At 71.5% G+C, this 57671-nt stretch carries 48 protein-coding genes and 4 pseudogenes (2 of these 52 cut by a window edge); 18 read left to right on the top strand and 34 right to left on the bottom strand.

Features of this window, described 5'->3' with window-relative positions:
* Positions 1-253: the 5' portion of an enoyl-CoA hydratase/isomerase family protein gene (locus tag OG594_RS37200; RefSeq protein WP_266606812.1), read on the bottom strand. It extends 851 nt beyond the left edge of the window; 253 of the gene's 1104 nt are visible here — the first part of the coding sequence; the start codon lies at positions 251-253; its stop codon lies beyond the left edge, outside the window.
* A gap of 70 nt (positions 254-323) precedes the next feature.
* On the opposite strand from OG594_RS37200, the gene OG594_RS37195 reads away from it, so the two are divergent.
* Positions 324-887 (top strand): dihydrofolate reductase family protein, encoded by a 564-nt coding sequence (locus tag OG594_RS37195; RefSeq protein WP_266606811.1) that lies wholly within the window; start codon positions 324-326, stop codon positions 885-887.
* Between the two features lie 14 nt (positions 888-901).
* On the opposite strand, the gene OG594_RS37190 is transcribed toward OG594_RS37195, so the two are convergent.
* Entirely contained in the window at positions 902-1462 is a 561-nt protein-coding gene (locus OG594_RS37190) for a DUF6434 domain-containing protein (protein WP_266606810.1), read from the bottom strand.
* A gap of 110 nt (positions 1463-1572) precedes the next feature.
* Here OG594_RS37190 and OG594_RS37185 point away from each other — a divergent pair, with 110 nt between their 5' ends.
* Positions 1573-2154: a hydrolase gene (locus tag OG594_RS37185; RefSeq protein WP_266606809.1), complete on the top strand. Its 582-nt coding sequence runs from the start codon at positions 1573-1575 to the stop codon at positions 2152-2154.
* A 129-nt stretch (positions 2155-2283) separates the two neighbouring features.
* The gene (locus OG594_RS37180; RefSeq protein WP_323185414.1) at positions 2284-4254 is read left to right on the top strand and encodes an NAD-binding lipoprotein; all 1971 of its coding nucleotides are present in this window, start codon (positions 2284-2286) and stop codon (positions 4252-4254) included.
* Between the two features lie 58 nt (positions 4255-4312).
* Here OG594_RS37180 and OG594_RS37175 read toward each other — a convergent pair whose 3' ends face one another.
* The 6 genes from OG594_RS37175 to OG594_RS37150 all read right to left on the bottom strand — a co-directional run bounded on the left by OG594_RS37175 (position 4313) and on the right by OG594_RS37150 (position 11208).
* Positions 4313-6271, bottom strand: a complete 1959-nt coding sequence (locus OG594_RS37175) for an NAD(P)/FAD-dependent oxidoreductase (protein WP_266606807.1) — start codon at positions 6269-6271, stop codon at positions 4313-4315.
* A gap of 175 nt (positions 6272-6446) precedes the next feature.
* Complete coding sequence (locus OG594_RS37170; protein WP_266606806.1) at positions 6447-7184, bottom strand: carbonic anhydrase; 738 nt, start codon at positions 7182-7184, stop codon at positions 6447-6449.
* A gap of 61 nt (positions 7185-7245) precedes the next feature.
* Positions 7246-7419, bottom strand: a complete 174-nt coding sequence (locus OG594_RS37165; protein ID WP_266606805.1) for a hypothetical protein — start codon at positions 7417-7419, stop codon at positions 7246-7248.
* Entirely contained in the window at positions 7416-7868 is a 453-nt protein-coding gene (locus OG594_RS37160; RefSeq protein WP_266606804.1) for a hypothetical protein, read from the bottom strand. Before OG594_RS37160 ends, OG594_RS37165 begins: the two co-directional genes overlap by 4 nt.
* Before the next feature lie 166 nt (positions 7869-8034).
* Positions 8035-9852 (bottom strand): ABC transporter ATP-binding protein, encoded by a 1818-nt coding sequence (locus OG594_RS37155; RefSeq protein WP_266606803.1) that lies wholly within the window; start codon positions 9850-9852, stop codon positions 8035-8037.
* Between the two features lie 192 nt (positions 9853-10044).
* Positions 10045-11208, bottom strand: coding sequence for an agmatine/peptidylarginine deiminase (locus OG594_RS37150; protein ID WP_266606802.1), 1164 nt, complete (start codon positions 11206-11208; stop codon positions 10045-10047).
* 157 nt (positions 11209-11365) lie between these two features.
* On the opposite strand from OG594_RS37150, the gene OG594_RS37145 reads away from it, so the two are divergent.
* Positions 11366-12061: a TetR/AcrR family transcriptional regulator gene (locus tag OG594_RS37145; RefSeq protein WP_266606801.1), complete on the top strand. Its 696-nt coding sequence runs from the start codon at positions 11366-11368 to the stop codon at positions 12059-12061.
* 10 nt (positions 12062-12071) lie between these two features.
* Here OG594_RS37145 and OG594_RS37140 read toward each other — a convergent pair whose 3' ends face one another.
* From OG594_RS37140 to OG594_RS37095, 10 genes are all read right to left on the bottom strand, one after another.
* Positions 12072-12890 (bottom strand): ABC transporter ATP-binding protein, encoded by an 819-nt coding sequence (locus tag OG594_RS37140; protein WP_266606800.1) that lies wholly within the window; start codon positions 12888-12890, stop codon positions 12072-12074.
* Positions 12880-13914 carry an ABC transporter ATP-binding protein gene (locus tag OG594_RS37135; protein WP_266606799.1) on the bottom strand — a complete coding sequence of 345 codons (1035 nt, stop codon included), beginning with the start codon at positions 13912-13914 and terminating at the stop codon, positions 12880-12882. The genes OG594_RS37140 and OG594_RS37135 overlap by 11 nt, the downstream gene beginning before the upstream one ends.
* A complete protein-coding gene (locus OG594_RS37130; RefSeq protein WP_266606798.1) occupies positions 13911-14765 on the bottom strand; it encodes an ABC transporter permease in 855 nt (284 codons plus the stop codon). The genes OG594_RS37135 and OG594_RS37130 overlap by 4 nt, the downstream gene beginning before the upstream one ends.
* The gene (locus tag OG594_RS37125) at positions 14762-15724 is read right to left on the bottom strand and encodes an ABC transporter permease (protein ID WP_266606797.1); all 963 of its coding nucleotides are present in this window, start codon (positions 15722-15724) and stop codon (positions 14762-14764) included. Before OG594_RS37125 ends, OG594_RS37130 begins: the two co-directional genes overlap by 4 nt.
* Positions 15721-17394, bottom strand: a complete 1674-nt coding sequence (locus OG594_RS37120; RefSeq protein ID WP_266606796.1) for an ABC transporter substrate-binding protein — start codon at positions 17392-17394, stop codon at positions 15721-15723. Before OG594_RS37120 ends, OG594_RS37125 begins: the two co-directional genes overlap by 4 nt.
* Before the next feature lie 87 nt (positions 17395-17481).
* Complete coding sequence (locus OG594_RS37115; RefSeq protein WP_266606795.1) at positions 17482-18501, bottom strand: agmatine/peptidylarginine deiminase; 1020 nt, start codon at positions 18499-18501, stop codon at positions 17482-17484.
* Between the two features lie 219 nt (positions 18502-18720).
* A complete protein-coding gene (locus OG594_RS37110; protein WP_266606794.1) occupies positions 18721-19659 on the bottom strand; it encodes an urease subunit beta in 939 nt (312 codons plus the stop codon).
* A 497-nt stretch (positions 19660-20156) separates the two neighbouring features.
* Complete coding sequence (locus tag OG594_RS37105) at positions 20157-20738, bottom strand: TetR/AcrR family transcriptional regulator (protein WP_266606793.1); 582 nt, start codon at positions 20736-20738, stop codon at positions 20157-20159.
* Positions 20739-20857: 119 nt separating this feature from the next.
* Positions 20858-22027, bottom strand: coding sequence for an agmatine deiminase family protein (locus OG594_RS37100; RefSeq protein ID WP_266606792.1), 1170 nt, complete (start codon positions 22025-22027; stop codon positions 20858-20860).
* A gap of 115 nt (positions 22028-22142) precedes the next feature.
* On the bottom strand, positions 22143-23858 hold the full coding sequence (locus OG594_RS37095; protein WP_266606791.1) for a serine/threonine-protein kinase: 1716 nt from the start codon (positions 23856-23858) through the stop codon (positions 22143-22145).
* Positions 23859-23973: 115 nt separating this feature from the next.
* Here OG594_RS37095 and OG594_RS37090 point away from each other — a divergent pair, with 115 nt between their 5' ends.
* From OG594_RS37090 to OG594_RS37080, 3 genes are all read left to right on the top strand, one after another.
* A complete protein-coding gene (locus OG594_RS37090) occupies positions 23974-24570 on the top strand; it encodes a TetR/AcrR family transcriptional regulator (RefSeq protein WP_266606790.1) in 597 nt (198 codons plus the stop codon).
* A gap of 189 nt (positions 24571-24759) precedes the next feature.
* A complete protein-coding gene (locus tag OG594_RS37085) occupies positions 24760-25917 on the top strand; it encodes an agmatine deiminase family protein (RefSeq protein WP_266606789.1) in 1158 nt (385 codons plus the stop codon).
* A gap of 58 nt (positions 25918-25975) precedes the next feature.
* Complete coding sequence (locus tag OG594_RS37080; RefSeq protein ID WP_323185413.1) at positions 25976-26869, top strand: DUF4436 domain-containing protein; 894 nt, start codon at positions 25976-25978, stop codon at positions 26867-26869.
* A 27-nt stretch (positions 26870-26896) separates the two neighbouring features.
* On the opposite strand, the gene OG594_RS37075 is transcribed toward OG594_RS37080, so the two are convergent.
* From OG594_RS37075 to OG594_RS37065, 3 genes are all read right to left on the bottom strand, one after another.
* Complete coding sequence (locus OG594_RS37075) at positions 26897-28183, bottom strand: acyltransferase (RefSeq protein ID WP_266606788.1); 1287 nt, start codon at positions 28181-28183, stop codon at positions 26897-26899.
* A gap of 2 nt (positions 28184-28185) precedes the next feature.
* On the bottom strand, positions 28186-30261 hold the full coding sequence (locus tag OG594_RS37070) for a bifunctional polysaccharide deacetylase/glycosyltransferase family 2 protein (RefSeq protein ID WP_266608759.1): 2076 nt from the start codon (positions 30259-30261) through the stop codon (positions 28186-28188).
* A 105-nt stretch (positions 30262-30366) separates the two neighbouring features.
* Positions 30367-30813 carry a hypothetical protein gene (locus tag OG594_RS37065; RefSeq protein WP_266606787.1) on the bottom strand — a complete coding sequence of 149 codons (447 nt, stop codon included), beginning with the start codon at positions 30811-30813 and terminating at the stop codon, positions 30367-30369.
* 422 nt (positions 30814-31235) lie between these two features.
* Here OG594_RS37065 and OG594_RS37060 point away from each other — a divergent pair, with 422 nt between their 5' ends.
* On the top strand, positions 31236-32189 hold the full coding sequence (locus OG594_RS37060; protein WP_266606786.1) for a glycoside hydrolase family 16 protein: 954 nt from the start codon (positions 31236-31238) through the stop codon (positions 32187-32189).
* Positions 32190-32299: 110 nt separating this feature from the next.
* Here OG594_RS37060 and OG594_RS37055 read toward each other — a convergent pair whose 3' ends face one another.
* Positions 32300-33559, bottom strand: coding sequence for a triacylglycerol lipase (locus OG594_RS37055; RefSeq protein ID WP_266606785.1), 1260 nt, complete (start codon positions 33557-33559; stop codon positions 32300-32302).
* Positions 33560-34216: 657 nt separating this feature from the next.
* Between OG594_RS37055 and OG594_RS37050 the strand changes: the two genes are divergently transcribed.
* Complete coding sequence (locus tag OG594_RS37050) at positions 34217-34543, top strand: GYD domain-containing protein (RefSeq protein WP_266606784.1); 327 nt, start codon at positions 34217-34219, stop codon at positions 34541-34543.
* A 229-nt stretch (positions 34544-34772) separates the two neighbouring features.
* Here OG594_RS37050 and OG594_RS37045 read toward each other — a convergent pair whose 3' ends face one another.
* The 6 genes and pseudogenes from OG594_RS37045 to OG594_RS37020 form a co-directional block, all read right to left on the bottom strand.
* On the bottom strand, positions 34773-35435 hold the full coding sequence (locus OG594_RS37045) for a GNAT family N-acetyltransferase (protein WP_266608757.1): 663 nt from the start codon (positions 35433-35435) through the stop codon (positions 34773-34775).
* 95 nt (positions 35436-35530) lie between these two features.
* The gene (locus OG594_RS37040; RefSeq protein ID WP_266606783.1) at positions 35531-36823 is read right to left on the bottom strand and encodes a DUF5933 domain-containing protein; all 1293 of its coding nucleotides are present in this window, start codon (positions 36821-36823) and stop codon (positions 35531-35533) included.
* Positions 36824-37131: 308 nt separating this feature from the next.
* A pseudogene (locus tag OG594_RS37035) lies at positions 37132-37314 on the bottom strand (flotillin family protein); the annotation flags it as partial.
* 205 nt (positions 37315-37519) lie between these two features.
* Positions 37520-37976: pseudogene (locus OG594_RS37030) on the bottom strand (hypothetical protein); the annotation flags it as partial.
* 133 nt (positions 37977-38109) lie between these two features.
* A pseudogene (locus OG594_RS37025) lies at positions 38110-39109 on the bottom strand (PucR family transcriptional regulator).
* 176 nt (positions 39110-39285) lie between these two features.
* A complete protein-coding gene (locus tag OG594_RS37020) occupies positions 39286-39966 on the bottom strand; it encodes a TetR/AcrR family transcriptional regulator (RefSeq protein WP_266606782.1) in 681 nt (226 codons plus the stop codon).
* A gap of 141 nt (positions 39967-40107) precedes the next feature.
* Here OG594_RS37020 and OG594_RS37015 point away from each other — a divergent pair, with 141 nt between their 5' ends.
* The 7 genes from OG594_RS37015 to OG594_RS36985 all read left to right on the top strand — a co-directional run bounded on the left by OG594_RS37015 (position 40108) and on the right by OG594_RS36985 (position 51933).
* The gene (locus tag OG594_RS37015) at positions 40108-43305 is read left to right on the top strand and encodes an MFS transporter (RefSeq protein WP_266606781.1); all 3198 of its coding nucleotides are present in this window, start codon (positions 40108-40110) and stop codon (positions 43303-43305) included.
* On the top strand, positions 43302-45017 hold the full coding sequence (locus tag OG594_RS37010) for an ABC transporter ATP-binding protein (RefSeq protein ID WP_266606780.1): 1716 nt from the start codon (positions 43302-43304) through the stop codon (positions 45015-45017). The genes OG594_RS37015 and OG594_RS37010 overlap by 4 nt, the downstream gene beginning before the upstream one ends.
* Positions 45018-45763: 746 nt before the next feature.
* Complete coding sequence (locus OG594_RS37005) at positions 45764-46129, top strand: hypothetical protein (protein WP_266606779.1); 366 nt, start codon at positions 45764-45766, stop codon at positions 46127-46129.
* Positions 46126-47571, top strand: coding sequence for a hypothetical protein (locus OG594_RS37000; protein ID WP_266606778.1), 1446 nt, complete (start codon positions 46126-46128; stop codon positions 47569-47571). The genes OG594_RS37005 and OG594_RS37000 overlap by 4 nt, the downstream gene beginning before the upstream one ends.
* Positions 47568-49010 (top strand): radical SAM protein, encoded by a 1443-nt coding sequence (locus tag OG594_RS36995; RefSeq protein ID WP_266606777.1) that lies wholly within the window; start codon positions 47568-47570, stop codon positions 49008-49010. The genes OG594_RS37000 and OG594_RS36995 overlap by 4 nt, the downstream gene beginning before the upstream one ends.
* Positions 49011-49045: 35 nt before the next feature.
* On the top strand, positions 49046-50941 hold the full coding sequence (locus OG594_RS36990) for a ferritin-like domain-containing protein (protein WP_266606776.1): 1896 nt from the start codon (positions 49046-49048) through the stop codon (positions 50939-50941).
* Positions 50938-51933, top strand: coding sequence for an FAD/NAD(P)-binding protein (locus OG594_RS36985; RefSeq protein ID WP_266606775.1), 996 nt, complete (start codon positions 50938-50940; stop codon positions 51931-51933). Before OG594_RS36990 ends, OG594_RS36985 begins: the two co-directional genes overlap by 4 nt.
* 51 nt (positions 51934-51984) lie before the next feature.
* Here the strand turns inward: OG594_RS36985 and OG594_RS36980 are convergent, their stop codons facing one another.
* Positions 51985-52728, bottom strand: coding sequence for a hypothetical protein (locus OG594_RS36980; RefSeq protein ID WP_266606774.1), 744 nt, complete (start codon positions 52726-52728; stop codon positions 51985-51987).
* Between the two features lie 32 nt (positions 52729-52760).
* Positions 52761-53690 carry a hypothetical protein gene (locus OG594_RS36975; protein WP_266606773.1) on the bottom strand — a complete coding sequence of 310 codons (930 nt, stop codon included), beginning with the start codon at positions 53688-53690 and terminating at the stop codon, positions 52761-52763.
* Positions 53691-53976: 286 nt separating this feature from the next.
* Here OG594_RS36975 and OG594_RS36970 point away from each other — a divergent pair, with 286 nt between their 5' ends.
* Both OG594_RS36970 and OG594_RS36965 read left to right on the top strand, forming a co-directional pair.
* Positions 53977-54363 carry a DUF4440 domain-containing protein gene (locus OG594_RS36970; RefSeq protein ID WP_266606772.1) on the top strand — a complete coding sequence of 129 codons (387 nt, stop codon included), beginning with the start codon at positions 53977-53979 and terminating at the stop codon, positions 54361-54363.
* A gap of 212 nt (positions 54364-54575) precedes the next feature.
* Positions 54576-55385: pseudogene (locus tag OG594_RS36965) on the top strand (IS5 family transposase).
* On the opposite strand, the gene OG594_RS36960 reads toward OG594_RS36965, so the two are convergent.
* From OG594_RS36960 to OG594_RS36945, 4 genes are all read right to left on the bottom strand, one after another.
* Positions 55377-56003, bottom strand: coding sequence for a nucleotidyltransferase family protein (locus OG594_RS36960; RefSeq protein WP_266606771.1), 627 nt, complete (start codon positions 56001-56003; stop codon positions 55377-55379). The pseudogene OG594_RS36965 and the gene OG594_RS36960 sit on opposite strands and share 9 nt — an antisense overlap.
* Positions 56004-56278: 275 nt before the next feature.
* Positions 56279-56587: a hypothetical protein gene (locus tag OG594_RS36955; protein WP_266606770.1), complete on the bottom strand. Its 309-nt coding sequence runs from the start codon at positions 56585-56587 to the stop codon at positions 56279-56281.
* 23 nt (positions 56588-56610) lie between these two features.
* Entirely contained in the window at positions 56611-57063 is a 453-nt protein-coding gene (locus OG594_RS36950; protein ID WP_266606769.1) for a hypothetical protein, read from the bottom strand.
* A gap of 447 nt (positions 57064-57510) precedes the next feature.
* Positions 57511-57671 (bottom strand): IS5 family transposase gene (locus tag OG594_RS36945; protein WP_266608756.1); it runs 639 nt beyond the window's last position. Within the gene, positions 57511-57671 belong to an annotated coding region that runs on past the window's edge; the region does not span the whole gene.

Genomic DNA, 57671 nt, shown 5'->3' with positions numbered 1-57671 from the left:
GGATGGCCCGGATGTCCCCGCCCGCGCACAGGCCGCGCTCACCGGCGCCGCGGATCAGGACCTGCTGGACGGCGGGATCGGCCGCCCATGCCGCGAGGGCCCCGTCGATGCGGATCACCATGGGGTGGGTGAGGGCGTTGAGGGCCTTGGGACGGTTGAGGGTGACCACCCCGGTCCGGCCGTCGGTGTGGAACAGCACGGTGTTCGCGTCTTCGGCCCGCGGATCTTCGGCCTGTGCGTCTTCGGTCTTCACACCGGCCAGTATCACCGCGGTCCGCGCCGCTCCCGCCGCGGGGCGCCCCCGAGGAGTACCGTGGGCTGTCATGCGGAAGATCGTGCTGATGGCCGGGGTGTCGCTCGACGGGTACATCGAGGGGCCGGACCGGCAGATCGACTGGCACTGCGTCGACGACGAGCTGCACCAGCACATGAACGACACCCTCCGCTCGATGGGCGGCTTCCTCAGCGGACGGGTCACGCACGAGCTGATGGCGGACTACTGGCCGACCGCCGACGCCGATCCCGCGAACGCCGGCACGGTGGCCGAGTTCGCGGAGATCTGGCGGTCCATGCCCAAGTACGTGTACTCGCGCACCCTGCGGTCGGCCGAGTGGAACACGACGGTCGTGCGGGACGTCGTGCCCGATGAGGTCGCCGCGCTCAAGGCGGCCCCGGGCGGCGACCTGACGCTGAGCGGGGCGAACCTGGCCGCCTCCTTCTTGCGCCAGGACCTCGTGGACGCGTACCGGATCTACGTGCACCCGGTGCGGATCGGGCGCGGCACACCGCTCTTCCCCACCCTCGACTACGCTCCGGTGGCCCTGCGGCATACGGACACCCACACGTTCGGCAACGGCGTCGTCCTGCTGCGCTACGAGCGCGCGTAGCTCGGAACGGACGGTCAGTCCCGGGGGCGGGCCCGGTGGTCCTGCCATGCGGCCAGGGCTTCGGCGCGGGCCCCGTCCGGGTGCCCGGCGTGCCAGGCGCGCAGGAACCGGTTGAACTCGAACTGCGCGCCCACCTCCTGGGGTTCGGCCGCCCGGGCGCGGGTCGCGTGCCAGTGCGCGACGGCCTCGGCGAGGGTGTGCCCCGCGTGCTCGGCGACGTAGTCGCGCATGAAGGCGTCGAAGTGGAAGCCGGGTCCGATCTCGCGGACGAAGTACGCGCGCAGCACCTGGCTACAGCGCTGGCCCGGGGGGATCACGGTCGCGCCGGTGACGGGGGCCGTGAGCTGACGCCCGGCGCGCCGGGGTGCGGGGGCCGCCGGGGCGGCGGGCGCGGGCAGTCCGTCGAGGGCTGCGGCGAGCCGTGCGGTGACGGCTGCCTTGCCGCCGCCGGCCGGGATGCCCATCTCCCGTGCGAGCGCAGTCAGTTCGGCCAGCGTCCAGTACCAGCGCAGCAGTTCCGTCCCGGTCAGCGCGGGCGTCAGGGCGGGCCGGGATTCCCCCATATTCGTACTCACGTTCCCATATTAGGGGTGGGTGAATCCGGTAGGAGGGTCAGGAGCGTCGGGGAAATCAACGGACCACCCAGTAAATTGCACCCTACGCCCCACTTTGCCGGAGGAGATTCATGACCGCCGAACCCCACCACCTCACCCTCGGCGGGGACACCGCCCTGGTTCTCATCGACCTCCAGACGGGCATCCTCGACCGGCCCGCCGCGAAGCCCGCCCCCGAGATCCTGGGGAAGGGGATCGCGCTCGCCGAGGCGTTCCGCGCCCACCGGCTGCCCGTGGTCCTGGTCAAGGTGGCGTGGTCCCCGGACGGCGGTGACCTGCCCACTGCGAACGTCGACCGGCCCGGCCCGGCCGCCGCCCCGCCCGCCGCCTTCTCCGAGATCCCGACCGAGTTGGCCGCCCTCGGGGACGTGGTCGTCACCAAACGCCACTGGGGCGCCTTCACCGGTACCGAACTCGACCTCCAGCTGCGCCGCCGCGGCATCCACCGGATCGTGCTGGCCGGCATCTCCACCAGCGTCGGCGTCGAGTCCACCGCGCGTACGGCGTGGGAGCTCAGCTACGACCTGGTCTTCGCGGAGGACGCCACCGCCGACACCGACCCCGACTCCCACGCCCACACCTTCGGCAAGATCTTCCCGCGCATCGGCAGGGTCAGCACGACGGACGAGATCATCGCGGCCCTGGACTCCTGACCGGCTGCACTCCGGCTGCCCGCCCGAAGCGGCCCCGCGGGGGCGGTTCACCCGTAACCGAGCGGGCGCCCGCGGGTTAGCAGCGAGGAAGGCGAGGGGGTTCTCATGGCGCAGCGGCACGCTACGTCCTTGGCGCTGCGTCTGCGGTACCGGTTCGACCATCTGATGGCGGGGGGAACCACCGCGCTCATCGGCTGGTTCGCCCTGGCCTGTCTCGCGGTCGTGGTCCCGGCGAGCACGGTGCTCGTCTGGTCCGACCGGGCCGCCCCGGCGACCCTCTCCGGCCGGCTCGCCGCCGTATGGGTCAGCGTCGGACAGACGCTCAAGATCGGGGGTGCGGTCGGGTCCCCCCTCTACGTACTGGCCTCCGTGGCGCTCGCCCTGGTCGCCCTGCTGTTCGTGTCCACGCTGGTCGGTCTGATCACCACCGGCATCAACCGGCGCATCATGCTGCTGCGGCGCGGCCACTCCACCGTGCTGGAATCCGGGCACACCGTCGTGTTGGGCTGGTCGGACCAGATCTTCCCGGTGGTCGGGGAGCTGCTGGCCGCCAACGCCAACCAGCGCAGGTCCGCCATCGCCGTCCTCGCGCCGAAGGACAAGGTGGAGATGGAGGAGGAGATCTCGACCTCCCTCACCGGTGCCGCCGGCACCAGCGCCGGCTTCGGCACCGGCACCGGCACCGGCACGACGCGGATCATCTGCCGCAACGGCCGCACCACCGACCCCACGGCGCTGGCCCGGGTGAGTCCGCGGACCGCGAAGGCCGTGCTCGTACTGCCCCCCGAAGGGGACACCGGTGACGCCCAGGTGGTGAAGACGCTGCTCGCCCTCGACGCGGCGGTCCCCGAGCCGGGCGGAGCGGTGGTGGTCGCCGCCGTGCGCGACACCCGCAGCCATCTCACCGCCCGGCTGGCCGCCGGGCCCGGCGGGCACGTCCTGTGCGTCGACGACATCATCGCCCGGCTCCTCGTCCAGACCGCCCGCGAGCCGGGTCTGTCGCTCGTCTACCAGGAACTGCTCGACTTCGCGGGCGACGAGTTCTACACCGCCGCCGCCCAGGGCCTCGCCGGACGCACCTTCGGCGAGGCCCTGCTGGCGTTCAGCACGTCCTCGGTGGTCGGCCTGCTGCACGCCGACGGCGGTGTCGCGCTCAATCCGGACCCCGGTACGACGATCGGCGCGGGCGACCGGATCGTCCTCATCTCCGAGGACGACGACACGGCCGTACCGGCGGACGCGTCCTCGTGCGTCGACGAGGACGCGATCGTCACGGCCCGCCCCGGGGCGCCCGAGGCCGAACGGCTGCTCCTCCTCGGCTGGAACCGGCGCGCGCCGCTCGTCGTGGAGCAGCTCGACCAGTTCGTCGGCCCCGGGAGCACGCTGGACGTCGTATCGCTCGCCGACGAGGTGCGCACGCGCGCCGCCCCGGGCGTCGCGCAGGCGCGCACCCACCTCGAAGTGGCCTTCCGCAGGGGGGACATCACCGATCCCGAGCTGCTGGCCAAGCTGGACGTGCCCGCGTACGACCGTGTGATCGTGATCGGCGAGACGGGCCACGAGCCGCTCCCCCACGCGGCGGCGCCGCCGCCCGCCCGCGCGATCGACCTCGGCCTCGCTCCGGAGACCGGGACGGAGACGGACGACCGGACGCTGGTCACCCTGCTGCACCTGCGGGCCATCGGGGAGGCGGCGGGGCGGGAGCCGTCGCTGACCACGGAGATGTCCGACGACGGCAACCGGCTGTTGGCGCCCGCCCGGGAGGGCGCCGACTTCATCGTCAGCGGCCGGCTGATCAGTCTCCTCATGACCCAGATCTCGGAGAGCCCCTATCTCGCCGCCGTCTTCGAGGAGTTGTTCGAGGCGGAGGGGAACGAGCTCCATCTGAAGCCGGTCACGGACTACGTCCGAACCGATCGCGAGGTGACGTTCGCGACCCTCGTCGAGTCGGCGCGGCGGCGCCGCGAATGCGCGGTCGGCTACCGGCTGCGGGCCGGCGCCGCCACGGGCCCCGCGTACGGTGTGCAGCTCAATCCGGACAAGCGGCAGCGGGTCCGCTTCGGCGAGCACGACTGGCTGATCGTGCTCGCCGAAAGCTGAGGCGGGGCGGGGGCTGGGCGGAGGCGGGGGGGCGGAGGCGGAGGCCTCCGCCGCTCGCTCAGAGCGTCGAGTGGACCTCCAGGGCGGTGCGCACCGCGGACTCCAGCGCTCCCTCGATCCACGCCGGCTTGATGGAGGTGTGGCACCCGGCGAAGTGCAGGTTCCCTTCGGCCTTGCGGACGTGGGGGAAGAGTTCGGTGTGCTGGCCGGGCAGCAGCACGGAGGCCTCGCCGTAGGCGTACGGGTCGCGCATCCAGGACTGGGTGCGCCCGACGCCGGTGTAGAAGACCTCGATCCGCTGCCCGAACACCTCCTGCACCCCGGCGAGCGCGCGCGGGTAGCGCTCCTCGTCGTCCAGGGAGTCCCACTTCAGGGCGTCGTCCGACCAGCTGTAGGAGGCGAGCACGACCCCGCCCGCGCTGCCCTCGACGGGGTAGGAGGGCTGGAACATGAAGCGGTTGGGGTTGTCGGTGGCCGAGCCGCCGCCGATGACGTGGGCCGCCTCGGGCTGGTCCCGGGTGACCGCCCGGCAGGCCGCGTAGTGCGCCCGCTGCCCGCTGGAGATGCCGCGGTCGGCGACGGACGAGTGGGCGCCCAGCAGGGTGCCGTCCGCCGGGGTCTGCCCGAGCTGGTACTTGCGGTACAGGCCGGGCTGGACCGCCTCCAGCTCGCGCTTCCAGTCGGCCTCGTCGAACTCCCACCAGCGGCGGCTGAATTCCAGCAGCACCTTGGTCGCCGCGTCGTAGTGCAGCTCGGTGATCGCGCGCCGCTTGCCGTACGAGAGCGCGGGCGCGACCGGGATGTGGCGCAGCCCGGAGAAGGGCACGGTGATGATCGCGGTGTCGCCGGTGAAGGTCTCGCGGCGCACCGGGCTGCCGCCGCGGCCCTCGGAGACGGTCTCGATGCTGACCCCGTCCTCCCCGTGGGTGATCCGCGTGGCCCGGCGGTCGAGCCGGACGAGGTCGTCGACGCGGGCGTAGAGGGCGTCGGCCAGGGTGGCGGTGCCGCCGGGCAGTTCGAAGAAGGCGGTGTCCGGGCTGATCAGCGAGGCCCCGATGAAGCTGTGCACGAAGGCGAGGTGCAGGCGGGAGGTGAGGTTCTCGACGGTGCCGATCAGGTCGATCGTGCGCTCGTCGAGCTTCGCCTCCTCGGTCAGGTAGCGGTACATCGACATGTGGCCGTAGCGCTGGATCACGCGGGCCCAGCCCTCGACGAGCTGCTTGTCCTTCTTGCCCTCGATCTCCCTCCGCACGGGGGCGAAGGCGTTGCGGACGATCTGCGCGGCGGGCAGGGCCTCGTAGGCCGCCGGGACCCCGAAGGACTTGTTGAGGGCCTGCGGGCTGCGCGCGTAGTCGGCGCGGCGGACGCGGATGCCGTTGACGAAGATCCAGGTTCGGTAGGCGGGGCGGCCGGACCCGTCGACGTCGACCAGGTGGAAGCGCCGGCGCTTCAGCCCGAGACTGTCGATCAGCCCGGTGACCAGGGGGTGGCTGTCGGGAATGCGCATCGCGCCCGCCTCGGCGTACTGCTTCGGGTCGGCGAAGGGGGCCGCGGACTTCTCGTGGCCCCCGGTGCGGAAGGTCTTGATCCGGCCGCCCACCCGGTTGCCGTTGGCTTCGATGACGGTGACCTGGTGCCCGGCTTCGCGCAGCAGGTGGGCGGCGGTGAGCCCGGCGGGCCCGGCGCCGACGATCAGTACCTTCTTGCGGGTACGGGACCGGGGCAGGCCGTTCTTCAGCAGGATGTCGGAGTAGCGGGGCACGAGGGGCTCGTCGTCCTCGTCGCGCACGAGGACGGCCCGGGCGATGGCGAGGCAGGTCTCCCAGTCGGGGCGTGCCGAGCCGGACGGGGCCTGCGGGGTCCCGGAGGCGGCGGCGACCGACAGGGCGCCGACTCCTGCGACGGCGGCCGCGCCGGCGATGACCTTGCGGCGGGAGGGGCGGCGGGAGGGCGCCGGGGCGGGCTCGCCGGAGGGGCCGGGCGTGGGATCGGGCGCGGGCACGGGTTCGGTGATCATGTATCAACTCTCCCGGCCCGCCGGCGTCTTGAGCGCCCAAAGGCACCTCTACGGGGAACAACCACCCGGACGTGCGGCGGGGGCCCCGAGGCTGACGAACTGGGATTCGTGCCGGGCCGGACGCGGCGGGTGGCCGATCCGGACCCGGCGGATCAGCCCGTCCGGACCCGGCGGATCAGCCGAGCCGGCGCACCCGCTGGCTGGTCAGTTCGTACCGGGCTCCGACCACGGCCAGGTTCCCGGCCGCGATCTTGGCGGCGAGCTCGGGTTCCGCGGCGAGCCGTGCCCGCACCAGCCCTACGTTCGCGGTGATCGCGGCGTCGATCCGCGCGGCCTCGCGCAGCGTGCGGTCGATCGCCGGGCGGATCTGATCGACGAGGTACTGCATGTGGCCCGGCAGCGGGGCCCCGTCCTCGGCGGCCCGGACGGCCGCGGCGACCGCCCCGCACGACTGGTGGCCGAGGACGACGACCAGCGGGATGCCCAGTTCGAGTACTCCGTAGGCGATGCTGCCGAGCACCGCCTCGTCCAGGACCTCGCCCGCCGACCGTACGGTCAGCAGATCGCCCAGGCCCTGGTCGAAGACCAGCTCCGGGGGGACGCGGGAGTCGACGCAGCCGAGGACGACGGCGAAGGGGTGCTGGCCGCCGACCAGTGTCTGCCGCACGGTCCGCGTCTCGTCGGGGTGCCGCTCGTGCAGGGTCCGCCAGCGCGCGTTGCCCGTCTCCAGTTCCCGCAGCGCGGACGCGGGGGTGGCGGGCCGGGTCCGTCCGGGGCCCCCGGCGACGGGGGTGTCCGGGGTGCGGGGGGAACCGGCCACCAGGCCGGCCCCGAGGGCCACCGTGCCGGTCAGTACCACCCGGAGCAGCCGGCGCCGCGCCGGGCCGCCATGGTTTTCCACATGGGTGCTCATATCAGAACAAAATATGCACATCCGCCCCTGAAGGGTGGGTGCCGCTCTCAGGTGGGACCCTTCAGTGGGGCGTCAGCAGCCGTACGAGCACGGCGGCGAGCTGCTCGCGCACCCCTTCGTCGGTGATGACCCGGTCCGCGCCGACCGAGCCACGGTCCACCGGGACGCGTCCGCACGCCGACTCCACGATGTCCGCGCCGGTGTGGCCCGGTACCGCCCGCCGCGTGGCGGTCATGCAGTCGTCGGGGCGTTGTCGGTTGCTTCGGGGACGTAGCCGCAAAGCTGCGGTGCGCATTCGGCCTGGTGGTCTCGGCCCCATGAGGAGGTGTCTCGCTCGATGGAGCGGACGCGGTGGACGAGGCGCAGCTGGTCCTTCCGGAGCAATGTCGAGGGCAACGCCGTGAAGGTCTCCGGGAGTACGGCGACCATGCCGCCGACCTGCTCCCCGTTGCACATCCGCAGCAGCATGGTGCACTGCCACCCATCGATCACGCCGCCGCGAGCGTTCGGAGTACCGGGCCAGTAGTAGTGCGCCGGATCCGGGAGCAGATAGTGGACGCCGTCGGGGGCGAGATGGGCCCGGAACCACGATCCGCCACCACCCAGGCCGAGCCGAAGCCGTTGGGCCTCGTCGTTCACGGCGCAGACCGCTTCGGTGTCGAGGGCCTTGAGAACGTTCGCCACGTGCAGCCCTCGCCGATCTCCCGCCGAAGGCCGCCGGCGGCGAGGTAGTCGCAGATGAAGGCCGTCGCGCCGAAGAAGACCACAGGTCAAGAAGCTTGCTCCCCGTGCCTGCCGGGATGTTCCCTGTGTCGGGGTAGGGGAACTTCCCGGCCGGCCGGGGCCGCCGTCAGTTGAGGTTCGAGCGTGCGGCGGAGGTGTCGTCGAGGAAGCCTCCCGACTGGTGCTGCCACAGCTTCGCGTAGGCGCCCTCCGTGGCGAGCAACTCCTCGTGCGTGCCGCGTTCGACGATCTGTCCGCGGTCGAGGACGACGAGCTGGTCCATGGTCGCGACCGTACTCAGCCGGTGCGCCACCACGAGGGCCGTCCGGCCCTCCATGAGCCGCCACAGCGCCTCTTGGACGAGGATCTCGCTCTCCGAGTCAAGGGCGCTGGTCGCCTCGTCGAGCAGCAGGATCGGCGCGTCGCGCAGGATCGCCCGGGCGAGCGCGACGCGCTGGCGCTGTCCGCCGGAGAGCTTGACGCCGCGCTCGCCGACCATGGTGTCGAAGCCGTCGGGCAGGGCGTCGGTGAACTCCGTGACGTGCGCCGCCTCGGCCGCACGGCGGATCTCGGCCTCGGTGGCGTCCGGCCGGGCGAAGGCGATGTTGTCCCGCAGGGTGCGGTGGAACATCGCCGGGTCCTGCGGGACGTAGGCGATCAGGCTGCGCAGGTCGGCCTGGCGCAGGCGGGTGATGTCCTGGCCGCCGATCAGGATCCGGCCGGATTCGATGTCCGTCATCCGCATCAGCAGCCGGGTGAGCGTGGTCTTGCCGCCGCCGGACCGGCCGACGAGGCCGATCTTCGTCCCTGCGGGCACGTCCAGGTCGAGGCCGTCGAAGAGCGGCTTGCCGCCGCCGTGCGCGAAGGTGACCCGCTCGAAGCGGACGGCGGAGGACCCGGGCCGCAGCGGCTCGGGGGATGTCGGGTCGACTACGGTCGGGGGCGTGAGCAGCAGTTCGGTGAACTGTGCGGCCTCCGTCATCGAGCTCTCCAGCCGGCGGTAGATCTGGTTGAACTCGAACATGATCCGCGTCGCGCTGGCGTAGTAGGTGAAGGCGACGATGACCGCCTCCACTCCGTGTTCTCCCCCGCCGAGCGTGACGGCGAGCAGCAGGCCCAGCGCGTTGGTCAGTACGGACATCGGCGCGACCAGCGTGTCGATGCGCAGGTTGCCGTAGTCCCAGGAGCGCAGGGTGAGCCGGCGCGACTCCGCGACGCGCGAGCGGTGCTCGGCCGCCTCGCGTTCCTCGGCGGCGAAGGCCCGGACGGTGTCCATGTTCATCAGGCTGTCGGCGACGTGGCCCGACACCCGGGCGATGGCCTCCTCGCGCTGGGCGACGAGTCCTTGGCGGCGCCGGATCAGCGGCGCCACGCCCAGTGCCGTCACGGCGATCAGGATGAGGAGTCCGGCCACGAGCAGCGGGTCGTACTGCCACAGCACCACGGAGGCGAACACGAGCGGTACGAAGCTGCCCATCACCGAGAAGGTCAGGGTGTCGACGAACTCCTCGAAGCGGGAGGCGAAGCTGAGCACCCGTTTGGTCAGCGACCCGGCGAAGTTGTCGTGGAAGAACGCGGCGTCCTTGGCGAACAGTTCGTCCATGCCGACCACGTACAGGTGCTCGATGCCGCGGGCGTCGAGGCGGTTGAGGCAGTGCAGGCCGAGGCGCCACAGGGCCTCCGCGAGGAGCAGGACCCCGGCGAAGCCGAGGACGTACGGCAGCATCGCGTCGACGGTGGTGCTGCCACCCCCGGCGATGCGGCCGACGAGTTTGGCGACGATCAGCGGCGCGATGTAGTTGATGCCGATGTTGCCCAGCGCCGGGAGCAGCATCGCGGGTGCGGTCAGCCATCGAAGGCGGACCAACTCCCGTCCGTAGTAGCGAAGTGCGAGGATGACCGGGCCTTTGCCCGGTGGATTTTCGGGCGGTTCAGGCGTTCCCATTGCAACCCTGTGCTGTTGTGTGCGGGCGGTTTGCAGGAACTGGAAGTGTCCCGTGGCGGTGTCCGCGCGGTCCAAGGATTTTCCCGGATGGCGGTATCTCGTGCCCGTTCGTGCCCGGGAACGGCGGAGGGCCGTTCCGGAGCGCTCCGGAACGGCCCTTGTGGACCTTGCGCCGTGGTGTGCGGCTGCCGGTTACGGGACGGGCTGCTGCTGGGTGACGCAGTGGATCCCGCCGCCGCCGGTGCCGAGCCGGTCGATGTTGAGCTGTTCGATGGTGCGGCCGGGGTAGAGCCGGGCCAGGGTGGCCTTCGCCGCGGTGTCGGCGCGGGTGTCGCCGAAGTGGGCGCTGATGACGGCGCCGTTGCACAGGTAGTAGTTGGCGTAGGAGGCGAGGAAGTCCGGGTTGGAGGAGCGGATCTTGTTGTAGTCGGGGCCCTGGATCTGGTCGACCGTCATGCGAGTGCCGTTGGCGGCGGTGGACGCGGAGAGGATCTGGTACTGCTGGCGGGCGTCCTTGGCGTAGACGTCGTTGTCGGAGGCCAGGGGCATCTGGACGGCGGCGCGGCCGGGGGTGAGGAAGCGCGAGGTCGCGTCGACGTGGTCGTCGGTGATGTCCTGGCCCTTGACGCCGTCGAACCAGATGAGCTTGGAGGCGCCGTAGGCGGCGAGTACGGCGGCCTCGATCTGCGCCTCCGTCTTGTTGGGGTTGCGGTTCTTGTTCACCAGGCTGCTGCGGGTGGCCATCAGGGTGCCGGCGCCGTCCTGTTCGATCGCGCCGCCCTCGCCCACCAGCGCGGCGGCGGTGAAGGGGACCCCGACGTAGGAGGCGATCCGGCCGGCGACCAGGTTGTCCCGGGAGTGGGCCTGCTTCTTGCCCCAGCCGTTGAAGTTGAGGCCGACGGCGTCCAGGCCGCCGGATCCGTTGGTGCGGAAGACGGGTCCCGTGTCGCGCATCCAGCAGTCGTCGACGGGGATGGTGCTGATGACGGTGACGGTGGAGCCGCACATCGAGCGGGCCTTGGCCGCGCTGGCGGAGTTGGCGCAGAGGTAGACCGGCTCGTACTTGGCGATGGTCCGTGCGATGAGGGCGATGTCCTGCTGGACGCCGCCGAGCGTGTTGCCCCAGATCGAGGTGGAGTCCGGCCAGGCCATCCAGGTGCGGGTGTGCCGGACGTCCTCGATCGGCACGCGGAAGGCGCCCGCGGCCGCGGGGCGGATCGCGGCGGCGGCGCCGGCCCGCCCTTCGGTCGCGGCCAGGGCGGCCGCGGCGGCGGTGAGTCCCGCCGCCGCCAGGAACCTGCGCCTGCCCATGCCCATGCCCTCGCCCGCGGGCCGGTTCATTGCGTGATCGTTCATGTGGGGGTCCTCCGATGGCTCAACTCCCCGCGGGGACAGCGGGGTTGACCGGAAAGCTAAAACTGGCCAAGCGCTCGGTCAATAGTCTGGACGAGGTCGTTCCGGTGGATCGTGGAAAGCCCCAGGTCGCGGACCGAAGGCTGGTTAGAGTGACGCCATGGCAGCTGTCGCGAAGGACTCCGGGGGCCGGCCGGTCGCTCCCCCTGTAAGGGCCGGCCGGCCACGGGCCTCGGCGAAGGGCGAACAGACCCGCGCACGACTGATCGCCGCCGCGCGGACCCTGCTCGCGGGCGAGATGAGCGAGGGCTTCACCACCCGCAACGTCGCCGCACTGTCCGGCGTTTCGCACGGAATGTGCCACTACCACTTCCAGGACCGGACCGATCTCGTCCTGGCGGTCATCCAGGACATCCGTCCGGAATGGATCATCCCCCTGGAGGCGGCGGTGTCGGGCCCCGGCCCCTTCGCCGAGCGTGCCGAACGGGTCGTCCAGTTGCTCGGCCGTCCCGAGGGCGCCGAGCTCTCCCACCTCCATTCCGCCCTGCACTGGCAGGCGTTGAACGACGCCCGGGTCCGGGAGGGCCTGGAAGCCGAGTACCGGCGCTGGCGCGCCTGCTTCGTCGCCCTCTTCCAGGTCCTGGCCGACGAACGGGGCGGGGACCTGGACCCGCGCCCGCTGGGACTGGCCGTGGCGGCCGCCGTGGACGGCCTGGCGGCCATGGACTCCCTCGGCGCCGAGGGCGGTACGGGGCCGGTCCTGCGGACCTTGATCCGTACCCTCGCCGCGGGAGCCGCGGGAGCCTCCGGAGCCGCGGGAACTGCGGGAACCGCGGGAGCCGGATCCGGGCCGTGACCGGCCCCCGCTACAGCGCCCGGCGGGCGGCGGCGATCGCCTCCGGGTCCCACCCCGGGCGGGGCACCGACTCCAGGAGCAGCCGGGTGTAGGGGTGCTGGGGCGCGGCCAGCACCTCGGCCGTGGCGCCCGCCTCGACGATCCGGCCGTGGCGCATCACGACGATCTCGTCGGTGACGCACCGTACGACGCCCAGGTCGTGGGTGATGAAGAGGTACCCGATGCGGGTCTGCTCCCTGATGTCCGCGAGCAGGTTGAGGATCTGCGCCTGTACGGAGACGTCGAGCGCGGCGACCGCCTCGTCCAGGACGAGGACGGACGGCTCGACGGCCAGGGCCCGGGCGATGGCGACGCGCTGGCGCTGGCCGCCGGACAGCTGGCGCGGCAGGGCGTCGGCGGCCCGGGTGCCCAGCCCCACCTGATCGAGCAGCTCCCGTATCCGCCCGGCGTGGTCCCGGCCCGGGAAGTGCAGGCGCAGGGTCTCGCGCAGGGCGGCCTCGACGCTGGTCCGCGGATCGAGGGAGAGGTACGGGTCCTGGAAGACCATCTGGACCTCGCGGGCGCGGGCCAGGCGCCGCGCACGGCCGCGGCCCCCGCCCCGCGCGGTCCGGTTCCGGCCGCCGACCAGGACCTCGCCCTCGTCGGCGCGTTCCAGGCCGACGACGATCCGCGCGGTGGTGGTCTTGCCGGAGCCGGACTCCCCCACGATCCCCAGCGAGCCGCCCCCGGGGAGGACGAAGGACACGTCGTCCACGGCGCGCACGGCTCCGTAGGAGCGGCGCAGCCCCGTGACCTCCAGGACGTTGTCGGGAAGTCCGTTATCGGGCATCGACGGTGCTCCCTTCGAGCCGGTCGCTGTGGTGGCAGGCGGCCAGGTGTCCCGGCCGGCCCGGGGCGGCCACCGGCAGCGGGACCTGCTGGTCGCAGACCTCCGTGGCGAGCGGGCAGCGGGCGGCGAAGGCGCAGCCGTGGAGGGCCTGGCGCAGGTCCGGCGGCTGGCCGTCGATGGCGGAGAGCCGGCCGCGCGGGCCGTCCATCCGCGGGGTGGAGGCCAGCAGGGCGGCCGTGTACGGGTGCCGGGGCCGCGCGAAGAGGGCCTCGGCGGGCCCGCTCTCGGCGATCCGGCCGGCGTACATGACGTAGACGCGGTCGCTGATGGCCGCCGCGAGGTCGAGGTCGTGCGTGACGAACAGCAGGCCGGTGCCGAAGCGGGCGCGGAGCCCGGCGAGCAGGGAGATGACCTCGGCCTGGGAGGTGACGTCCAGCGCGGTGGTGGGTTCGTCGGCCAGCAGGAGGACGGGGTCCCCCATGAGGGCCGCCGCGATCACCACGCGCTGGAGCATGCCTCCGGAGACCTGGCCGGGGTACTTGCGCAGCACCGCCGCATCCAGGCCCACGGCCCCCAGCAGCTCGGTGGCGCGCGCGGTCGCCTCGGCCCGGCTCATGGCCCGGGTCAAGGTGGCGCTCTCGGTGAGGAAGTCCCCGATGCGGCGCAGTGGGTTGACGGCGGCCCGCGGGTCCTGGAAGACCATGGCCACGGCACTGGCGCGTACGGTGCGCAGCCGGTCGGCGTTCATGGTGAGGACGTCCTCGCCGCCGACCCGCACGGCTCCTTCGACGACGGCTCCGGGTGGCAGCAGGTTCAGCGCGCTGCGCGAGGTGAGGCTCTTGCCGGAGCCGGACTCGCCGACGAGGGCGACGGTCTCACCGGTGGAGACGGTGAGGTCGACGCCGTCGAGGACGGGCCGGGCGGTACCGGGGAGGGTGATCCGCAGCCCTTGGACGTCGAGGGTGGGCGTCGGTGACGTGGGGTGCGGCACGAGCGGCGGTTGCGGCGGTCGGGACGGCTTCATCGGGCCCTCCTGGCTATGCGGTCGGCCCAGCGTTCGCCGACCACGTTGAAGGCGACCACGGTCAGCACGATGAAGGCGCAGGGCAGGATCGCGGACAGCGGGTAGCCGTGCTGGATGGCGGTCTGGCCGTCGAAGACCATGCGGCCCCAGTCGGGGGTGAGGGCGGGTACGCCGAGCCCGAGGAAGGACAGTCCGGCCAGGTCCATCAGGGCGTAGCCGAAGTTGATGGTGGACTGGGCGAGGACGACGGGGGCGATGTTGGGCAGGATGTGGCGCAGGCAGATCTGTAGCGCCGAGTGGCCCTGGACCTGGTAGGCGCTGACGTACGGGCGGGCCCGTTCGGCCAGGACCAGGGACCGGGTGAGGCGGCTGACGTAGGGCAGGTAGGCCACGGCGAGGGCGAGGACCGGGGCCAGCAGCCCCTCTCCGTAGACCGAGATGATCAGGATGGCCAGCAGCATGCCGGGGAAGGCGAAGACCAGCTCGGTGCTGCGGGAGAGCACGGAGTCGATCCAGCCGCCCCGCCAGGCCGCGACCGTGCCGATGGCGATGCCGGCCACGGTGGAGAAGGCGACGACGCCGAGCGGTCCGAGCAGCGAGGTGCGGGCGCCGAGCAGCAGCCGGGAGAGGGTGTCGCGGCCGGCCGCGTCCACGCCGAGCGGGTGCGCGGCCGATGGTGCGGCCAGCGCGTTGCCGAGGTCGACGGCGTTTGGGTCGTGGGGTACGACCCAGGGTGCGAGCAGGGCGGCCAGGACGACGACGGCGACGAGCACCAGGCAGACCAGGTGGAGCGGGGAGCCGGCGGCTCGGATCCGGGAGACGCCGGGCCGGCGGGTCAGGACGGCGGTCATGCGGCGGCGCTCCTCGTTCCGAGGGTGACCCTGGGATCGACCAGGGGCAGCAGCAGGTCCACGATCAGGTTCACGATCATGAAGAGGGCGACGATGATCAGGGAGATCGCCTGGACGGTCGGGAAGTCCGCGGTGGTGGTGGACAGTTCGAGGAGCTGGCCGATGCCGCCGATGCTGAAGGCCGTCTCCACCAGGATGGTGCACACCAGCAGCGTGGAGACGATGAGGCCGCCGGTGGTCAGGACGGTGCCGAGCGAGTTGCGGAAGACGTGGCGCTTGATGACCTGGCGTTCGGGGACGCCCCGGCTGCGGGCGACGGTGACGTGGTCGCTGTCGAGGGCTTCGAGCATGGCGGAGCGGGTGACCCGGGCGAGCATGCCGATCAGGTAGAGCGCGAGGGCGATGGAGGGGAGCGTGAGGTGCCAGAGCATGTCGCCGAAGCCGCCGTCCCCCGCCCCGCTGCTGGGGAACCAGCCGAGGTTGACGGCGAAGAGGCCCTGGAGCAGGACCGCCGCGACGAAGGACGGGGTGCCGACGGCGAACGTCGTGGTGACGAGGATGGCGGAGTCGGTGGCCCCGCCGCGGACGGCGGCGATCCGGCCGAGGAACAGGCCGACGGCGACGACCACGACGAGCGACATCACGATGAGCATCAAGGTGGTGGGCAGGCGGTCCGCCAGCAGCCGCGAGACGTCGGTGCGGTAGGTGATCGACCGCCCGAAGTCGCCCTGCAGTACGTCGCCCAGCCACCGGAAGTACCGCACGAAGAAGGGGTCGTCCAGGTGGTACTGGGCGTTGATCGAGGCGAGGGCCTCCGGGGAGGCGGAGCGGCCGGCGAGCAGGAAGCTCGCCGGGTTGCCCGGTGCCAGGTACATGGCCCCGAAGACCACGAACGAGGCGGTCAGCAGGGTGGCGGCCATCTCCGCCACCCGCCGCAACGCGAATCTGACGAAACTCACTGCGCGGCCCCCACGTCGGCGGCCCACGGGTAGTACATGTACGAGATGGTGGTGGGGGCGCCGGTGATGCGCTTGTTCATGAACAGTGCGGTGGGCCACTCGGCGACCGGGATCCACAGCAGCTGTTCCGAGGCGTGGTGCTGGAGCTTCGCTTCGATGTCCATCCGCTGCTCGGTCGGGTAGACGGCGCTCGCCTCGTCGACGAGCTTGTCGTACCCGGGGTCGCTGTAGCCGGCGAAGTTCATGTAGGCGCCGGTCTTGAAGTTCTGCAGCAGGTCGAGCGGGTCGGTGATCGAGTCGTAGTAGGTGAGCGGGAACATGTCGATGCCCTCGCGCGCCTGCGGGTCGGTGAACAGCGCGGTGAAGGCGTTCGGGGCGATCGTCTTCAGCTGGACGTCCAGGCCGATCTGGGTGCCGGCCGCCTGGACGGCGGTGGCGAGGAGCGAGACGTCCTGGCCTATGGAGCTGGTGGCCACGGTCAGCGTCTTGCCGGTGGCGCCGGCCTCCTTGACCAGGGCCTTGGCCTTCTCGATGTCCTGGCCGGTGGGCGGCAGGCTGTCGAAGGCGGTCTTCAGGGTGCGCTCGGGAGCGGCGGCCCAGGCGGCGCGGGTGGTGAGGGAGTTGGTGACGGTGCCGGCCCCGCCGAGGCCGGCTTTGACGAAGCCGGAACGGTCCAGCGCCAGGGACAGCGCCCGGCGGACGCGGACGTCGCCGAGGGGGCCCTGCATGTTGGTGACGTTGACGTTGACCGTGCTCAGGCCCTCGCCGAAGTAGAGGGTGCCGGTGCCGCTGCTCCGCAGGCGGGCGTAGCTCTCGGTGGGGATCAGGTAGCCGCCGTCGGCCTCCCCGCTGAGCATGGCGTTCGTCCGGGCGGAGGGGTCGGTCAGGACGCGGAAGACGGCCTTCTTCGACTTGGCCTTGGTGCCCCAGTAGCCGTCGAAGCGCTCCAGTTCGATCGACTGGCCCTTGTTCCACGTACCGAGCTTGAAGGGGCCGCTGCAACCGAGGCCGCCCGTGGTGCCGTAGTCCTTGCCGGCCGCCTCGACGGCGGCCTTGGAGGCGACCGCGCCGGCGGCGGTGGCCATGTACTGGGGGAACTGCGAGTCGGGCTTGTTGAGCTTGACGGTGACCTGCAACGGGCCGCTCTTGGTGATCGAGGCGACGTTCTGGAACACCTGGGCCCAGGCGGCGGCGTTGTCGGGGTCCGTCTGGCGGCCGAGGCTGAAGACCACGTCGTCGGCGGTCATCTCCTTGCCGTCGTGGAAGCGGACGCCGGGGCGCAGGTCGTAGACCCAGGTGGTGGGGTCCGGGTTGGACGCCTTCTGGGCGAGACCGGGCTCCGTGGTGAGGCCCGGGGTCCAGCGCATCAGGCTCTCGCACACGTTGGACAGGACGGTGTTCTGCGGGTAGTCGAAGGCCACCGTGTAGTCGAGGGTGGGCGGTTCGGCGTAGACGGCCCAGGTGAAGGAGTCGATCTCGCCGCGGGCCTCGGGCGTGGAGGCCGACAGCTTGACGTCGGTGACACCGCCGGCGTTCTGCTTCGGCGGGCCGGAGCAGGCCGCGAGCAGGGAGATGGACGCCAGGGCGGCGGTCGCGGCCGCAGCCACGGGGCTGGGCCGGCCGCGCCGGCCGCGGAAGCGTCTGCCGGCGCGGGGCGGGGTGGTGGTCATCGTCGCGCTCTCTATTCCGTGAGGGATGCGGGGGGAGGAGCGGGCGGACCGCCGGAGCGGTCCGCCGGGAGCCGCCGGTTTCCCGGGTCAGACGGTGGTCCGCACTGCGGGGATCTGCTGGGTGATGCAGTGGACGCCGCCGCCGCCGAACGCGATGGCGAGCGCCCGTACCCCGACGACCTTGCGGCCCGGGTAGGCCGTGGCGATCACGGCGAGGGCTTCCTCGTCCTGGGGCACGCCGGCCACCGGGACGACGACGCCGCCGTTGGCTACGTAGTAGTTGAGGTACGACACCTCGATCTCACCGTCGGCCAGGTCGGCGAAGGCGGTCTGCGGCACCTCGATGATCTCCAGGCGGCGGCCGCGGGCGTCGGTGGTGGCCTCGAGCACGGCGCGGTTGGCGCGCATGCGGGCGTGGTCCGGGTGGTCCGGGTCGGAAGGCAGGGAGATGACGACCGTGCCCGGGGCGGCGAAGGCGCAGACGCCGTCGACGTGACCGTCGGTCTCGGTGTCGAGCAGGCCGCCGTACGGGAGCCAGATGACCTTGGTGACGCCGAGCCGGGCCTTGAGCTCGGCCTCGATCTGGTCGCGGTTCATGCCGGGGTTGCGGTTCGGGTGCAGGAGGCACTGCTCGGTGGTGATCAGCGTGCCCTCGCCGTCGACGGTGATGGCTCCGCCCTCGAGGATCATGCCGGAGGGGATGCGGTCGACCCCGAGGTGGTCCAGCAGCAGGCCGCTGATCCGGTCGTCGGCGTCGAACGGGTGGTGCTTGCGGCCCCAGGCGTTGAAGCGGAAGTCCACTCCGGCGCGGTTGCCGTTGCCGTTGCCGTCGAGGACGAAGAGGGGGGCGCAGTCGCGGAACCAGGAGTCGTCGAGCGGCAGCTCGATGACGGTGACGCCGTCGCCGCACAGGGTACGGGCGTCCTCGCCGAAGCCGGGCGGGGCCACCATCGTCACGGGCTCGAACGCGGCGATGGCGCGGGCGACGTTCGCGTACTCCTCCTTCACGTCGCTGAGCACGCTGCCCCACAGGTCCTCGCGGGTGGGCCAGGCCATCAGACAGCCGTCGTGCTGGGACCACTCGGCGGGCATACGGAATTCGGTCATCAGATGTCTCATTTCTTGCGTGGGTGGAGTCTTCCACTCGACTGAAAATTCAGTCAAGAGCGAAGGGGTGGGGCAGGGCGGGAGCGCGGGATGACTGGAGGAAGCGACGAGAGGAGCCCGATGCCGCACGTGCCGCGCAGGGCGACCCGGCGGCGGCGCGGCCGACGAAGGCGGCCGCGAGGTCAGCGGGCGCCGCGCCGTGCGCGCCGGACCGGGGGCCTAGGTCGCCCCTTTTGGATCTTGTCGGCCGCGCCCGCGGCATCCGGTGCCATGGGGTCTCCCCAGGCCCGCAGGGCCGAGGGGAAGCAGGGCGAGGCGGAGGAGCGCGCCGCGTACTGGACGCACGCGGTCGCCCCAACGACGCGGCCAGGTGCGGTGCCGGGCGTCGCGGGCCCGGCACGATCCGAACGAGACGGCCAGGCCGCAGCAGCCGGCCGCGGCGTTCGGGTCGCCGGTGACCCCGCAGGCCGGGAAGTCGGACTTCGGCGCCGTCTGCGGCAGGCACGCGAAACCGATCGCGATCCGGTCTCCGCCGACGGACACCGGGCCGACCTGGACGGTGGGGCCGGAGTCGAAGCGGGTGGAGGAACCGGCGGCGGCCTCCAGTCGCATCCCGTGGGTCGACGCCCGGTCGACGTCGAGCCGCGGATCCGCCTCCAAGAAGGGGAAGTGCGAGGTGACGCCCACCGGCAGGGCGGCGGCGTTGTGGACGGTGAGGGTGACTGCCGGGTCCGGCGCCGCGGCCGTGTCCGAGGCGGGCAGGACCGCGCCCGGGGCGGACCCGTCGCGCTCCTGCGCGCCGAAGGGCCCGCTGATCGCGGCCCGGCGGGTGCCGCCCTCGAAGACGGCCTCGACCTGGACCCCGGTGACGATGTCGACGACCCCGGGGAGCACGCCGTCCGGGCCCAGGACGCCGCGGCCCCACCCCAGGGCGCCGACCAGGCGCGACCGGTCGCACGCCGCCCCGCACACCGTGCCCTTGATCAGCGCGGTCGCCCGTCGGGCGCTCCGCCGCAGGCCCCGGGCGTGCCGCGCGCGGTCCGGTTCGGCGGCGGCGGGGAGCAGCTGCCGGTCACGTGCGGTGGGGGTCAGGGGCATGAGGTCCCCCGACCGTCCCGCACCCGGCGCCGGGGGTCGGGGGCCGGTCGAAACCTTCATGGTCATTCCTTCCTCCGGAAGGCGGGCGAGGGTACGGCCGGGGCCGGTACATCACCGTCCGGATGCGTGGTGCGCGAGGCTGCGGCCGTGGGCCGGTGGCGCGCCGGGGGACGCCTCACAAGGTGCGTCGAGGGGTACCTCGAGGAGTGCGGGCCGGGCGCGGGCCGTGAGGTTGCACGGGCCGGCAGGCGGTCCGATGGGACGGGAGATTCGGTCCGCCCTGCTCGGAATCCTCACTCTGGCATTGACTGAAAATTCAGTCAAGAGGCTGAACAGGCCCGGGTCCACAAGGAGACTCGGGAGTCGAACAGGGGACGAGTGGGAGTCGCGCGGGGGTCGGGCGCAGGACCTGCGGGACGCGTACGCGGGCGCGGGGCGCCAGGGGCCACGGCCGGGGCACGGCCGGGGCGGCACCCGGGCAAGGCCGGGTCGGGTCGGGTCGGGTCGGGTCGGGTCGGGTCGGGTCGGGGTAGTGGAACGGTCCCGGCCGGCGGCCGTCAGCGCTGCCCGAGCCCCGAAAGCTCGGCGTCGATGGCGCCCCGCATCAGCTCGCGGGCATGGTCGATCTTGATGCCGCCGCTCAGCCAGCGCATGCTCAGCCCCTCCAGCAGGGCGGTGAGCCGCTCGGCGGCCCCGGCCAGCGCGGAGGCCGGCACCATCGGCTGGACCTGGCCCAGCAGCGCGGCCACCTCCTGGACCCACACCAGGGTCGCCCGCGCCAGGTCCTCGCGCAGGACCTCGTCGAAGACGGCGCTCGCCCGCAGTTCGCCCCAGGCCGAGCTGTTCTCCCGTACCTCCACGGTGTCCTGGAGCTCCAGCAGGAGGGTCTCCTCCAGCTCTTCGCGCGCGGTCAGCGGCGGGTCGTCCGGATCGCGGTCGGTGGTGTAGCGCTCGGCGCGGTCGTTGATGAACTCCAGCGTCTGGCGCAGGACGCCCGTACGGTCCTTGAAGTGGTAGTAGATCAGGGCGGTGGAAACGCCGGCCTCGGCCGCGAGTTCCTCCACGCGCAGCCCGCGCACACCGCGGCGGGCGATCACCCTGGCGGCGGCTTCGAGGATCTGAGTACTACGAGACGACATGCTCCGCACCTTACCGGGATGATCGGGCGGGTACGTACGCGGCCCGTCACCAGGAGTCCCGCCCGCGCGGGCCGCCCCGGCGGGCGGGACCGTCCGTGCCGGACGGGGCGGCCCGGCCATCAGACGGCCGGCGGCACGGCCGGGTGGGACTGGGTGGCGCAGTGGATCCCGCCGCCGCCGGAGGCGATGCCGTCGATCCGGAGCTGCTCGACGCGGTAACCCGGGTAGGCGGCCTGGAGGATGGCGTAGGCGACGCCGTCGGCACGACCGTCACCGAACCGCGGCGCGATCACCGCACCGTTCGCCGTGTAGTAGTTGGTGTAGCTGGACAGGAACTCGTCGCCCTGGCCGGTGATCTCGCGCCGGTCCGGGCCGGGCAGCTCGGTGATCGACAGGCGGCGGCCCCGGGCGTCGGTGGCGCTCTGCAGGGCCCTCTTGGTCTCCTCGTAGACGGCCACCCACTTCTTGTCCGCGACCGGGCCGGGCTTGTCGAGGATGACGCGGCCGGGACCGATGAAGCGGGCCAGACAGTCGATGTGACAGTCGGTGATGTCTTCGCCGGCGAGGCCCGGCACCCAGATCACCTTGTCGATGCCGAGCGCCGTCTTCATGGCCTGCTCGACCTGGGCCTGGCTCATGCCCGGGTTCCGGTTGGCGTTCACCATCGAACTGACCGTGGCCAGCAGGGTGCCCTCGCCGTCGGTCTCCAGCGAGCCGCCCTCGCCGACGAAGCCCGCACGGATCCGGTTCACCTCGTACTCGGCGAGGAGCGTGCGGGCCGCCGCCGCGTCGTTGGCGAAGGGCTGCGCGTACTTCGTACCGGCCTTGCCCCAGCCGTTGAAGTTGGTGTCCACACCGGCGACGGCACCCGGGGCGACGACGAAGGTGGGGCCGAAGTCCCGGATCCAGAGGTCGTCGTTGGGGATGTCGATGACCTGGATTCCGTAGTAGGCGCCCAGTCCGCACTGGTAGCGGGCCTCGGCGACCTGGCCGGGGCGGGCCAGCACCACGACCGGCTCGTAGCGCGAGATCGCGTGGGCCACCTCGGCGATGTCCCTGCGTACCGCCGCGAGGCCGCTGCCCCACACCGAGGAGAGGGCCGGCCAGGCCATGTACGTCCGTACGTGCCGGTCGGTCTCGGCGGGCATGCGGAGCGTGCCGGTGCCGTTCTGGGCGGCCGACGCCGTCTGCACCAGCGAGGGGAGGCTGGAGCCGAGGGCCGCCAGCGGCAGCGCCGCCGCGCCGAACTGGAGCACGCGGCGGCGAGAGGTGCGGGGGTTGATATCCATGGTGACTCCCTGATGAGGAGGGGCGGGATGGACGGCATCCTTGCCTTAACTGAAAATTCAGTCAACCTTTCCTGCGTGTCGACCTGCCCCGTGGACCCTGTTCCGCTTCCGCGGATCAGCTCTTGCGGAAGTGGTCGACGGCGATCGTCACGGACCCTGCGGAGGTGGCCTCGATGAGCCGTACGATCACGACTTCCCGCTGGTCAGGGCTTCGCACGCAGAAGGGGCGCTCCTTCGCGAGCGTCTTGAAGGGCAGGGTCGTCACGGGCCGGGTCTCGATGCCCCGCGCACAGTCGTCCGGGGTCAGCTCTCCGCTTCCGTCGGCCACGAAGGCGTCGGACTCCTCGGAGAGCAGGAAGGCGTCTGAGCCGCGTGCGAGGTACCAAGCGGCGGTCTCGACGGGAACCACCTTCCCAGCGCGCAGGTCGAACTCGTAACCGGAATCCGGGGCGGTGAGCTCGGCCTGCGCGTATCCGGGCACGTACGCGGAGGTCGCCGGTCGGGGCGGGGCGGCGGTGGGTTCCGCGGCGGGGGCGTCGCCCTCCTCCGGGGGGAAGCCGAACCAGTAGGCGCCGCCTCCGCAGGCCAGCAGCGCCGCGGCGGCCAGGGCGACCGCGGGCAGCCGGCTCCGATCGCGCCGACGGTCACGGCGCGCCGGGGTCGCCGGGGTCACGGGGGCCGCCGGGGTCACGGGGGCCGCCGGAGCAGGGCTCGGGGCCGGGCCCGGGGCGGGGGCCGGGGCGTACGGCATGGTCCCGCCCGGCCCGGGGGCGGGGTATGCGGCCGCCGCCCTCGTCGCCTGGAGGTGCTCCGGTACGGGTACGGGTACGGGTACGGGCGGCCCCGGCCGACCGGACCCCGCGGACGGGCCGGACCCCGCGGACGGGCCTGACCCCGCGGGCTCGCCGGCCGGGCCGGCGTCCGCCCGGCCCCCGACCTCCTCCAGCACCGGCCGGGGCAGCCAGCCGTCGGTGAACTCCGGCCGCGGACCCACGAGGGGGTGCGCGTGGACGGCCGCGATCAGATCGGCGGTCGTGGGACGGTCCTGCGGAGACTTGGCCAGGCACCAGGACAGCAGGTCGTGCAGCTCGCGCGGGATCCGGCCGAGGTCCGGGTGCTCGTGGACGACCCGGTACAGGGCGCCGGACTCCGGCCCGTTCCCGAAGGGCGGGACCCCGGCCGCCACGAACCCGGCGAGCGCCCCGAGGGCGAACACGTCGGTCGCCGGCGTCACCGGGTGGCCCAGCGCCTGCTCCGGCGCCATGAAGGCGGCGGTGCCGATCCGCAGGCCCACGCCGGTCAGGGCGGCGGCGTCGGCGGCGCGCGCGATACCGAAGTCGATCACCCGCGGCCCGTCCCCCGCGATGAGCACGTTCGCCGGCTTGAGGTCCCGGTGCACGACGCCCACCCGGTGGATCTCCTGGAGGGCCTCGGCGATGCCGGCGACGAGCAGCAGCACCGTGCGCACCGGCAGCGGCCCGTGCCGCTGCACGACCTGGTGCAGCGAGGGGCCGGGCACGTATGCCGTGGCCAGCCACGGGGTGTGGTCGTCCTCGCCCGAGTCGACCACCTGCGCCGTGAAGAGGCCGTGGATCCGGCGGGCGCTCGCCACCTCCTGGGCGAAGCGCTCGCGGAACTCCGGGTCCGCGGCGAACTCGCGCCGGACTGCCTTCAGCGCGATGGGCCGGCCGCCCGGCGTGTACGCCAGGTAGACCACCCCCATGCCGCCGGAGCCGAGCCGGGCGTGGAGGCGGTAGCCACCGATCTCGTGGGGGTCGTCGGCGGACAGGGCCGTGAGGGCGGACTGTACGCCGGGAAGCTGAGCGAACATGCGGTGGCTCTTTCAACGATGCGGCAATGACCTGGGGCGCATCGTGCCGCTAACTAAAGTTTCAGTCAATGTGTGACAATGCGAGACGCACACCGCCAGAAGGGAGGATCACCCAGTGTCGGATCGAAGAAGGGCCATCCTGGAGGGCGCCGCCCGGGTCATCGCCAGGCGCGGGGTCCGCGGGCTGCGGGTGGGCGACCTGGCCGCCGAGGCCGGCGTGTCGACCGCCTTGATCTACTACCACTTCAAGGACCGGACCGGCATCCTGCGGCACGCCCTGGCCTTCATCGGCGACCGGGCCGACCGCTACACGGGCGCCGCGGGCGGAGTGGGCGCCGCGCTCCCCGCGACGGACCCGCGCCGGCTCTTGGAGCGGATCCTGCTGCTCGAGTTCCAGGACCTGCCCGAAGTGCGCGAGAACAGCACGGCCTGGGGGGAGCTGCGGGCCCACACGATCTTCGACCCGGAACTGCGCGAGGAACTCACCGCGGCCGGCGCGGCCTGGGTGGAGGAGGTCGCCAACCTGCTGGCCGCCGCGTGCCCGGCCGCGCCGGGCGCTGCCGTCGGCGCCGCCGCCGAGCGGCTGACCGCCCTCCTGGAGGGTCTGAGCAGCCGCTGGCTGAGCGGCCTGCTGCCCGTGGCGCACGCCCGCGACCTGATGCGCGGGGCGATCGGAGTCGAGATCGACCGACTCGGTTCCTTCACCACGTAAATTGACTGAAATTCCAGTCAGTACGACAGTGGACGACATCCGGCCGCACCACTTTCCCGTGCGTACCGGACGTTCTCGGTGCAAAGCGTGCACCCTTTGGATAGGGCCCGGCTCGCCGGCTTGCCACGCCTCCCGTGCCCGCCCTGGCCGGACGCCTCTCGCTCCGCCAGCACACGATCGGAGTCCCCCGTGTCGTTCACTCCCCCCACCCGCCGGTCCGTCCTCCGTACCTTCGCCGGGATCGGCGCCGCCGTCTTCGGTGCGGCGGCCTGCGGTCCCGCCGAGTCCGGTACGCGGCCCGGCGCCGCCGGCTCCTCCCAGCCCAGCGCGGACGGAAAGCGCCGGTTCGGCGCCGAGTGGGAGAGCCACACCCGCACCTTCATGTCCTGGCCGGCCCTCGCCTCGGTCTGGGAGCAGGACCTGCCCTACGTGCGCGAGGACATCGCGCGGATCGCCCGGGCTGTCGGCGACTACGAAGAAGTGATCATGATGGCGCGGCCCGACCAGGTGGCCGCGGCCCAGAAGGCCGTCGGCTCCCAGGTCGAGGTGATCCCCCTGGCCGTCGACGACCTGTGGGCCCGCGACACCGTCCCCGTGTTCGTCGAGGAGGGCACCAAGGTCGTCGGCGTCGACTTCAACTTCAACGGCTGGGGCAACAAGCAGGAGCACACCAACGACGCCCAGGTCGGGCGCCTGCTGCTGCAGAAGTACCAGATCCCCAGGGTGCAGGCCCCGCTCGTCGCCGAGGGCGGTTCCTTCGAGACCGACGGCGAGGGCACCCTGATGGTCACCGAGAGCTCGATCGTCAACGACAACCGCAACAAGGGGAAGTCCCGGGACACCATCGAGGCCGAGCTCAAGCAGACCCTGGGCGTCCAGAAGGTCATCTGGCTGGCCGGCGTGCGCGGCGAGGACATCACCGACGCGCACGTGGACAGCCTCGTACGCTTCACCGCCCCCGGTGTGGTGCTGCTGGACCGCGCCCACCCCAGCACCCCGCCGGACTCCTGGTCCCGCTCCGCCGACCAGGCGAAGTCCGTTCTGTCGAACGCGACGGACGCCCGCGGCCGCCGTTTCGAGGTCATCGACCTGCCGCAGCCCGACCTGAACCGGATCACGGGAGAGGGAGACGACTTCGTCTCCACCTACGCCAACTTCTACGTCGCCAACGACTCGGTGTTCATGCCCCAGTTCGGCGACCGCAAGGCGGACGACCGCGCCCGCGGCATCCTGCGGGAGCACTTCCCGAAGCGGGACGTCGTCATGGTGAAGATCGACACCATCGCCTCGGGCGGCGGCGGCATCCACTGCTCCACCCACGACCAGCCCGGCAAGCCCGCCGCCTGATCCGCGCCCGCACGCGCCCCGCACCCGCGCCCCGCGCCCCCGCACCACCGGAGACACCGTGTCGAACTCCCACCGCCCCGCACGCCCCGCGCGCCCCGCGCGCCGCGTCCCGCTGCTGCCGGGCCTGGTCCTGATCGCCATCGTCGCGGCGGTCATGGTGGGAGCGTGGCTCCAGTTCGGGGAACGCCAGGCCCTGGACACGGTGTACACGGCGGGGCGTGCCGACCGGGACCGCATCGACGTCAACGCCACGATCCAGCGCGTCGACGCCGCGGGCCGCGAGATGACGCTGCGCGTCCTGGTCACTCCCCGGGGCGCCCTGGCCGAGGCCGACGGGGTCTCCCCCACCGAGGACCTCACCGTCCAGACCTCGACGGCCACCCGGGGCGACCTGACCTTCAAGGCGCACCAGCGCATCTCCACGATGGACGTGCCCGTGGCCCTGACGGGCGGCTCGATCACGGACTACCCGTTCGACGCCTACGGGGCGGACGTCGAATTCGGTGCGGTGCTCGGCGGCGAGAAGGTCCCGGTCCGGGTCACGCTCTCCAACAACGACGTCCTGTTCTCGGCGACGGTCGACGCTTCCACGGTGCAGGGCATCGCGGTCCTCGACATCGAACTGGCCCGGTCCAACAGCGTCTTCATCTTCGCGATCTTCATGATGCTCGCCATGTGGGCGCTCGCCGTCTCGGTCCTGATCGGCGGCTGGTACCTGGTCACCCGCCGCAAGGGCCTGACCTGGCCCGCCCTCGGCTGGATGGCCGCCACCCTCTTCGCGCTGGCCGCCTTCCGCAACACGGCCCCGGGCTCCCCGCCCATCGGCTGCCTGCTCGACTACATCGCCTTCCTCTGGGCGGAGACGGTCATCGCGTTCTGCCTCATCACGGTGGTCGTCACGGGCATCCGCGCCGAACCCCCGGCGACGACCCCCACGGACGCGCCCTCGTAGGTGCGGGTGGGAACCCGGGTGGCCCGGTCAGTCGGCGGCACGGCGCCTGCCCCGTCCGCGGCGCGGGTAGGGGAAGAGCCGCGGCGAGCGCTTGGCGGCCACGTCCTCCACCCAGCCGAAGGCCAGCACGAACAGCACGAGCAGCGGGAGCGCCACCAGCAGCGTGAACCATTGGCTGGCCAGCAGCCACTGGAAGTGCGCGTAGACGAAGGGCACGCTCCAGAGCGGGTCGATCAGCGGGACGGCGGCCACCAGGGCGACTTGGTGCCAGAGGTAGACGCTGACGGCGCGCGCGTTGAGCAGGCTGACCAGGCCGTTCCAGCGTTCCAGCGGCCTGGGCCAGCGCTCCCAGTACGGGCTGACGTGGAGCAGGAGGGCGACGGAGCCGAAGGACCACAGGGCCTGGGCTATGGGCCAGGCCTCGATGTCGGTCGTCACGGTCGGGTCGACCGGACGGGTCTGCAGGTACCAGAAGCCGGCCACCATGATCAGCGGTGCGACGGACGGCAGCACGTACTGCGGGATCTTCTTCAGCAACCCCTCCTGGTGGGCCATGCCGAGGATCCAGCAGGCGCCGAAGGTGGCGAAGTCGTTGGCGGTCTCCCAGACCCGGCCGTAGACGAACTCCTGGTCGGCGAAGAACACGTTCATGACGATCACCATCGCCAGCGGAGCGGACAGCGTCGCCACCGGGAACCGTCGCAGTGCCCGGAGCAGCAGCGGCGAGAGAAGGACGTACCACAGGTACGCGCGCAGGTACCAGAGCGGGACGATGACCTGCGCTGCCCAGGTGTCTTCGACGAACGGGAAGCCGGCCAGCTCCTCCGCGTACGGCGGGGTGCTCAGCGGCAGGATCCAGAAGGCCAGCTTGGCCCACCACCAGGTGGGGTGGCCCTCGGACCGGGGGCCCCAGCCGGCATGGATCTGGAGGCCGATCATGATGGCGCCGAACAGCCACATCGGCGGCAGCAGGCGGCGCAGTCGGCCGCGGACCACGCCAAGGGCGGGACGGCTGAGCGAGCGGGCCATCAGCGAGCCGGCCAGCGCGAACATCACGCCCATCGACGGGAAGACGAGGGGCAGCCAGAACCAGCCGAAGTTGTGGTAGAGCACCACGCGGCCCAGTGCCAGCGCGCGCAGCAGGTCGAGATAGCGGTCCCGGCCGCCCTTGTGTTCGGTCGGCGGCTGCGCCCGCAGCTCCGGCGCAGGTGTCGGCTCCAGGGCGGGATTCCGCCCCGGCTCAGCTCGCAGTGCGGCCGGAACCCGCAACTGCACGGTGTCCCCGGTGCGACCGAGGTCGAAGGATGCGCTCACGGTCAGGCCTCCACCGGTACGACGACCTCGCCGGTGCGCCGGAGCTTCTGCCAGCGCAGCCGGCCACCGGTCAGCGCCGTGATCGCGGACTGCAACAGGACGATGTACATGAGCTGCCGGTAGACCAGTTGCTGGATCGGCAGGCTGATCAGGTGCCAGGGCTTCTCGCGGTCGAGCCGGAAGGCGTACCAGGACAGGGCGGCCTGGAGCAGGATGAAGCCGCCCCAGCTGGTGAGGGTGATCGGGGCGTCCCCGAACAGCACGCCGTACAGCAGGAACATGTCGACGAGCGGTGCCAGGAGCGGGGCCACCACGCCGAACAGCACGACGAGCGGTAGCCCGAGTCGCCCGAAGCGGCCGGCCGGCCCGCGGGAGGTCACCGCGCCCCGGTGCTTCCACATCGCCTGCATGCTGCCGTAGCTCCAGCGGTAGCGCTGGGACCAGAGCTGCGGAAGGCTGGTGGGCGCCTCGGTCCAGGCGCGGGCGTGCTCGGCGTAGACGACCCGCCAGCCGTCGCAGAGCATCGCGATGGTGATGTCGGTGTCCTCGGCGAGGGTGTCGTCACTCATCCCGCCGACCCGGCGCAGGGCCTCCTTGCGGAAGGCGCCGACCGCGCCGGGGATGGTCGGGATGACGCCCAGCACGTCGTACATCCGGCGGTCGAGGTTGTGGCCGAGGACGTACTCGATGTGCTGCCAGGCGCCGATCAGGCTCTCGCGGTTGCCGACCTTGGCGTTGCCCGCGACCGCGCCGATCGCCGGATCGCCGAAGGGCTGGACCAGCTCGCGCACGGTGGACGGCTCGAAGACGGTGTCGCCGTCCATCATCACGATGATGTCGTGCGAGGCCGCCGCGATACCGGTGTTGAGCGCGCTGGACTTGCCGCCGTTGACCTGGCGGATCAACCGGACGAACGGCATGGCCATCTCCTCGACCATGTCCGCCGTGCCGTCCGTGGAGCCGTCGTCGATGACGATCACCTCGATCGGATGGTCACTGGCGGCCAGGGAGTGGAGGGTGTTGGCTATGCACTCGCGTTCGTTGTAGGCCGGGACCAGTACGGTGACCCGTTCGGTCACCGGTGGTCCCCAGGCGTCGCGCCGCTTGGAGCGGCGGGCGTGGATCGGTGCAAGAACGATCATCAGCGCGAAGCGGCCGAAGTTGAGGAAGCCGACGAGGGCCAGCAGCCAGACCAGCACCGGCAGGGTGTGCACGGCGACCTGGGTGGCCCAGATGAACCCCTTGCCCGCCCACAGCTGGAATCCGCTCACCGGCACCGTCGCGCTGGAGGCGCCGAGCGCCTCGGAGATGGTGGTGAAGCGGTAGCCCTGGGCCTGCAGACGGTCGATGATCTGCACGAGCGCGGCGAGGGTCTGGGTACGGTCGCCACCCGCGTCGTGCAGCAGGATCAGCGCACCGGCACCGGGCTTGGCCGGCATCGCCGCCTTGACGATGGCGTCCACGCCGGGGCGCTTCCAGTCGTCGGTGTCGCGGTCGATGAACGCGGTGAGGTAGCCGCGCGCGCCGACGTACTTGATGACCGGATAGTTCCAATCGTCCATCGCGGTGGCGTCGGAGGAGTACGGCGGGCGGAACAGCGCGGAGTGGACGCCCGCGACCCCGGCAAGTGCCAGCTGTGTCTGCGCCAGCTCCCAGCTGATCCGGGCATGGGACTGGTACACCAGGTCGGGGTGGGTGAAGGTGTGCACGCCGAGTTCGTGGCCGCCCGCGACGATCTGGCGGATCAGCTCGGGATTGCGCGTGGTCATCGCGCCGGTCACGAAGAAGTCCGCCCGCACCTTGCGGGCGGCGAGCACCTCCAGGATCTTCGGGGTCCACTCCGGCGAGGGGCCGTCGTCGAAGCTCAGCACCGCGGTCCGGTCGGGGATGTGGTAGCTCACCGGGTGCTCGTTCTTGGCTCCGCGCGCGTCGATGACCGGACCGCCCTTGAGCAGCTTCTCCGGCACGGTCGTCTTGTCGACCGAGATCGCGATCCGGGAGTCGTGGAACGCCTCGTTGGTGGCGAGGCCGCGCAGGACGAGGAGCGCCAGCAGGCAGGCCAGCAGCGACAGCGGCATGAAGAAGCGCAGCGGTGGCGCGGCCAGTCGGCGCGGCCTGAGCAGGGACTGCCGGCGGCGCTGGTGGCGGGACAATGACGCTCCTGGAGATGGCGGTGCGGGTGATCAGGGTTGCTTGGCCGGCCGGCCGGAAGGCTTCGCCCCGCGTGGCGCGGTGGCTCCGGGCTTCGGTGTCGCACCCGTCTTCGAGGTGGCGGCCGAGCTCTTCGAGGTGGCGGCCGCGGTCTTCAAAGTGGCGGCCGAGCTCTTCGTCTGCGGTGTCGCGGACCGCGCGACCGTCCGTGGTGCGGACGAGGCGGTCGAAGCGGACGACGGGGTGCGCGACGGCGCGGGTGAGGGTGACGGGGCGGGCGGCCGCGAGGGTTGCGCGGGTATGCCCATCGCCGGCGCGTCCGCCTGCACACCGATCAGGCTGCTGCCCATGGCGACCGCCAGGATCGCGCCGACCACGGAGACCGGCCAGCCGACGCCGCGCAGCAGACGGCCGCGCAATCCCGACTGGTCGACGAAGACCGGTGCGGGGCCCGGCTCCTCGAAACTCGACTCGCACATGTCAGATGGTGCCTCGCGTGCCGATTCGCGTTCGACGGAAGTGATGACAGGGCGCACCTTGCGAGGCCTTTCAGTGCAGGGTACGTAGACCGTGGAACCGCACGGCGAACGCTAGCGCACCGGCCGCATTCACAGGGTGCGCGATGTGCGAATTTGATGGGATCTGGCCAGGTGCCGTAATCAGATTGAAATGCCTACCGATAGGTACCGACGCACAGGCACCCGCACAATCCGCGTACTGATCAGCACGCGCCCGGCCGGTGACATTCGTTTTCTCCCGGCACCATCGCCGCCGCCGCAACCGCGTGCGCAACACCGTCCGAGCCGTCGTTAGGATGACCCCTTCGTGCGACCGGTAATGGTCGTTGATCCTTTTCTAAAGGGCGTGTCCGGGTACCGCCTTTACGCCCCCAGGAGCCTGTGTGAGCCAGCCCCGTCGCACCCCTCGTCGTCGCGCGTGGACCGTGCTCGCGCTGCCCGCCCTGCTGTGCGTACTCGCCGCGTGTTCCGGCGGCTCCCCATCCGGTGAGGGGGTCGATGACGCCGCCCCGAGCACCGCGCCGACCCCGTCCGGACCGCCGGGAACCCTGTTCGACAACTTCCACTACAGCGGCCCCGACGACCCCTCGCTCGCCGCCCACGGTTGGCAGGTCCGTACCGACGGGGGTGGCCCGGGGATCAAGGACACCTGGTCCACCACCGGTGCCGGCTTCCCCTCCGACCCGACGGCGCAGGGGGGCAGGGTCCTAAAGTTGCAGGCCTCCACCGACGGCACCAAGGAGGGCACTCGGCAGGTCGAGGTGCAGAGCACCGGCACCGGCCTCTTCACGGGGACGTACGCCGCTCGCGTCCACCTCAGCGACAAGCCCACGAGCGGTCGCAACGGCGACCACGTCGTCGAGACCTTCTTTCCGATTTCCGCCTCGGACGCCTCGGACGCCTCGACGAACTACAGCGAACTCGACTACGAGTACCTGCCGAACGGCGGCTGGGGTTCGGTGGGACCACAACTCGACACCACGAGCTGGTTCAAGGCCGATCCGCCGGACCGGGTAACTCACGCACTCAAAAAGCGCGTTGCCGGGTGGCACCTCTTGATGATCACCTTCATGAACGGAAAGGTCACCTACTCCCTCGACGGCAAGGAGTTGTTCACCAGTTCCGGAAAGTACGTCGCGCGCGAAGAAATGGACGTCCACTTCAGCAACTGGTTCATCGACCTTCCCTTCACCGGCGGTTCGCGGACGTGGGACATGAAGGTCAACTGGTTCTACTACAAAGCCGGTGAGGCCGTTTCCCAGGCGGATGTCCAGAAAACGGTGGACGGCTTCTACAGTTCCGGCATCAACCACCTCAACACCGTGCCGAAGTCCTGACCCCGGTCCGGGTTCCGTGAACGGATGCGGTGGCCGAAGCCGAACAGGACGTTGACGGCGGGGGGTTCGGGGTGGGCGGGCCCGCCGGTGCGGCCCGCCCGCCCCGACGGTCAGTCGACCGCCACGATCTCGTTCACGATCCATGCGCCGAGTTCTTCGGTCATGGTGGTGTGTCCCTCGTTGCGGCTGGCGCACACGAAGGCGTCGAGCGCGCTGTGCTCCGGTGCGATCGGACGGTGGAGCGCCTTCGGGTCGTCGATCTCACCGGCCGCGACGGCGCTGATGCTGGGGATGAAGCAGGACGTGCGGATGACCTCCGGGTCCACGGCGTTGCCGAGGAGGCCCATGAGGAGGGCGGCCAAGCCGAAGCTGCCCGGGTCGCCGGCGGGGGACGGCATGGTGAACAGGCCGCCGGGAGCGCCGTCGATGTCGGGCAGCCCGCTGGTGCGGATCGAGATCGGCTCCTCGCCCGTCTTCTGCAGGCGTGCGACCACCTGGTTCCCCTGCGCCTGGGTCTTGAGCCACGTGTCGTGCAGCGTTTCTCCGTCGCACCTCACCGCGGTCGCATCGGGCCGGACGCCGTTGCCGACGCCGGTGGCCACTCCGTTGGCGACACCGATCTTCCGGACCTGGCGCGGCCACCCGCCGAGTTCGTCGAGCTTCTTCAGGAACTCCACCCGCTCCGGAGCCTGCTGGGGGGTCTCCGTGGCCTTTCCGATGTGCCACCGCGCCATCTGCTTCGCGGCGGGGCTGTTGAGCAGGCCGGAGAACTGGCGCAGGACGGGGCCGATGCCGTCCGCGTCTCCCCACTTGTCCGTCGCGAAGTGCGTGAAGGCTTGCAGGGCGACGGGGAACCATCCGCCGTGGTGGGGAGAGTCGTAGGAGAAGTAGAGGGACGTCTCGTGGTCGGGCAGCGCGGGGTCCTGCTCCATCTTGGCGAGCGCGTAGCGGGTGACCATTCCGCCCATGCTGAACCCGCCCACGGCCAGCTTCGCCCGGCCGACCCGCTCGGCAATGGCGCGGCGGACGCAGTCGATGGCGGTGTCGGCGTTGGCCGTGATCGATGCCGTCCGGTCGTCGTAGCCCAGGATGATCACGTCCCGGCCGGTCGCGTGGAGTTCGGAGACGAAGCGGTATTCGCTGTTCTCCTCCAGGCCGTGCCAGAGCTGGTCGAGGTTGCTCGACCCGCCGGAGAAGCCGTCGGAGAGGATGACGGGCCTGATGAGCTGCCTGCGGTTCAGCGGACTGTAGTAGACCCAGGCCGTGCCTCCGGCGAGGTTCCATTCGTCATGCGGCTCCGGCGCGGGCGGGTACGAGGAGCGGGTCCCGGGGGCGACCGGTCCCCAGACGTCGACGACAGGGGTGGACATGATCAGCTGACTCCTTGCGCAGTTCACGGGTTCACTGAAGGCCGGGTCGCGTTCCGCCGTCATCGCAAGCTCGCGACCGCCCGACACCATGGTTACAGAAATCACGCGCTCGACTACTCAACGTGATGGATGTCGGGAAACACCTTGCGTACCACCAGCCCCGCTGCTCCCTACGTCACCATCAACACCTTCCGCCACACCACGCAGGCAGACATCCACGCTCCGCTTCGCGCCATCCCCCGGCCGACCCGGAGGCCGGGAAGGGAAGAGACTTCCGAACCCGGGCCGACTTCGGAGGGGCGCCCGGCTCTCACCGGCGGTCGGAACCGAGCCTCGGCGGCGGGGAACCCCGCGCCCTGCTGCGTGGGCACGGCTCGGTTTCCGGCGCCGAGGCCTTCGCCCGTACCCACCGGGCCGTCGCCCGGGGCGGCGGAGCCAGTACGCCTGGCGGCCGTACCTGCTGACCTGCGTACGCCGCCCGGCGACCACCGTCGGCGACACCCTGGTGCACGTGGCCTCGGGCCTGTGCGTCGGCCTTGGCAGCTCTCGTGTGGGCCGTAGTGGTCGGTGTCCCCGGCTATTCGGGGGAACCGGCGGCCACCCCGATCCTCTCCGACCGACTGCGGGCATGGATCGGTGGGACGAAGGGGACACACGATGCCGCTCTATCTGTCGAGGTTCAGCTACACACCGGAGACTTGGGCGAGGCTGATCGGCCACCCCGAGGACCGCGCACAGGCCGCGCGGTCGTACATCGAGTCCGTGGGCGGGAAGCTCCACGGGTTCTGGTACGCCTTCGGCACGCACGACGGCTACAACCTCTGGGAAGCCCCGGACAACGTGTCCATGGCCTCCGTCGCGCTGGCGATCAGCGGAGGTGGGGCGCTCAGCTCGTTCGAGACGACCGTTCTCATCAGCGTTGACGAAACGTTGGACGCCCTGCGCAGAGCGGAGCAGGTCCGGTACCGGGCACCTGGCGAGTAGCGGCCCCGCGAGCGGGCTCTCTGCCGCGGCCGGTGCATCACCGGCGTCAGCGCCGGCGTACGACGCGGGCACGCACCGCTGCCGCGCGCGGACGTCGATGGCGGGTCCTGACCGCTCCCACGAAGCGGCGCGTCACCCGTGACGACGTCGCCCTTGCGGAGCCTGACGGACGAACCGCCGCCGGCCGGACCGGGCCCGGCCGGGTTTCATGGCGCTCGCCGCCTGGCGCTCACTTCCCGGTGCGTGGTGCGGGTCGGCCCGTGCGGCGCGCCTCCAGTGCGCGCTTCGCTGCCGGCCATTCCGGCCGGGTGATGCTGTACACCGCCGTATCGCGGATCCAACCGTCCCGCATGACCATGTGGTGCCGCAGCACGCCCTCGTGCGTCGCGCCCAGCCCGGCGATCGCCGCCCGTGACCTCGCGTTCCGTACGTCCGTCAGCAGCTCGACCCGGTTCATCCCCAGCACCTCGAAGGCGTGCGTCAGCATCAGCAGCTTCGCCTCGGTGTTCGCGCCGGTCCGCTGACGGGACTCCGCGAGGAAGGTCCAGCCGATCTCCAACCTCCGCTGCGCGGTGTTGATCATCATCAGCCGGGTGGAGCCGAGGACCTCCCCCGTCGCCGCGTCCACCGTCGCGTACGGGATCTGCGTGCCCTCGGCGCGGGCCGCCATCGCTTCTTCGATGAAGCCGCGGACGTCGTCCGGGTGGGGGACGAGCGTCACGGCGAGCTCCCACAGGCTGCCGTCGCGCACCGCCGCGCACAGCCCGTCGTGGTGCCGCAGCTCCAGCGGCTCCAGCCGGACCCGCTCCCCCGCGAGTTCCACCAGCTCCACCGACGCCGGCGCCTTCGCCTTCGCCTGCTCCATGCCCGACCCGCCGTCCCCCGCGTCCATCACGACGGGCCGACCTTACTCGGCGCCGCTCACCGGCCCCACCGGAATTCGCCCGGAGCGGCGACCGGACCGGCCGGCCGCAGCGCCCCGCGCGCTCAGACCAGTTCGGGCTGCGGTTCGCGTCGCGGTTCCGGCACGCGCACCGTGGCCTCCGCGGCGGCCTCCCGTTCCCACTTCTTGGTGATCCGTACGAAGCCGTAGATCACCGAGCCCATCGCGAGGAGGAGCAGCGGCCCGAACACCCACGGGTACGCGGCCAGCTGCACCGACAGATAGCGGTACGAGGCCAGGTACGCGACGAACACCGCGGTGCCGTAGGTGGTCAGCAGGATGCCGGGCCGGTCCCAGCCGCGGGCGAGCGAGCGCAGCGCCGTCTCGATCGTGACCGTGAACACCACGCCGGCGATGATGTCCGCGCCGTAGTGGTAGCCGAAGCCCAGGGTGGCTCCGAGCGTGGCGATCAGCCAGAACGTGCCCGCGTGGCGCAGCGCCCGTGGGGCCCTGCGGGAATGGATGAAGATCGCGGTGGCCCACGCCGTGTGCAGGCTGGGCATGCAGTTGCGCGGGGTGAACTCGTCGAAGGGCATCGGTGCGGGGGTACCGAGCGGCGGCGGCGTGTTCGGCCACAGGTCGGCCACCGCCCACTGCGCGCCGTCCGCGCCGTAGGCGAAGATCGGCCCGACCACCGGGAAGATCATGTAGATGCCCGGTCCGAGCAGCCCGATGACCAGGAAGGTGCGCACCAGGTGGTGGCTCGGGAAGCGGCGCAGGGCCGCCACGTGGCGCAGCTGGTACAGCGCGACGGCGACCGCGGCGACGGCGAGCTGGATGTAGACGAATTCGAGGACGCGGAAGCCGACCGTGCCGGTGGCCTCGACGATCCGGCCCGCCACCCACGACGGGTTGCCCAGCGCGTGATCGGCGGTCGCCACGTACTGGTCGAGCACCATCGGGCGGGACTTCGAGGTGATCAGCAGCCAGGTGTAGCCGGTCTTGCGGCCGGTCACCAGCAGCAGGGCCAGTCCCACGCCCTTCAGCAGGAGGAGGCGCTCATGTCCGGTGCGACGCGTGACGGCGATGACGGCCCAGGCCAAGGTCACCAGCAACGCGCCGTTGCCGAACATCATCTGGGCGCCGACCACCCACCGCACGAGCCAGAAGACGAGGTCGATGCCGATCGCGGCGGCGAGCCCGATGAAGCGCTGCCGCCAGGTGAGCACCACCATCATCAGCGCCATGCTGGCGTACAGCACCGTCCCCGACTGGGGGGCGAAGATCACTTCTCGCGTCTGGACGGTGATCGGACCGGGCACGCCGTACTGGCGCGCGGCCAGCTCAAGTGCGACGAGGAATCCGAGCCCGATCACACCCACCGCGGCCCACAGCACGACCCGGGGTCGGGGACGCGTGGCGGACCTGGCGCCGTCGCCTATTCGAGAAAGAACCCGCGATATCGATGATGTCAATTTCCGGCCGCTTATCGTGGTCCAACGTGAACATTGTCAGACCGGACATGTTAACGGAGTGGGTAGGTTTGATTGATCGAGGGTGCGATACCTGACCGGAAACTGCAATCGGACGCCGCCCCCGGCGGGTACGGCTCCGGACGTCGGTCGGTGATCGCGATCTTGCCGTTGGCCGGGGCGGGCCGAGCGGGCGTCGCCGCCTCGGTCACGGTCACGGTCGCGGTCGCGGTCGCGGTGAGTCCCTTGAGGAGCCGGGCGAGGTCGACCCCCGTGGTGGAGCCGAGCAACTCCATGCCCTGGGCGACGTTCTCGGCGACGGTGCGGGACGGCTTGTTCGCGCCGTCCGTGGAGATGACGGTCATCTTGTCGATGGCGCTGAGCGGTTCGGCAGCCTTGGCGACCACCTGCGGGAGCCGGCCGGTGATCAGGAACGCCTCGCTGGGACCGGCGACCTTGTAACGGGTGACGACGACCAGGGCGAGCAGCGCGAGGAGTACGACCACTCCCACGACCGGAACGACGACCGAACTCATGGTGGATCCCCCCTGCCCGCTCTCACACGGGCAGATCGGTGGTGAAGGAGGAGGTGAAGCGCGCCCGGGTCAGCGGCCCGGGTCGGCGCTCGACGGCGCGCACGCCGACCGAGGTGGACGACGGCGTCGCCGTCACCCCCACCTCGGCGCCCAGGGCCACCGGGCCACCGGCGGTCGCGGCGTACTTGACCGGCTGGCCGCCCAGCCTCAGCAGGACCTCCCCGTACCCGCCCGCCGGAACGGCGGTGACCACGGTCCCGGCCGACCCGACGAGCTCGCCGTGGCGCGGGCCGCCCCGCTGCCGTCCCGGGAGAGGGCCAGGCCCAGTCGGTACGTCGACCGGCCGGCCCCCGCACCGGCCGCGGCCCGGCGGCGGCTGCCGCTCCCGGCCCGAGACCCGTGGTCCCGAGCACGATCGCCCCCGTGAAACCGAGCATCGAGACGAAGCCCGCGACCACCGGGAACGACAGCCACCCGTCGAACACCGGCGAGCCGGCCAGCAGGACGATTCCCCCGATGCCGAGACCTAGAAACAAGGCCATGAGCACCTCCCCCGCCGGGCCGACGTTTCCGCCGGACAACCGCATCGTGCCAGCGCGCGAAGGTGCCGCACATTGCCCGCCTCCGGCAATCCTTACGACTCTTTGACGCCGCGGTCCGGCAGGGTGCCCCCGGTCACGCCGTGGCGTCGGGCCAGCCCAGCAGCCGTGATCCGATCACCGCGGTCTGGAGCGTGTACCGGTCCGCCGGGTCCGCCGGGTCCGCACCGGTGAGGGTGTGGATGCGCCCCAGCCGGTACGTCAGGGCGCGCACGCTCAGCGAGAGGCGGCGGGCGGTCTCCGTCGCCACGCAGCCGCTGTCGAAGTAGGCGGTGAGGGTGTCCAGCAGGGGCCCGGGGCCGCCGCGCGCCTGGTGGAGCGGGCCCAGGACGCTCTCCACGAGGTCGGCCATGGCTTGCCGGTCGCGGCTGAGCACCGGGTAGACCAGCAGGTCGGACGCGTGCAGCACCGGCCCCTCCAGCCCCATCCGCTCAGCGAGATCAAGGGGCGTTGAGGGCTTCTTCGTAGGAGTGGACGACCCCGCCCGGACCCGGGTGGGAGCGGCCGATGGCGACGCGCCCGCCGTCCGTCGCCGCGTGGGCCTGCTGGGCGAAGTGGGCCAGGACATCGGGCTGATCGCCGGGCGCCACGCAGATGAGGCTGCCGTCCTTGGTGGCCAGCAGGACCTGCCGGTTCCCGAACCGGCCGAGGACCGCCTCCTCGATGCGGCGCGCCACGGGGTAGCCGTCGCCGTACGGCTCGGGGCCGGCCACGGCCACCGCATGGGCCTGCGACAGGCGCAGCCCGAACCGTTCGGCCCGTTCCGCCAGCAGGCCCAGCCCGCTGCGCCCGTACAGCAGGTCGTCGATGAACTCCCGTCGCGCCGCCTCCTCCTGACGGACCGCCTGGCGCTGGGACCGCTCGTACCCCTCGACGAACGCGTCGACCGCCTGCTCGACCGCGGCGAGCAGCGTCGCCTGCGATCGCGTCGGGACGCCCTGGGCCGCGGCCAGGTGGTCCCGTATGAGCCCGCGCAACGGCAGGCCCGCCTCCGCCGCCCGCTGCCCCTCGCCGCGGCGGGAGTCGAGCTCGGTACGGGTGAGGCGACGCCCCGTGGCACACGCGTGCCGCAGCATGTCGACGTACTCGCCGAGCCGGTCCTCCGGCGCTTCCCGGTCCGCCACGTCCCTCGTTCCTCCCCCGATCCCGACGGGCACCGGCGCCCGTCCTCGATCCGGGACCAGGGTGACACGTGCGTCGGGGCGGACCGGCACGCGGACCTGGGGGCGTGCGCGCCGCGTCCGGTCCGAGCTCAGCCGGTACCGCGGGGGGTGGCTCGTGCGAGCAGCCCGTCGACGAACGTGCCCAGTCCCTGGGGGTAGATGTCCCGTGCGGCCAGCGCGGCCCATCGGACACCGATGGCGGCCAGGTGGGGCACCTGCGCCGGGTCCAGGTCGTCGCGGTAGGCGAAGGGTTGCCCTTCGTCCCGTCGGCGGGCGGAGTGGGCGCGGACGAGGACCTCGCCGACGGTGTAGTACCAGATGCTGCGGAAGACGTCGACGGTCTGTTCGGGTGTGCATCCGTGATCGTCGGCGCCGGCCACGATGGCTTCGACCATCCACATCGCCGATTCGTCGAGGAGGCCGACGAAACCGTCGGCCGAGAGGACCTCCGCGGCCCACGGCCAGGCCGTGAGGGCGTCGTGCATCGCGGTGGCGGCCGTGACGATGCGCTCGCGCGGCTCATCGGGCAGTTGGGGGCGCTCTATCTGCTCGATGTGTTGGTTGAGCAGGAGGAGCAGCAGGTCTTCCTTGTTCCGGATGTGGTGGTACAAGGTCGTCGCCCCGATGCCGAGCTCGGCGGCCAGGCGGCGGATCGTCAGCTTCTCCCAGCCGTCCTGGTCGATGAGCCGACGGGCGGCCACCAGGATCTGCGCACGGGAGGTCAGGGGCGGTCGGCCGGTGCGGCCGTGCGACGCGGGCGCTCGGGACATCGTCCCATCATGCCGCCCCGCCGTCCTCCGCCTCGAAACGGGTGCGGTTTCAGCCCTCCGCGGTTTCGCCGCGGCCCGCCCGATGATACTTTCGGAACATGTTCCGAAAGTTAACTGACAGCGCCGGGAGTGGAGTTCGTGATGACGAGTAGTTCGGGTGCCCGGCCGGGGCTGACGCTCGCCGTGGTGGCGCTCGTGCAGTTCATGGTGTCGCTGGACCTCTCCGTCGTGAACGTCGGGCTCCCCCAGATCGCTGCCGGCCTCGGCTTCAGTGCGGTGGGCCTGACCTGGGTGATCCACGCCTACGCCCTCACCTTCGGCGGGTTGCTGCTCCTGGGCGGCAAGGCCGCGGACCGGTACGGCCGCAAGCGGGTCCTGCTGCTCGGGCTCGGCCTGTTCGGGCTCTCCTCCCTCCTCGGCGGCTTCGCCCAGGAACCCGGCCACCTCGTCGCCGCCCGAGCGGCACAGGGCGTGGGGGCCGCCGCACTGGCTCCGGCCGCCCTGGCACTGCTGACCGCGACGTTCCCCGCGGGCAAGGCCCGCATCAAGGCCTTCGGAGCATGGAGTGCGGCGAACGCGGCCGGAGGCGCCCTCGGCGTCGTCATGGGCGGCGTGCTCACCGAGTACGCCAACTGGCGGTGGGTCATGTTCGTGAACGTGCCGATGGCGGCGTGTGCGCTGGCCCTGGCCTGGCGCGGCGTCGTCGGAGGACCGCCGGCCGCTCGCGGTGGCCGTCCGGACGTGCTCGGTGCCGTCCTGGTCACGGCGGGCGTGGCCCTGCTCGTGTTCGGCGTCGTCCGCACGGACCGGTACGCGTGGACCTCGCCGGTCACCCTGACGACCCTGGCGGTCGCCGCCGTACTACTGGCCGCGTTCGTCCGTGTCGAGCTGACCACGTCCCGCGAACCACTGATCCGGCTCGGCCTGTTCGCCAACCGCTCGGTCGCGGGCGCGAACGCCGCCGTGCTCCTGATCGGCGCGGCCATGACCTCCGCCTTCTACTTCGCGTCCCTCTACCTCCAACAAGTCCTCGGAACGGGGCCGGCGCGGACCGGGATGATGTTCCTGCCGTTCGCCCTCGCCCTGGTCGCCGGCTCCGTGCTCGCCGTCAAGCTCGGCTACCGCCTCGCGCCCCGCACGCTCGTGGTCATCGGCGGACTCCTGGCTGCGGCCGGGCTCGCCTGGTTCGGCCTGATCAGCCCCGATGGCGGCTTCACCACCGACGTCCTCGGGCCCTCGCTCCTCAGCGGCGGCGGCTTCGGGCTCTGCCTCGGACCGGTCGCCTCCCTCGCCACCGCCGGCGTCGCGCCCCACGAGAGCGGCGCCGCCGCGGGCCTGCTCAACAGCTCGCGCCAGATCGGCGCCTCACTCGGACTCGCGGTCCTCGGCGCCGCGGCGCACCACCGCACCGGCGGGACGGCCACACCCGGGACGCTCAACGACGGGTACGCCCTCGGGCTGACCCTCGGCGCCGCGCTCGTGATCGCCGCGGTCCTCGTGGCCCTCGCCGTCCTGCGCCGAACCGGTCCACCGAAACGGGTCGGGCCGGCCGATGGCGACGGCGCGGCGGGAGCGAACGTGGCGGGACTGCTGCGCCCCCACTACGCACGCTTCGCCGCCGTGGTGACCCTGCAGTTCATCGGCGCATTGGCGGGTCTGGTGCCGCTGCTGGCGGTCGCCGAACTGGGGCGCACCCTGCTGGCGCCCGGCCCGGTCGATCACGGTCATGTCCGGATGGTCGTGATCGCGGGTGCGGCCGGCCTGTTCCTCCGGCTGCTGTTCACGGCCGCTTCGTCAGGGATCGGGCACGTCGTCGACGGCCAGGTGCAACTGGCGTTCCGCCGGCAACTGGCCGCGCGACTGGGGCGCGTACCGATCGGATGGTTCTCCCGGCGCCGGACCGGCGAGCTGGCGAAGGTGGTGGGGGAGGACGTCAGCGCCGTGCACCCGTTCATCGCCCACACCCCCGGCGAACTCGTCTCCGCCTTCGTGGTGCCGCTCGCGTCGCTGGTCTACCTCTTCACCGTCGACTGGCGGCTCACGCTCATCACGCTGATACCGGTCGGCCTGGCCGTGGCGCTGGTCCCCCTGATGATGACCCCGACCCGGCTGCGCGAGCAGGAGGATTTCGACGCGGCCATGGGACGGATTTCGAGTTCCGTCGTCGAGTTCGTCCAGGGCATCTCGGTGGTGAAGGCGTTCGGCGGATCCGGGCGCGCCCACCGCGGCTTCCGCACGGCGGTGGACGATTTCGTCGGCAGCTTCCTGCGGATGGTGCGCGGCCTCGCCGGGATCGCCGCCGGGATGCAAGTGGCCCTGTCGCCACCGTTCGTGTTGTTGGCCGTCCTGATCGGCGGTACGGCTCTGATCACCACCGGGGGCATGGCTCCGGCCGACCTGCTGCCCTTCCTGCTGCTCGGACTGGGCCTGACCGCTCCCGTGGCGGCCCTCGGCCACGGGTTCGACGACGTACAGGCCGCCCGGCGCGCGGTCGGCCGGATCCGGGAGGTACTCACCGTTCGGTCGCTGCCGGAACCCGCGCAGCCGGCCGCACCGCAGGGTCACCGGCTGGAACTGCGCGACGTCCGATTCGGCTACGACGCCGATCACGAGGTCCTGCGCGGGGTCGACCTGGTGCTCGAACCGGGAACGACCACCGCGCTGGTCGGGCCGTCGGGAAGCGGAAAGTCCACGCTGGTCCAGCTGTTGCCGCGGTTCTTCGACCCGACCCACGGTTCGGTCACCCTGGGCGGTGTCGACCTGCGCGAACTCGGCAGTCGGGAGCTCTACCGGAACGTCTCCTTCGTCTTCCAGGACGTCCGGCTGCTGCGCGCGTCGGTCGCGGACAACATCGCGCTGGCGGTACCGCACGCCGACCTCGACGACGTGGTGCGCGCCGCCCGGCTGGCGAACGTGCACGATCGGATCCTCGAACTGCCCCGCGGATACGCGTCGGTGATCGGTGAAGACGCAGGGCTGTCGGGTGGCGAGGCACAGCGGATCGCGCTCGCGCGCGCCCTGCTCGCCGACACACCGGTCCTCGTGCTCGACGAGGCGACCGCCTTCGCGGACCCGCAGACCGAACGGGCGGTGCGCCGGGCCCTGGCCACGCTGGGCGGCGACCGGACGATCCTGGTCGTCGCCCATCGCCCGGAGACGATCGCCGACGCCGACACCGTCGTGATGCTGGACGACGGGGTGGTCGTCGAACGCGGCGCGCCGGCCGAACTGCTGGCGCGGGGCGGAAGGTTCGCCGCGTTCTGGCAGGCCCACCGGTCGGCGATCGCCGACCGGACCGAAGCCCACAGCGGCGTAACGCAAGGAGGCGGTCCCCGATGATCCGCATGCTGCTGCGCGTGCTGGGGCACGAGTACGCCCGGCCGGTGCGTCGCACCGTGGCCCTGATGACGACGACCGCCGTGGTCGAGGGTGCGTCCTACGCACTGCTGGTCCCCGTACTGCGGGCGCTGTTCGGGGGCACGCCCGAAGACGCCTGGCCCTGGCTGATCGCGTTCGGGGCCGCGGTCGCGGTCTACGCGGTGCTGCGTTACGTCAGCGACCGGTCCGGCTTCCATGCCGGCAGCACGCTGTTGCGCGGCACGTACCACCGGCTCGGCGACCATCTGGCCCGGCTGCCGATCGGCTGGTACGACGCGGGCCGCATCGGGGAGGTGTCCGTCCTGGCCGGGCGCGGCGTCCTCCAGGCGATGAGCGTGATCGCGCACCTGTTGGCACCGTTCATCTCCGCCTGTGTGACCCCACTGACGATTCTCGCGGTCATGCTGACCTTCAACTGGCAGCTGGGCCTGGCGGCGCTGGCCGCCGTACCGGTCGTGGCGGCGATCCAGGTCCGGACGGGCCGCTCGATGGCCGCCACGGACGCCGAGCGCCACGAACGCGACCGCGAAGCCACCGGGCGGGTCGTCGAATACCTCCGGGCCCAGCCGGTGTTGCGCGCGGGCGGCCGGACCACGGAACGCTTCCGGGTGCTCGACGACTCGCTGCGGGAAGTCCAGCGCGCCTCCCGCCGGACCGCGCTGGCGGCGCTGCCCGGCGTGGTCGGTCTGGCACTCGCGGTGCAGACGGCGTTCACCGTCGTGCTGGCCCTGGGCGCCCACCTCGCGCTCGGCGGGAGCACCGGCGCGGCGGAGGTCCTGGCGATCCTGGTCCTGGCCGCCCGCTGCGCGGACCCGCTGCTGTCGCTGTCGGACATCGGCGGCCGGCTCCGCGGTGCACGTGACGAACTGGCGCGGCTCGACACGGTACTGCGCACCGAGCCGCTGCCGGAACCGGCCGAACCGATCCAGCCGGTGCGCCATGACCTGGAGTTCGAGTCCGTTACCTTCCGGCACGGCGACCGCACCGTGATCGCCGACGCCTCGCTGTCCGTACCGCAGGGACAGCGGCTCGCCGTCGTCGGACCGTCGGGCGCGGGCAAGAGCACGTTGCTGCACCTGCTCGCGCGGTTCTACGACGTGGACGCCGGCGCGGTGCGGGTGGGAGGCGTGGACGTGCGCGCGATCGACACGGAGGTGCTGATGGCGCAGTTCGCCATCGTCTTCCAGGACGTCTACCTCTTCGACGGCACGATCGAGGAGAACGTGCGCCTCGGCCGTCCCGACGCCGACGAAGCCGAGGTCCGGGCGGCAGCCAGCGCGGCGCGGCTGGACGAGGTGATCGAGCGGCTGCCCGACGGATGGGCGACGCATGTCGGCGAGGGGGGCGCAAGGCTGTCGGGCGGCGAACGCCAGCGCGTCTCGATCGCGCGGGCGCTGCTCAAGGACGCGCCCGTCGTGTTGCTGGACGAGGTGACCTCGGCGCTGGACCCGGTGAACGAGGCGGCCGTCCACGAGGGCATCGAGCACCTGATGGCCGGCCGGACGGTGGTGATGGTCGCGCACCGGATGCGGACCGTTCAACGGGCCGACCGCGTCGTCTTCCTGGCCGGCGGCCGGATCGTCGAGGAGGGCAGCCACGACGCGCTCCTGCACCTCGGCGGCCGCTACGCCGGTTTCTGGAACGCCTCCCTCGCACCGGCGGCGAGTGAATGACCCGTCGTGCGGTGCGGCCCGTCGGCCGGTAGCGGACCCCCCGGCCGTCCTGGACGGACGGCCGGGAGTCCGGAGGCGAGCCCGCGCAAACCCTGTGCCGGTCCCCCGACGACGCAGGCGTGGTCTCGGGCCGCCGGGGGCCGGGGGTCACTGGCTCGCCGGTTCACCGGCTCACCGGGGGCGCCTCCCGGTCGGGGGCCGCCCGGTCCAGCCCCGGGCCGGGGCGGCGGCCCGTGCCGTGCCGGCGCCGACCGCGCCATCGGCTTCCCGCCGCACGGGACCGGGGCCCCGCCCTGCGGCCCCGATCCGACACCCTCGGGCGCGGCCTTGATGACTTAGAGTATCGATTCCGATACTCTAAGTCACGATCCCGTTTGCGTCCATCCACCTGTGGGTCGCACGACCCACCGGGAGGCGCCGTCATGTCTCCACCGTTCTCCGCACCCGGATTCGCCGACGAGCTGAACCCCGACCTCCTCAACCGCCGGAACGCGGTGGTCGACACCGAGTTCGACCGCCCTCCGGCACCCCACGCCCTGGTTCGGCGAGACCGGTGTCCGGAGGGTCCGGTGTCCGGAGGAGCAAGGCAGGGCAGGGGTCGGCCCAGCGGCTGGAATGCGGCCCGATCCGCCGGAGCCGATCTCCTACCGGGAAGCGAGCGCGCGCCTCTCCGCGCGAGCCCTGCACGGGGCCTTCGACGCCGCGACCGAGGGACCCGGTCCCGCGGTCGGCCCACGAGGTCAACGATGACCACCCTCCGAGACGGCATCTGCCGCGCCAAGGGCTGCCGCCGGCCCGGCCGTCTCGCGCCCGTGTTCCGGCGCGCCGACCCCGGGGTGGACGCTCCGGCCGTCGACGGGGCGTTGCGCGAGGCGACCGCACCGCCGCCCAGCCTCGCTGAAGGCCGCGTTTCCGAACTCCCCGACCGCCCCGTATCCGCGGAACAGCTGTGGTTCCTCCTCGGGCTGCCGCCCGTACGCGCGGGCGGAACCCCGCTCGGCCCACCCCGGCACGACGCCGCCCCCTCCCCCAGGATCCGAGGTCTTCGCGTGACCGCGTTCCCGCTTTCCGATCGTTCCGATCATTCCGACGAGAACGGAGACCCACGGTGATCGAGAAGATCTGGCTCTACCCGCCCCTGGCCTTCGCCCGGCTGGGCCCGTCCCCCGAACCCTGCGAGAACTACCGCTACGGCGAGAGCGACCTCAGTCCCCGGGGCACCGGCAAGACCGTCGTCCTGCCCGAACCCTCGCTCCACGTGGCCGAGGACGGCACCCTGACGGAAACACAGCCCCAGGGCAACCGGGTGCGGTTCAAGGACGTCGTGCCCTCCGAGGACGCCACGAACGCCGAGAACGCCGAGAACGCCGCCAAAGTGTTCCGGCCCATCTGCCCCTTCTTCGAGGTCCACGGCAGGTGGACCATCGACGGACAGCCCGGTTCCGGGGCGATCACCACCGAGGTACTGGACGCGTTCGGCTTGGAACCCGGCGACGTGCGATGGACGGTGGAGGTCGCCAACCTCAAGGCACACCACTGCACCGGCGCGCTCGGCGACCGCATCGAGGCCAAGGCCAAGCTCCTGGGCGACCAGCACACCCGGCACCCCCTGCGCGGACGTTCTCCCCAGGGGGCCGCCCAGCGCCTGGTCCCGCAGGGGCAGTACGTACCGCTCGGCTCCGTCCAGATCCCGCGGCCGAGCGCGACCTTCCCCGAGCTGCGCCTGCGCTTCACCCCCGCCGCGGGCCTGGTCTACGGGCCCACGAACCTCCTCCGGCGCACCGACAGGTATCCCCTGCCCGTCGAAAGGCTGATCCTCTCGCCGGACTCCCCCTGGTGCTCGTTCACCGGCGCGGGCGATCCGCGGACCGTGCCCGGCGGCCTGTTCGCCGGGGCGGCCGAAAACATCGACGGCGGGGTCTCGTTCGGTCTCGTGGACGACGTCTGCGACGGCCTGGTCACCGTCGAGGTCGGCGGGCTGACCGCCCACGCGCGGGTCGTCGTCACCCCGCCCGATTTCGCACCCGACCGCAGACCCTTCACCTCACTGGCCGACGGTCTCATGGACCGGGTCAGCCGTGCGGAGGTCGGGGATCCCACGTACGTCTCCAAAGATCCGAAGCTGACGGCGCTCGAGGTGCGGGACCTGTTCGAACGCGTCCTGGAAGCCATGGACGCCGTCAACGTGGACGCCCAGAACGAGCGCGCCGTCAGCGAGAACGAGTCCCTCGGCCTTCCGCCGGAAGAGCCCGACCGCATGTTCCCGGTACCGGAAGCCCTGGACGGCGTCCGGCTCCCGCTGACCGAACGGGGCCGTCGCAAACACCGCCGTTTCGTGGCGCTGGAGGTCCTGGAAGACATGCTCCGCGAACAGCCGGAGCTCATCGAACGGGTCATCAGGAATCCGTACGCGGAGCCTGACTACTTCGACCGCCGGATGCCGGTCGCGGTGCGGGGGTCCGACGGCTTGCCGATGCACTTGACCCGCCGCCAGTACGACGTGCTGGTGGCCTGGGCCGACTCGCTGCGGGCCACGGTCGAGGAGGGGACGTGAGCGTACTGCTGCAGATCGGCCGCCGCCCGCCGGAGCGCGAACCGCGGTCCGACGCCGGAGCCGGACCGCTCGGTCTCGAAGCCGAGGCCAGGGTGTTCCGCAGCGCCCACGGGGCCCACCTGTTCGTCGCCGACGGCAGCCGGATCTACGACATCCCGGAGGCGGCGGCGGACCGCCTGGAAGCATGGCAGGCGACCTCCCGGGACCCCGCACAGGACGCGGTCCTGGCCGCGGAACTCGGCCTGCCGATGTGGGGCGGGGAGGGCCTCCCGGGCCCCCGGATCGACGGCACCCCGGCCGAGGTGCCACCCCTGTTCTCCCTGTCGCTCAACGTGATGCAGGCCTGCAACCTCAGCTGCGGCCACTGCTACGCCGACGAGGGCCGGTTCGGCGGCTCCGCCCGGGCCATGCCCCGCGGGACCGCGTTCGCCGCCGTGGACCGGCTCCTCGCGGAGGCCGCACCCGGAGCCGGCGTCGTCGTCGGCTTCATGGGCGGTGAACCGCTGCTCGCCCGGGACCTGGTGCACGAGGTCGTCACGTACGCGACGCGGGCCGGAGCCGCCACCGGGCACGCCGTCCGCTTCGCGCTCACCACCAACCTCACCACGGTCCGGCCCGTGGACGCGGAACTCTTCGCCGCCCACCCGTTCACCGTGGCCGTCAGCCTGGACGGCGACCGGACCGGCCACGACGCGCTGCGCCGGGCCCCGGGCGGGGGCAGCGCCTACGACCGGCTGCGGGCCGGGCTGGAGGTGCTGGAGCGGCACGGAAGACCGCGCCACCTCTCGGCACGCGTCAGCGTGACCCCGTACACCGGGCGGCTGATCGACGTCCTGGAGCACGGCATCGGCCTCGGTTTCGACGAAGTCGGCTTCGCCGCGGTGGTCAGCGCCCCGGACGCCGCGTACGAGATCGACCGGGCCGCCTTCACCGGATTCCTGGAACAGATGATCGAGTGCGGGGAAGCGGCGCTGCGCGAGCTGGCGGCGGGCCGCCGGTACCCCTTCGGCAACTTCCAGACCGCGATGTACGAACTGCACGCGGGCGGCCATCGCCCGTACCCCTGCGGCGCCGGCGCCGGATACCTCAGCGCCTCCGCCGAGGGCGGCCTCTACGCCTGCCACCGGCTGGTCGACGATCCGGCCTTCGCCATGGGCTCCCTGAGCCGGGGACCCGACCACGGCGCCAGGGCGGCCCATCTGGCGGCCCGCCACGTGGACCGGGCCGAGCCCTGCCGGTCCTGCTGGGCCCGCTACCTGTGCGGCGGCGGCTGCTACCACGAGGTCACCCGACGCGGCCGGCCCGGCTGCGACTACATCCGCGGCTGGCTGGCCTTCTGCCTGCGCGCCTACGTCGAACTCGGGCAGGCCGCACCGGAGTTCTTCCGGCAGCCGGCGGTGTCCGACCTGCCGGCCGATCCGGCCGCCCTCGCCCGCTGACCCGCGCCCCGCCCCGTCCGGCCGAAGGAGCCGCCATGAACGACCCGACTCCCGGAAGCGTCGACCTCCCCGTTCCCCACGGGAAGATCTTCGCCCGCAACCTCACGGCCCGCGCCGACCACGTCGTCCGCGGAAATCCGGCCGGCTCCCGCCCGGAGAGCGGTGTCGACAACTGCTTCCCCGGCCTGGAATTCGACCAGCGCAACCTGGACAAGTGCTTCTTCCCCGGCCTGACCGTCGACTTCCACCACGGCAGCGGATCGCGGGTGATCGCCGTCGCCGACGGTGCCGCCACCGTCTTGGACCTCACGAGCGAAGACCTACAGGTGACGGACCAGTCGCCGTGGCGGCTCCATCTCTGGGCGGTGTGCGGACGGACCGCCGTGGACCAGTCGGAGGCGCAGGCCCCCGTCCTCTCCGCCAGACGCCTCGACGGCATGTCGATGTGGCGCTTCGTCCACGATCTGCTGCCGGGCCGGATCGCGATCCGCCTCGGGCCGAGGCCGGGCAGGGTCTCCCCGGGCGAGTCCGGAGTGCCCGGCGGAAGCCTCAACGCCTTGCGGATGGCGAACGAGAGCAGGGTCGTGCGCGACCCGGCCGGGAGGGTGACCAGTGCCGTCCTGATCGCTGACCGGGCCGACTACCTGACCGACGACGGCGTCATCGACCCCGCGGTGTACCTCCCGGGCGACCTCACCCGGAGCCTGTGCGCACCGTGGCAGTACGACTTCCGCGAATGCGGCTGCTTCTACTGGGCCGCCTCCAAACCCGACATCTCCGCGAGCCACGACGGGGAGTTCCACCCCCTCAACTTCCAGCGCAGCAACCGCTCTGACCCGCCGGAGCTGGACGGCCCCCGCTACTTCCCGCGCAATGCCCGGGAGCTGGACCATCCGGCGCTGATCACGAACTGGAACGTGCTGCCCGTCGTACTCAACGGCCGTGAGGACGACAGCCGCGGACTGCCCGACCCGCTCGAACTGGATCCGAAGACGCGCCCCGAAGTGGAGCAGAGGCTGGAGCACCTCGCCCGTGTCGAGCACGCACTGTGCCTGGAGTACCTCTACGCGCACTACTCGCTGAAGGCCCCGCGCGTACTCGACCCGGCCACGGAGGCGGAGGCGCCCGTCCGGAAGTTCTTCGCCGCGGCCCAGGAGGTGTTCGCCGTCGCGCAGGACGAGATGCGGCACCTGCGATGGGTCAACGAGATCCTCGGCGTACTGGGGCGGCCGATCGTCCTCGATCCGCCCACCGAGGATTTCGTCATCCAGGAAGAGACCCAGACGACGTTCAGGTTGGAACCGCTCGATCAGGCGCAGCTGGACTGGTTCATCAAGGTGGAGGAGACCAGCGCCGATCTCAACCCGCAGGGCATCGACGGAATGTACGTCCGACTGCACCAAACCATCTTGGACGAGAAGGAGGATCCGTACCCCCAGGCCGACCGGCTCTCGCACCTCATCAAACTGATCATCGACGAGGGCGTCGACCACTTCGAGCGGTTCAAGAAGGTCAAGGCACACCTCGCCGGATTCAGCGAGAGCGAATACGTGAGGACGCTGACGCAGGACCCGACCGACCCGCTGGACCAGCGACTGCTCGAACTCGGCGACCTGAACTACGCCGTGCTGCTGGGCACGCTGAAGGACAGTCTGAGCGGCGGCGACACGTCGGGCGGGATCGTGATCGAACATTCCCGGCAGGCGATGACCAACTTCCACGAGGTCAACCACGTGCTGGCAGCGCGCGGGGTCGCCCCCCGCTTCAAGGGGCCCGGGGCGCTCGGCAACGGTCAGGCCACCCTGGCCGCCGCACGGTCCGCCATGACGTTGCAGCAGACCATCAGCTCACTGGACGGACCCGCCCTCGGTGCCATGATGACCCGCCACCAGGCCGACATGCAGGCGCTGATCGACGCCCTCACGCCGTGACCGTCACCATCGCCGGATCCGGACTGGCCGAACTCACCTGCGCCTGGTTGCTCGCCTCGCGCGGCCACCGGGTCCGGCTCCGGCCCCGCCCCTCGTACGGTCCCCGCCCGCTGCTGCTGGGCGAGGACACCCTCGCCCTCCTGCGGGCCCTCTGGGGCGTCGCCTCGCCGGCCGACGGCCACCGGCTGACCCACCGCCACGTCCGCTGGGCCCCGGGGCCTCCCGATCCGCCCCTCGCCCACCCCGCGGTGGTCTTGGACGGCGCCCTGCTGTGCCGCCGCCTCCTCGACCGGCTCTGCGCCCGTCACCCCGACGCCGCCCGCCCCGGACCCGAACCCGCCGGCCCCCCGCACTGGACGGTCACGGCGGAACCGCCGACGGGACACCCCGGCGAGCACTGGACCGCCGGCCGCCGGCACCTGCTGGCGGGCGAGGCCCCGCTCGCCCCGGGGCAGGACGACACCACGGCCCGCCTCGACCGCACCGACCTCGCTTGGCTCCACCTCACCCCGCTCGGCAACGGCCGCGCCCTGCTCCAGGCGATGGTTCCGGGCCCCGTCGCGCGCCCCGCCGAGCTGCTCGGACGGCTTCTCGCCGCATCCGAACTGGCCCCACGCCTCTTGCACCCGCCCGAGACCGCGGTGGCGCTGCCCGCCGCCCCCCGCCTGCACCTCCTCCCGGCCACCGCCCCGAGCACCTGCACCCCGGGCACGCTCCTGGTCGGCGCGGGCGCCATCCGCTACGACCCGCTCAGCGGCACCGGCACGGCACAGGCCCTGCGTACGGCCATCCTGGCGGCGGCCCTCATCGGATCGGCGGCAGCCGACACACCCCCCGACCTGCTCTGCGCGTACTACGCCGCCCGTCTGCGGACCGCGTTCCAGGAGCACCTGACCACCTGCGCCCGGCTCTATCCCCAGGCCTTCCCGGACCCCTCCTGGCAGCACGAGCTCAACGCCTGCGGATGGCCCGGCACCCCCCTCACGGGGTGAAGGGCCTTGCCCCACCGAGGTGGAACAAGGCCCTCCCTATCTGGGTGGCGGTCAGCGGCTGGTGCCGCCGAGGCCGGACGGCCCCTGCCAGGCACCGTTGCTCACCCAGTCATTCGCCACGTTCCCATTGCCATCCACGAACGCCACGTGCGTCGCACCAGCATCCATCGACACCGGCGACTTCACAGCGCCCGCCGAAGTGGCGACGACGTTCTTGTAGCGAAGGGCCTCGTAGGTGGTGAGCGCGTGGCCGTCGAGCGTGCTCGCGTAGACGCTGCCCCGCCGCTGGTCAGCCACCGTGCCGGGGCGGTGTTCGGCGTCGTAGTAGAACGTCCCGGCGGTCTTGTCGATCCAGGAGTCGAGCAGCACGACGTGTTCGTCGGTGAAGTCCAGTGCGTCGCCCGGCTGCAAGCCGGTGTAGCCGATGACATTGGTGGCGGTGACGGTCGAGACGTCCGGGAGGGTCTGGGTGACCAAGCTGTTCTTCAGGCCCCACGCCATGGAGATGAAGCCGGAGCAATCCGCGCGGTACGGGCCGCCGACCGTGTTGTCCTTCCAAGCGTCGAACATGCTGTACGGAACGGCGTTGTTGATCCAGTCGTGCGCCCGGGCGATGATCTGCTCCTGGGTGATCGGGCCACCGAGGGCCGGACCGAGGCTTCCGCTCGAGGTGGCGGGGCCTATGGGAACCGTTCCGGCGAACGCGTCGCCGGTTGGTAGCAGCGCGGCTATCGCGCCGAGCAACGATGCGGCCGCGAAGGCGGCGACGCCCCGCTTCTTGGGTGTGGAGGACATTGTTTCCTTCGGTGGTCTGCGTGTTGAGCGAATCAGCGGGTGCCGGCCGGGCTGGCCAGCAAGTTCGTGAGCAGCGACAGCACGTTCGGGTCCTGCTGCGTGTCGTACGGAGCGGCCGCCGGAGATCCCCCGGCCAGATCGTCGAAGTGCAGGACGAGCACCCGCGTGCCGCGCGCCGCGGGGTAGAGGTGGTTGGTCTGGGCGCCCTGGGCCGAGGTGCCCTGGACCCCGGTCCAGACACGTTCGAACGCTGCCGCGTCGGTGGCGGTCGCGGTCTGCCGTGCGACGGCGTCGGCCTTGACTCGGTTGGCGCTCTGCAAGGCCCGGGACGTGGCCTGGCATGAGCTCATGCCGGAGCGGACCCCCTCGTACGCGGCAGCGGCTGCGGCCTCGGTACCGAAGGTGTAGATCTCCAGCACTGCGGAGTTGCCACCGCTGCTCAGGTACGGCTGCTGCTGCCAGGTCGCGGCGCCGCGTACGCTCACGCACTCGTTCAGTGCGATGTCGTGCCCGGTAATCGGGCGCACCGGCCCCGGGGCACGAGCGGTCCACGACTGGGCGGTGACGGCGGCGAGGTCGGACGGGACCTTGGCACTGGCCGCGGGGTCGAGTGCGGGCGCCGCCACGTTGTTGTCCGATGGGGCAGCGGGCTTCCCCGCAGCGCGCTTCGCCGGCGTCCCGGCAGCACTGGGCGTTGCGGCAGCGCTCGGCGCCCCGGCCGGCGCGCTCGCCACGGGTGTCGGCGCCATGGGATTCGGCGGCGTCGGCGGCGTCGCGGGTGCAGACGACATGTCGCGGGCCGGCGTCGTCACCGCGGCGGCCGCTTTGACCTGGTCCGTGGCCGGCGCGTGCGTACCGCTGCCCGACATCGCCAGACCCAGGGCACCGGCGCTGAGGACGGCGCCGGCCGTCACCACTGCTGCCCGGCGGGAACCTCGTACGGAGAACTTGATGGCTGGCATGGCGAACTGACTCCTAGAGCGAGAAGCGTGGGTGAGGGGCCTGGCCGGCCCGTGCGCGGCCGGCCCGGTGGGCGGCGCGAGGAGCACGCCGGCCCGGCAATCCGGGCAGCGGTTGGCGCAGGGGACCCGCGGCCACCGGATCTGCCGGCGGCGGATCCCCACAGCCACAAGGTGGACCGGGCGGCTGGTGCCGAACGAGTGCACCCCATTCGCCCCCGGCCGAGCTCTGCTCTACAGGTGGTAGCTCGGTTGCGGTGAACTCGGCCGCCTGGACGAAGATGCCTGCATGAGCCGAGAATCAGATGAGGTGCGCGAAGCGATCGCAGGCGAGCTGCGCCTCATGGACCCCAGCGTGCGCAGTTCACGCTCGCTCACCCGACAGCTTCTGGACCCGGACTTCACAGAGGTCGGCGCTTCGGGGCGGCGGTGGACGTATGACGAGATGCTTGCAGCGATGCCCGAGATGGACGGTGCGGCAGAAAGCGGTCCACGCTACGAGCCCTCAAAGTTCACCGGTGTCCTGCTGGCACCCGGACTGGTGCACCTCACCTACGAGACCACGTTGGACGGGAACCGGGCACGGCGGAGTTCGCTCTGGCGCAAGCAGGGTACGGCCACGACGTGGCGGATGTACTACCACCAGGCCACCCCCGTCCCGCCCGACAGCAAGTAACTGCGGGGCGGGGCCGCCGGAGGGCTGACGACCGGACCGCTCTCGCGGCGATCATCCACGTTGCCGACAGGCTGCACCTGCTACTGAGACGCCCCCTTGACTCAAGCTCGACGGGCGCCGGCTCCTCTGCCATAGCCGGCTTACTGATCGTTTCAGAATGAGTTGAGCCGCGCGTCTTGTACTCGACGATCTTGGTCGACAGAGTGTCCCGGATGCGTGCTGATCTTGTACCCGATGACCTGTGGGAGCGCATAGCTCCACTGCTGCCTTCGACTCCCGAGCGGCGCCATCGTTACCCCGGACGCCTGCGTGTTTCCGGATCGGACGGCGCTCGCGGGCATCATGTATGTGCTGCGGACGGGTGTCGCATGGCGTGACGTTCCCGCCGAGGCCGTCGGCTGTTCCGGGGTGACTGCGTGGCGTCGGCTTCGGGACTGGACCGAGGCCGGCGTCTGGCCACGCCTGCATGTCGCGCTACTGACCGAGCTGCGTCGCGCGGGCCTGCTGGATGTGGACGACTGCGCTGTCGACGGCTCGCACGTGCGGGCCCTCAAAGGGGGGATCATGTCGGTCCTTCGCCCGTGGATCGCGCTCGTCCCGGCTCCAAGCACCATCTGATCGTCGACCGCCACGGAACTCCACTCGCCGTCACGCTCACCGGCGGAAACCGCCATGACGTCACCCAGCTCCTCCCGCTACTGAACGAGGACCCGCCGATTCGGGGCCGACGGGGGCGGCCCCGCCGCAAGCCCCGGCGCCTCTATGCCGACCGTGGCTACGATTTCGACAAGTACCGCCGCCTGCTGTGGAAACGCGGTATCAAGCCGGTGATCGCTCGACGCGACGTCGCCCACGGTTCCGGACTCGGTAAGGTGCGCTGGGTCGTCGAGCGCACCTTCGCCTGGCTTCACCACCTCAAGCGCCTGCGAATCCGCTACGAACGCCGGGCTGACCTCCAACTTGGCCTGCTCCAACTCGCATGCAGCATCATCTGTCTGCGTCGGCTCCGCACCTCAGGATGAAGAAGGAGCCAGGACGACAGGCTCCGACGGCCAGTCGAGAACGGTCAGCTCAGGCCACTGCTGTTGCCAGCGGGTTGCCTTGGCCTCATACACCTCGCGCGGGGCAAGCACCGGGTTGGGGCGCACGACGAGGTTGAACACGTCGGAGAGCCCGTGCGGCGCATAGACGCGCCACCGGCCGCCCGGCTCCAGGCGCACGCCCAGGCAGCAAGTGGTCGCCGCGAAGCTGTCGATGGCCGCCTCCGTGGAGGCATGAGGAGCGCACGCGACGCCGAACTTCTGCTCGTACCAGAGATGGACGCGAGCCTCGTTGCGGACCTCGACCTCCGCCAGTATCCCTGCGAACGCTTCGCCAGCGGCCTTGATCACCGCGTCCTCCGCCTCCCATGACAAGTCACGGTCGTCAAAGTAGAAGACGTCGTAGTCCTTGATCCCGCTGGTGGGATGCCTGTCCGTGACCACGTTCCAGACGGTCTGGAACAGGCAACCCGCTGTCACGTACCAGTTGGGCAGCCCCAACCCTGCCGTGCGGTTCAGCACCTCCACCAGCACCTCATTACGGGCCAGCACAGACTTCAGGGCGGCAAGCTGCTCGTCGAGCGGGAGGCGACCAATCATTGCCCATGCCTACCACGTGACGGGCCTACAGCGCCCGCAGCCCCCTACTGCGAAGCCCTCACGGAGGATCTGATTCTGAAACGATCAGTAAGCAGGGTAAAGAGCTTTTCGCAGGCGGCCGGCGAGACCTGGCCCCGTTCCATCTCGGCGCCCTTCAGCACGGGTTCGCTCTTCCACCCGGACCGCTCCAAATCCATTGATAAGGAAGGACCGCCGCCCCCTCCGCAGCTGGTTAGGGCCAACGGAAAGGACGGCGGCCAGCAGGTATCGTTTCTTCAGTTCACTCCGAGGTACTCGCACAGCTCCGGTCCGGACTTTTCGGCCAGGGCCAGGAACTCGCCCAGTACGACGGGCTCGTCTGTTTTCAGCGCGAGAATCTCCTCGACTTCGGGAGACATGCGGATCTGAGGCGGTGACATGCTGTTCTGGGCGGAGATCGTGGGGGACTCGCCTGCCGGGATCAACTCGCGGAGGACGTGGGCGACCGCGAAGTCGCGAGGTTCGACAGCGACACCGTGACGCACCCGCGCCACCTCGACCGCCACGGTCAGAAACCGCCGGGCGTCGGAATCCATGGTCCGCATGCGCGCTCCTTCAGGGGGTCAGGTCAGCCGGTCAGGTACTGGGTCCTGGAGTAGAACGTCGAGAGGGTCCAGATGTTCCCGTGCTGACCGAAGTGCGTGCCCTCGGTCCGGTACAGGCATACGCCAGGGAGCTTGGTCGTGTCGTCGTTGACCTGGATGACCTTCTGGGTGTTGTGGCTGATGACCTCCTCACCCCGGTCCCACCATTGGCCGCCGTCCAGAACCTGGACCTGGACCTGAGTGTTGGCCTTGTCGAGGCGATCGGAGCACTTGACGCGGACCATGCCCCGGACGACGTCGGTGCCGACGCTGTAGGGAGCCGGGACGCTCTCGTCCCAGCCGCAGGTGACGTGGTGCTGGGGGCCGGGCCCCCCGCCCTGGGGGCCCTCCGTCGCGTTGGCGGTGCCCCCGAGGGAGGCGAGGCCGACGAGGGCTGCGGCGACGGCCGCGGTACGCAGTTTGTGTAAAGCTTTCAAGGAAATCTCCTTATGTGGACCGCGAGACATTCCCCCTTGCTCCGGAAGAAGCGGATGCCCCCTCGATCTGTACCGGACACTAGCCGGGGCGTGCCGGATTGCGAACCCTTCAACAAGCCAATTGGCGTGAATGCAAAGCACGTTGAAGTTCCGGATATCGCTCGCATCCCCGGCGTCCGCAGGGGGTCCGCCGCAGGGCTCCGTGCTCCGCATAAAGATGAAAATTCTGTGAGCGCCGGCCCGCGTCACTACTCGCTGGAGCGGTTGCGGATGCGGAGTAGTGAAAGTCCCCTAATAAAGGCGACCCCAGCCAATCAAGATCAATCTCACCGGTACTGACTGTTCCGTTGGTCCTACCGACGCCAATTGCATCGGATGCGAATAGGCGACACCCACCCTGGAGGTTGGCCTGGGACCGTCTGGAAGCGGTCCCACTAAGAAGTCATCTCATTTGGCCATTCTGCGGTAGCAGATGAGGGTGCAGGCGATGCTGGTGAAGGCGAGGAAGTGCTCGGCCTTGCGTTCGTATCGACGGTGGAGGCGGCGGCAGCCGGCGAGCCAGGACACGGTCCGTTCGACGACCCATCTGTGGCGGCCGAGCCGTTGCG

The sequence above is a fragment of the Streptomyces sp. NBC_01214 genome, assembly GCF_026340975.1.
GTDB lineage: Bacteria > Actinomycetota > Actinomycetes > Streptomycetales > Streptomycetaceae > Streptomyces.
Note: the sequence above shows the minus strand (reverse complement) of the source record. Positions and strands in the feature narration are given on the sequence as shown.

Coding starts and splice junctions, on each gene's coding strand:
- OG594_RS37195 (WP_266606811.1), top strand. CDS start 324: ATGCGGAAGATCGTGCTGATGGCCGGGGTGTCGCTCGACGGGTACATC.
- OG594_RS37185 (WP_266606809.1), top strand. CDS start 1,573: ATGACCGCCGAACCCCACCACCTCACCCTCGGCGGGGACACCGCCCTG.
- OG594_RS37175 (WP_266606807.1), bottom strand. CDS start 6,271: ATGATCACCGAACCCGTGCCCGCGCCCGATCCCACGCCCGGCCCCTCC.
- OG594_RS37170 (WP_266606806.1), bottom strand. CDS start 7,184: ATGAGCACCCATGTGGAAAACCATGGCGGCCCGGCGCGGCGCCGGCTG.
- OG594_RS37165 (WP_266606805.1), bottom strand. CDS start 7,419: ATGACCGCCACGCGGCGGGCGGTACCGGGCCACACCGGCGCGGACATC.
- OG594_RS37155 (WP_266606803.1), bottom strand. CDS start 9,852: ATGGGAACGCCTGAACCGCCCGAAAATCCACCGGGCAAAGGCCCGGTC.
- OG594_RS37150 (WP_266606802.1), bottom strand. CDS start 11,208: ATGAACGATCACGCAATGAACCGGCCCGCGGGCGAGGGCATGGGCATG.
- OG594_RS37145 (WP_266606801.1), top strand. CDS start 11,366: ATGGCAGCTGTCGCGAAGGACTCCGGGGGCCGGCCGGTCGCTCCCCCT.
- OG594_RS37140 (WP_266606800.1), bottom strand. CDS start 12,890: ATGCCCGATAACGGACTTCCCGACAACGTCCTGGAGGTCACGGGGCTG.
- OG594_RS37135 (WP_266606799.1), bottom strand. CDS start 13,914: ATGAAGCCGTCCCGACCGCCGCAACCGCCGCTCGTGCCGCACCCCACG.
- OG594_RS37130 (WP_266606798.1), bottom strand. CDS start 14,765: ATGACCGCCGTCCTGACCCGCCGGCCCGGCGTCTCCCGGATCCGAGCC.
- OG594_RS37120 (WP_266606796.1), bottom strand. CDS start 17,394: ATGACCACCACCCCGCCCCGCGCCGGCAGACGCTTCCGCGGCCGGCGC.
- OG594_RS37115 (WP_266606795.1), bottom strand. CDS start 18,501: ATGACCGAATTCCGTATGCCCGCCGAGTGGTCCCAGCACGACGGCTGT.
- OG594_RS37110 (WP_266606794.1), bottom strand. CDS start 19,659: ATGAAGGTTTCGACCGGCCCCCGACCCCCGGCGCCGGGTGCGGGACGG.
- OG594_RS37105 (WP_266606793.1), bottom strand. CDS start 20,738: ATGTCGTCTCGTAGTACTCAGATCCTCGAAGCCGCCGCCAGGGTGATC.
- OG594_RS37100 (WP_266606792.1), bottom strand. CDS start 22,027: ATGGATATCAACCCCCGCACCTCTCGCCGCCGCGTGCTCCAGTTCGGC.
- OG594_RS37095 (WP_266606791.1), bottom strand. CDS start 23,858: ATGTTCGCTCAGCTTCCCGGCGTACAGTCCGCCCTCACGGCCCTGTCC.
- OG594_RS37070 (WP_266608759.1), bottom strand. CDS start 30,261: ATGCCGCTGTCGCTGCTGGCCTGCCTGCTGGCGCTCCTCGTCCTGCGC.
- OG594_RS37065 (WP_266606787.1), bottom strand. CDS start 30,813: ATGTGCGAGTCGAGTTTCGAGGAGCCGGGCCCCGCACCGGTCTTCGTC.
- OG594_RS37055 (WP_266606785.1), bottom strand. CDS start 33,559: ATGTCCACCCCTGTCGTCGACGTCTGGGGACCGGTCGCCCCCGGGACC.
- OG594_RS37050 (WP_266606784.1), top strand. CDS start 34,217: ATGCCGCTCTATCTGTCGAGGTTCAGCTACACACCGGAGACTTGGGCG.
- OG594_RS37045 (WP_266608757.1), bottom strand. CDS start 35,435: ATGGACGCGGGGGACGGCGGGTCGGGCATGGAGCAGGCGAAGGCGAAG.
- OG594_RS37020 (WP_266606782.1), bottom strand. CDS start 39,966: ATGTCCCGAGCGCCCGCGTCGCACGGCCGCACCGGCCGACCGCCCCTG.
- OG594_RS37015 (WP_266606781.1), top strand. CDS start 40,108: ATGACGAGTAGTTCGGGTGCCCGGCCGGGGCTGACGCTCGCCGTGGTG.
- OG594_RS37010 (WP_266606780.1), top strand. CDS start 43,302: ATGATCCGCATGCTGCTGCGCGTGCTGGGGCACGAGTACGCCCGGCCG.
- OG594_RS37005 (WP_266606779.1), top strand. CDS start 45,764: ATGACCACCCTCCGAGACGGCATCTGCCGCGCCAAGGGCTGCCGCCGG.
- OG594_RS36990 (WP_266606776.1), top strand. CDS start 49,046: ATGAACGACCCGACTCCCGGAAGCGTCGACCTCCCCGTTCCCCACGGG.
- OG594_RS36980 (WP_266606774.1), bottom strand. CDS start 52,728: ATGTCCTCCACACCCAAGAAGCGGGGCGTCGCCGCCTTCGCGGCCGCA.
- OG594_RS36975 (WP_266606773.1), bottom strand. CDS start 53,690: ATGCCAGCCATCAAGTTCTCCGTACGAGGTTCCCGCCGGGCAGCAGTG.
- OG594_RS36970 (WP_266606772.1), top strand. CDS start 53,977: ATGAGCCGAGAATCAGATGAGGTGCGCGAAGCGATCGCAGGCGAGCTG.
- OG594_RS36960 (WP_266606771.1), bottom strand. CDS start 56,003: ATGATTGGTCGCCTCCCGCTCGACGAGCAGCTTGCCGCCCTGAAGTCT.
- OG594_RS36955 (WP_266606770.1), bottom strand. CDS start 56,587: ATGCGGACCATGGATTCCGACGCCCGGCGGTTTCTGACCGTGGCGGTC.